At 36.9% G+C, this 57671-nt stretch carries 43 protein-coding genes and 1 pseudogene (2 of these 44 only partly in view); 34 read left to right on the top strand and 10 right to left on the bottom strand.

Annotated features, from left to right (window positions below; all coding sequences use genetic code 11):
• The 4 genes from ACM26V_RS14395 to ACM26V_RS14380 all read left to right on the top strand — a co-directional run.
• Positions 1-8, top strand: the end of a protein-coding gene (locus ACM26V_RS14395) for an ABC transporter substrate-binding protein (protein WP_416147410.1). It extends 1351 nt beyond the left edge of the window; the window shows 8 of its 1359 coding nt (coding positions 1352-1359); its start codon lies beyond the left edge, outside the window; its stop codon occupies positions 6-8.
• Positions 9-134: 126 nt separating this feature from the next.
• On the top strand, positions 135-1061 hold the full coding sequence (locus ACM26V_RS14390; protein ID WP_416151884.1) for a carbohydrate ABC transporter permease: 927 nt from the start codon (positions 135-137) through the stop codon (positions 1059-1061).
• Positions 1058-1912, top strand: a complete 855-nt coding sequence (locus tag ACM26V_RS14385; protein ID WP_416147409.1) for a carbohydrate ABC transporter permease — start codon at positions 1058-1060, stop codon at positions 1910-1912. The genes ACM26V_RS14390 and ACM26V_RS14385 overlap by 4 nt, the downstream gene beginning before the upstream one ends.
• A 31-nt stretch (positions 1913-1943) precedes the next feature.
• A complete protein-coding gene (locus ACM26V_RS14380; protein WP_416147408.1) occupies positions 1944-2963 on the top strand; it encodes a LacI family DNA-binding transcriptional regulator in 1020 nt (339 codons plus the stop codon).
• Between the two features lie 62 nt (positions 2964-3025).
• Here the strand turns inward: ACM26V_RS14380 and ACM26V_RS14375 are convergent, their stop codons facing one another.
• A complete protein-coding gene (locus ACM26V_RS14375; protein ID WP_416147407.1) occupies positions 3026-4048 on the bottom strand; it encodes a LacI family DNA-binding transcriptional regulator in 1023 nt (340 codons plus the stop codon).
• Positions 4049-4418: 370 nt separating this feature from the next.
• Between ACM26V_RS14375 and ACM26V_RS14370 the strand changes: the two genes are divergently transcribed.
• The gene (locus ACM26V_RS14370) at positions 4419-7247 is read left to right on the top strand and encodes a carbohydrate-binding domain-containing protein (RefSeq protein ID WP_416147406.1); all 2829 of its coding nucleotides are present in this window, start codon (positions 4419-4421) and stop codon (positions 7245-7247) included.
• Positions 7248-7458: 211 nt separating this feature from the next.
• Here the strand turns inward: ACM26V_RS14370 and ACM26V_RS14365 are convergent, their stop codons facing one another.
• From ACM26V_RS14365 to ACM26V_RS14355, 3 genes are all read right to left on the bottom strand, one after another.
• Positions 7459-8250 carry a Nif3-like dinuclear metal center hexameric protein gene (locus tag ACM26V_RS14365; protein WP_416147405.1) on the bottom strand — a complete coding sequence of 264 codons (792 nt, stop codon included), beginning with the start codon at positions 8248-8250 and terminating at the stop codon, positions 7459-7461.
• A gap of 31 nt (positions 8251-8281) precedes the next feature.
• A complete protein-coding gene (locus tag ACM26V_RS14360; RefSeq protein WP_416147404.1) occupies positions 8282-10348 on the bottom strand; it encodes an ATP-binding protein in 2067 nt (688 codons plus the stop codon).
• A gap of 111 nt (positions 10349-10459) precedes the next feature.
• On the bottom strand, positions 10460-11293 hold the full coding sequence (locus tag ACM26V_RS14355) for an AraC family transcriptional regulator (protein ID WP_416147403.1): 834 nt from the start codon (positions 11291-11293) through the stop codon (positions 10460-10462).
• Between the two features lie 138 nt (positions 11294-11431).
• Between ACM26V_RS14355 and ACM26V_RS14350 the strand changes: the two genes are divergently transcribed.
• From ACM26V_RS14350 to ACM26V_RS14295, 12 genes are all read left to right on the top strand, one after another.
• Positions 11432-13453, top strand: a complete 2022-nt coding sequence (locus tag ACM26V_RS14350) for a beta-galactosidase (protein WP_416147402.1) — start codon at positions 11432-11434, stop codon at positions 13451-13453.
• 219 nt (positions 13454-13672) lie between these two features.
• Positions 13673-16051, top strand: a complete 2379-nt coding sequence (locus ACM26V_RS14345) for a glycosyl hydrolase family 95 catalytic domain-containing protein (RefSeq protein ID WP_416147401.1) — start codon at positions 13673-13675, stop codon at positions 16049-16051.
• A 249-nt stretch (positions 16052-16300) separates the two neighbouring features.
• Positions 16301-18085: a sensor histidine kinase gene (locus ACM26V_RS14340; RefSeq protein WP_416147400.1), complete on the top strand. Its 1785-nt coding sequence runs from the start codon at positions 16301-16303 to the stop codon at positions 18083-18085.
• Positions 18086-18178: 93 nt separating this feature from the next.
• Positions 18179-19717, top strand: coding sequence for a response regulator (locus tag ACM26V_RS14335; RefSeq protein WP_416147399.1), 1539 nt, complete (start codon positions 18179-18181; stop codon positions 19715-19717).
• 272 nt (positions 19718-19989) lie between these two features.
• Positions 19990-20952 carry an ABC transporter permease gene (locus ACM26V_RS14330; protein ID WP_416147398.1) on the top strand — a complete coding sequence of 321 codons (963 nt, stop codon included), beginning with the start codon at positions 19990-19992 and terminating at the stop codon, positions 20950-20952.
• Positions 20953-20966: 14 nt separating this feature from the next.
• On the top strand, positions 20967-21875 hold the full coding sequence (locus tag ACM26V_RS14325) for a carbohydrate ABC transporter permease (protein ID WP_416147397.1): 909 nt from the start codon (positions 20967-20969) through the stop codon (positions 21873-21875).
• A gap of 90 nt (positions 21876-21965) precedes the next feature.
• A complete protein-coding gene (locus ACM26V_RS14320; protein WP_416147396.1) occupies positions 21966-23684 on the top strand; it encodes an ABC transporter substrate-binding protein in 1719 nt (572 codons plus the stop codon).
• Between the two features lie 86 nt (positions 23685-23770).
• Positions 23771-26089, top strand: a complete 2319-nt coding sequence (gene yicI, locus ACM26V_RS14315) for an alpha-xylosidase (RefSeq protein ID WP_416147395.1) — start codon at positions 23771-23773, stop codon at positions 26087-26089.
• A gap of 141 nt (positions 26090-26230) precedes the next feature.
• Positions 26231-27580, top strand: coding sequence for a GH1 family beta-glucosidase (locus ACM26V_RS14310; protein ID WP_416147394.1), 1350 nt, complete (start codon positions 26231-26233; stop codon positions 27578-27580).
• A gap of 329 nt (positions 27581-27909) precedes the next feature.
• On the top strand, positions 27910-30726 hold the full coding sequence (locus ACM26V_RS14305; RefSeq protein ID WP_416147393.1) for a glycoside hydrolase family 3 C-terminal domain-containing protein: 2817 nt from the start codon (positions 27910-27912) through the stop codon (positions 30724-30726).
• Positions 30727-30748: 22 nt separating this feature from the next.
• Positions 30749-31327: a hypothetical protein gene (locus tag ACM26V_RS14300; protein ID WP_416147392.1), complete on the top strand. Its 579-nt coding sequence runs from the start codon at positions 30749-30751 to the stop codon at positions 31325-31327.
• Between the two features lie 47 nt (positions 31328-31374).
• Positions 31375-32013 (top strand): YesL family protein, encoded by a 639-nt coding sequence (locus tag ACM26V_RS14295; protein WP_416147390.1) that lies wholly within the window; start codon positions 31375-31377, stop codon positions 32011-32013.
• A 314-nt stretch (positions 32014-32327) separates the two neighbouring features.
• Here ACM26V_RS14295 and ACM26V_RS14290 read toward each other — a convergent pair whose 3' ends face one another.
• Positions 32328-32975, bottom strand: a complete 648-nt coding sequence (locus ACM26V_RS14290) for a YesL family protein (protein WP_416147389.1) — start codon at positions 32973-32975, stop codon at positions 32328-32330.
• 436 nt (positions 32976-33411) lie between these two features.
• Here ACM26V_RS14290 and ACM26V_RS14285 point away from each other — a divergent pair, with 436 nt between their 5' ends.
• The 6 genes and pseudogenes from ACM26V_RS14285 to ACM26V_RS14260 all read left to right on the top strand — a co-directional run bounded on the left by ACM26V_RS14285 (position 33412) and on the right by ACM26V_RS14260 (position 40618).
• Entirely contained in the window at positions 33412-34821 is a 1410-nt protein-coding gene (locus ACM26V_RS14285; protein WP_416147388.1) for an ABC transporter substrate-binding protein, read from the top strand.
• Positions 34822-34917: 96 nt separating this feature from the next.
• Positions 34918-35859 carry a carbohydrate ABC transporter permease gene (locus ACM26V_RS14280; RefSeq protein ID WP_416147387.1) on the top strand — a complete coding sequence of 314 codons (942 nt, stop codon included), beginning with the start codon at positions 34918-34920 and terminating at the stop codon, positions 35857-35859.
• Between the two features lie 16 nt (positions 35860-35875).
• On the top strand, positions 35876-36736 hold the full coding sequence (locus tag ACM26V_RS14275; RefSeq protein WP_416147386.1) for a carbohydrate ABC transporter permease: 861 nt from the start codon (positions 35876-35878) through the stop codon (positions 36734-36736).
• A pseudogene (locus tag ACM26V_RS14270) lies at positions 36736-38054 on the top strand (arabinan endo-1,5-alpha-L-arabinosidase). Before ACM26V_RS14275 ends, ACM26V_RS14270 begins: the two are co-directional and overlap by 1 nt.
• A gap of 52 nt (positions 38055-38106) precedes the next feature.
• Positions 38107-39081, top strand: a complete 975-nt coding sequence (locus ACM26V_RS14265) for a family 43 glycosylhydrolase (protein WP_416147385.1) — start codon at positions 38107-38109, stop codon at positions 39079-39081.
• A 49-nt stretch (positions 39082-39130) separates the two neighbouring features.
• On the top strand, positions 39131-40618 hold the full coding sequence (locus ACM26V_RS14260) for an alpha-N-arabinofuranosidase (RefSeq protein WP_416151883.1): 1488 nt from the start codon (positions 39131-39133) through the stop codon (positions 40616-40618).
• 301 nt (positions 40619-40919) lie between these two features.
• Here the strand turns inward: ACM26V_RS14260 and ACM26V_RS14255 are convergent, their stop codons facing one another.
• On the bottom strand, positions 40920-41870 hold the full coding sequence (locus ACM26V_RS14255; RefSeq protein ID WP_416147384.1) for an ArsR/SmtB family transcription factor: 951 nt from the start codon (positions 41868-41870) through the stop codon (positions 40920-40922).
• Positions 41871-42857: 987 nt separating this feature from the next.
• Here ACM26V_RS14255 and araD point away from each other — a divergent pair.
• From araD to ACM26V_RS14230, 5 genes are all read left to right on the top strand, one after another.
• On the top strand, positions 42858-43550 hold the full coding sequence (gene araD / locus ACM26V_RS14250) for an L-ribulose-5-phosphate 4-epimerase (RefSeq protein WP_416147383.1): 693 nt from the start codon (positions 42858-42860) through the stop codon (positions 43548-43550).
• A 144-nt stretch (positions 43551-43694) separates the two neighbouring features.
• Positions 43695-45176 (top strand): L-arabinose isomerase, encoded by a 1482-nt coding sequence (gene araA / locus ACM26V_RS14245; RefSeq protein ID WP_416147381.1) that lies wholly within the window; start codon positions 43695-43697, stop codon positions 45174-45176.
• A 50-nt stretch (positions 45177-45226) separates the two neighbouring features.
• A complete protein-coding gene (locus tag ACM26V_RS14240) occupies positions 45227-45394 on the top strand; it encodes a hypothetical protein (protein WP_416147380.1) in 168 nt (55 codons plus the stop codon).
• A gap of 12 nt (positions 45395-45406) precedes the next feature.
• The gene (locus ACM26V_RS14235) at positions 45407-46888 is read left to right on the top strand and encodes an alpha-N-arabinofuranosidase (RefSeq protein ID WP_416147379.1); all 1482 of its coding nucleotides are present in this window, start codon (positions 45407-45409) and stop codon (positions 46886-46888) included.
• Positions 46889-46930: 42 nt separating this feature from the next.
• Positions 46931-47164: a DUF6171 family protein gene (locus ACM26V_RS14230; protein WP_416147378.1), complete on the top strand. Its 234-nt coding sequence runs from the start codon at positions 46931-46933 to the stop codon at positions 47162-47164.
• 144 nt (positions 47165-47308) lie between these two features.
• Here ACM26V_RS14230 and htpG read toward each other — a convergent pair whose 3' ends face one another.
• Both htpG and mscL read right to left on the bottom strand, forming a co-directional pair.
• A complete protein-coding gene (gene htpG, locus ACM26V_RS14225; RefSeq protein WP_416147377.1) occupies positions 47309-49195 on the bottom strand; it encodes a molecular chaperone HtpG in 1887 nt (628 codons plus the stop codon).
• Positions 49196-49398: 203 nt separating this feature from the next.
• Positions 49399-49890: a large conductance mechanosensitive channel protein MscL gene (mscL, locus tag ACM26V_RS14220; protein WP_416147376.1), complete on the bottom strand. Its 492-nt coding sequence runs from the start codon at positions 49888-49890 to the stop codon at positions 49399-49401.
• A 547-nt stretch (positions 49891-50437) separates the two neighbouring features.
• On the opposite strand from mscL, the gene chvE reads away from it, so the two are divergent.
• From chvE to ACM26V_RS14190, 6 genes are all read left to right on the top strand, one after another.
• Positions 50438-51565, top strand: coding sequence for a multiple monosaccharide ABC transporter substrate-binding protein (gene chvE / locus ACM26V_RS14215; protein ID WP_416147375.1), 1128 nt, complete (start codon positions 50438-50440; stop codon positions 51563-51565).
• A 220-nt stretch (positions 51566-51785) separates the two neighbouring features.
• Complete coding sequence (gene mmsA, locus ACM26V_RS14210) at positions 51786-53321, top strand: multiple monosaccharide ABC transporter ATP-binding protein (protein ID WP_416147374.1); 1536 nt, start codon at positions 51786-51788, stop codon at positions 53319-53321.
• Complete coding sequence (gene mmsB, locus ACM26V_RS14205; protein WP_416147373.1) at positions 53322-54485, top strand: multiple monosaccharide ABC transporter permease; 1164 nt, start codon at positions 53322-53324, stop codon at positions 54483-54485. It abuts the gene before it with no gap.
• Positions 54486-54592: 107 nt separating this feature from the next.
• Entirely contained in the window at positions 54593-55711 is a 1119-nt protein-coding gene (locus ACM26V_RS14200) for a GntR family transcriptional regulator (RefSeq protein ID WP_416147372.1), read from the top strand.
• A 300-nt stretch (positions 55712-56011) separates the two neighbouring features.
• Entirely contained in the window at positions 56012-56380 is a 369-nt protein-coding gene (locus tag ACM26V_RS14195) for a hypothetical protein (protein WP_416147371.1), read from the top strand.
• Positions 56377-56976 (top strand): hypothetical protein, encoded by a 600-nt coding sequence (locus ACM26V_RS14190; protein ID WP_416147370.1) that lies wholly within the window; start codon positions 56377-56379, stop codon positions 56974-56976. The genes ACM26V_RS14195 and ACM26V_RS14190 overlap by 4 nt, the downstream gene beginning before the upstream one ends.
• 183 nt (positions 56977-57159) lie before the next feature.
• On the opposite strand, the gene ACM26V_RS14185 is transcribed toward ACM26V_RS14190, so the two are convergent.
• Positions 57160-57321, bottom strand: a complete 162-nt coding sequence (locus ACM26V_RS14185) for a hypothetical protein (RefSeq protein WP_416147369.1) — start codon at positions 57319-57321, stop codon at positions 57160-57162.
• A gap of 18 nt (positions 57322-57339) precedes the next feature.
• A protein-coding gene (locus tag ACM26V_RS14180) for an HD domain-containing phosphohydrolase (protein ID WP_416147368.1) crosses the window boundary here: on the bottom strand, positions 57340-57671 show its end. It continues 598 nt past the right edge of the window; only the last 332 of its 930 coding nucleotides appear in the window; its start codon lies beyond the right edge, outside the window; the stop codon is at positions 57340-57342.

Raw genomic sequence — 57671 nt, 5'->3', positions numbered from 1 at the left:
ACCGTTAATAGATACAAAAAGGACGGAGGAGGTCTGAGCCAATTGGATCTCCTCTTGTTGTCCAAGAGTATATACAATACTTGCTACATAAAAAGGAGGTTTTGACGGTGTCGACAAATCTTGAAGAAGTAAAGATGCAAACAAATAAACCTAAAAAAAATAAAATGAGTCAGGAAAAAAGAAACATGTGGTCTGGTTACTTGTTTATTTCCCCTTTCTATATACTTTTTGCGGTTTTTGGTTTATTTCCAATTTTGTTTAGTTTTTATCTAGCATTTTTCCGTTGGGATGGCCTGGGAGATATGGTGTTTGTCGGAATCAATAATTTTAATATCATATTCAACGACCCGCTCTTTTGGAAGTCAATTTATAACACGATTATTATGGGGCTAATGGGAACAGCTCCTCAATTAGTGGTCGGGTTACTAGTAGCATTTGCTTTAAATTCAGCGTTAATACGTTTTACAAATGTTTTTCGAGTTGCAATATTCTTACCATATGTAACTTCAATTGTTGCGGTTGCAATTGTATTTAGCGTTATATTTAGTAATCAAGAAGGTGGAATAGTTAACTCATTTATTGGTTTATTCGGAATGGAACCTATTACGTGGTCTCGTTCAGAATGGGGGACAAAATTTGCGATTTCGGTGATGATTTTTTGGCGGTGGGTTGGATATAATACAATTATTTACCTTGCTGGTATGCAGAGTATTTCAAATGATTTATATGAAGCAGCGAAAATTGATGGAGCATCGCTTAGACAGCAAATCTGGTATATAACTGTTCCAATGCTGAAACCATTTATTTATTTTACTGTATTCACATCTACGATTGGAGCACTTCAAGTGTTCGCTGAACCACAAATTTTCCAAGGACGAAGTGGGCGAGAAGAGGGAATTACAGTCGTATTATACCTTTATCGAGAAGCGTTTGGAAGTAACTACTTTGGAACGGCTTCAGCGACAGCAATTGTATTGTTCTTTATCATTATCATACTTGCATTGACAAATCTATTTATTGCTAATAGGTTATCTGAATCACCTAGGAGGGGAGTAAAATGAGTAAAAGACAGGTAGAAGTTGGAGCAAAAAAATATTCTCTTTCTAAGATATTTACTTATATCCTATTGATTCTATTCTCATTTGCTTCTCTCTTCCCATTTTATTGGATGTTTGTAATGGCAACAAATGAGAATAGAGTGATAAACGAAACGCCGCCAGCAATGTTACCTGGCGATCAATTAGTCATAAACTTCGAAAATGTATTAAATAGTATTCCTTTTTTTGGAGCGATGCTAAATTCCTTAATTGTAGCTACATCCATTACGCTAGGTGTATTATTTCTTTGTTCGTTAGCAGGATATGCTTTTGCTAAATTAAAGTTTAAAGGGCGGAATGTTCTATTTATCTTTATTTTGGCTACGATGATGGTTCCACCGCAATTGGGGCTTATACCTCAATACTTTATTATTACTAAATTAGGATGGCTTAGTTCTTTATATGCTGTCATAGTACCTGGCTTAATGAATGCATTTGGTATTTTTTGGATGAGGCAATATATAAGTTCTGCAATCCCAGATGAGTTAATTGAAGCTGCTCGAATCGATGGATGCTCTAATTTTAGAGTGTATTGGAATATCGTCGTACCTACGATATTACCAGCTTTCGCGACCTTAGGAATCATTGTGTATATGACAATATGGGGAGATTATCTCTGGCCACTCGTTGTCTTACAAGATCAATCTGCACAAACAATTCAAGTTGCTCTTCGTTCACTTATGGATGACAGAGTACGTGATTTTGGAATGATCTTGTCCGGTACGTTCTGGGCGACAGTACCACTTATTGTTGTATTTTTACTTTTCAATAAATTGTTTATTAAAAGTATTACCGATGGTGCAGTGAAAAATTAACTGGACTAAGGCAGTGAAGGAGTCAACGCAAGTGAAGCTAACGATTAAGGAAATTGCTAAAATTGCCGGACTAGCACCTTCGACAGTATCAAAAATTATTAATAACTATGACGATATTAACGAAGAAACGAAAAAAAGAGTATTAAAGATTATGGAAGAACATCATTACCGTCCTTCATACTCTGCAAAGTCGCTGGCTAGTAAATCAACAAATGTGATTGGTGTAATCTATGCCGGCAAAGTTAATGCTGGTTTCAACCATCCTTTTTTTATAGATGTTCTGGATGCGTTTAAAAAAACGATAGGTAAAAAAGGATATGACTTACTGTTTTTTTCAAATGAAAAGTTTCATGAAGGGAAAGAAGATTACCTCGAACGTTGTGTTCATTACGGTGTCGATGGGTGTGTTGTTATTAGTGGGGAAGAAGTAGAACCATCCATCACCCACCTTGATGCAAGTTCAGTCCCTAGTGTTGGGATTGACTTGGAGTTAACGGGAGTAACGTCAAGTTATGTTATGACTAATCATAAGAAAATCTCTCAACTAGTTGTTAAGCACCTTTATGACTTAAACTACCGTAAAATTGCTTTTATTGGTAGCGAAGATACATCGATTATTTCTAGGCAACGAAAAGAGGGTTTTTTGGAGAGTATGAAGAACTATCAATTGTCGATAGTTGAAGAATGGATCATGATTGGCGATTTTTTTGAGACAAGTGGTTATGATCATGTAAAACGTCTAATTGAAGTTGGGCGTGTCCCAGAAGCTATATTCGCTTCCTCTGATTTAATGGCAATCGGAGCGATGGAAGCGATTCGTGATAGCAAACTTGATGTTTCAGAATTCGCGATTGTCGGTGTTGATGATATCCCTGCTGCGCAGTACATTGCACCATCCTTAACAACAATCCGCCAAGACAAAGAGTTGCTAGGAAGATCTTTGGCTGAAAAACTGTGTTTACTCATATCTTCAGGAGAGAAACAAAAACCAATCTATTTGGACCCTGAACTTGTGGTTCGAAACTCGACAAAAAGGAAAAAGATAGAATAATCGTTTAACTAGTGTTTTCCTACTGCCATTAAATCTAAAAATCCACTTGAACATTTATAAGTTCAAGTGGATATTTTAGATTTATTAGACGATTCTCGGACAATTAGTTGAGCATCTATAATAATCTTTTTCTCTAATTGAAGTCCATTCATTAGTTTCGATAGTGCGTATGCAGCTTCTTCACCTAATCCTCTCTTATTTTGTCTAACTGTTGTTATAGGTGGGGAAAAGTATTTTGCCGCGTGAATATCATCGAGCCCAACAATTGCAAAATCTTCAAGTGGATAATTACTTTTTTTAATGGCTTTGATGGCTCCGAAAGCCATTAAGTCTGAAGAAGTAAAAATTGCATGAGGAACATGGTCAGACTCTAAGAGTTGTAACATGCATGAGTAGCCACTATTCTCAAAGAAATCACCTTCAAGTATCCAATTGTCTTGAAGAGGAAGTTGGAATCTTTTCATTGCTTCCCTAAAATAGTCTATCCGTATACGTGAAATTTGGGAGCTGAATCCACCACTAATATGTGCAATTTCATTGTGACCAAGCTCACAGAAGTGTTCGATAACGTCATTTGTAAACTGATAAGTATCGGAGGTCACATGAGCAGAGGTATCACCTGATAATTCGATATCAAGCCCAATACAAGGGATAATACTTTTATCTAAGTCATATACAGAAGGCTGAATATTTCCCCCACCAATAATGAGGCAACCATCAACATTATAATGCTGGCACCTCGCTAAATAATCTTCACTTTCTTTCATAAAATTTTCGTTTGAAAAAAACATTAAGTCATAGCCCATGCCACCAATGACTTTTTTGAATGAATCGATGACATCAACGAAAAAAGGGTGGTTGAAGTCTGCATTCACTTCCCCTGCATAGATAACACCAATAACATTTGTTTTTTTGCTTGCCAATGTCTTCGCAGAATAAGAAGGTCTATAATTATTTTCCTCCATTATTTTCGTGACTTTACGCCGCGTATCTTCACCTACATCAGTGTAATTATTAATAATTTTCGATACGGTACCTCTAGAAACACCTGCTAACTCTGCAATTTGTTTAATCGTCAGTCTCATATTATCGCTTCCCCTTGAAAAAATAACGCAATTTAAGTTAATTAATTGTATCATATCACATTAAAACAAAATATGATTATTCCTTTACTTAAGAAAAAGGAAACTATAAGTTGATCCGTTAAAAAAAGATGGGAAATTCCGCGACTTTCCTATTCCTAAGAAAATCAAGGCATGCGAGACTTCGCACATACAAATCAAATAAGAGATGAACTTGGGTATTGATATCGCTTAGAAGCTATGATAGATTAGTAGTATCCGGAAAAAGAAAGCGCTTACTGGATAAAACAAGGGAGAAAGCAGAATAAACTACTATTTTTTTAATAGTTACGAAATCGGTTTCGTTAATTTGGATTTGGTGGAGGGTAATTGAATGAGAAAATTATTAACTCGATTATTGAGTACTATGATGATCTTTGCACTTATTGGGGGATCATTACCAAAGTTAACTGATGCTGACGACTCAAATTTACTTATTGACACTGCTGTTAAGCCTTCTGTAGGTGGACCTTTGCAACTTATTGAATACAATGATCAAACGACATTGGGAGATCAACACGGCAATCCGATCCAATTACGAGGAATGAGTACTCACGGATTGCATTGGTTTGGAGAAATTGTAAACGACAATGCATTCAAAGCACTAGCAAACGATTGGGATTCGAATATGATTCGCTTAGCTATGTATGTTGGTGAAGGAGGTTATGCAGAAGACTCTGAAGTGAAAGAGTTGGTTTATGAAGGCATTGATCTCGCTCTTGATAACGACATGTATGTTGTTGTCGATTGGCATGTACATGCTCCAGGTGATCCAAGAGCCGATGTTTATGAAGGCGCATATGACTTCTTCGAGGAACTTGCTGATCATTATAAAAAACACCCACAATTTGGAAATATTATTTGGGAATTAGCGAATGAACCAAGTCCTAATAATAATGGTGGTCCAGGAATTACAAATGATGATGAAGGATGGCAAGCTGTAAAAGAATATGCAGAGCCCATTGCAGCGATGTTAAATGAAAAAGGGGATAACATTATTCTTGTAGGTAGTCCAAATTGGAGTCAACGCCCAGATTTGGCGGCGGATGATCCGCTTGATGCAGACAATGTGATGTATTCCGTACATTTCTATACTGGGACACATGAACCTGCTGATGAAAGTTATCCGGAAGGAACTCTTCCTGAGGAAAGAGACAATGTGATGAGCAATGCTAGATACGCTTTGGAAAACGGTGTAGGCTTATTTGCAACAGAGTGGGGAACAAGTCAAGCAAATGGTGATGGTGGTCCTTACCTTGATGAAGCGGATATTTGGCTCGGGTTTTTAAATGAAAATAATATTAGTTGGGCGAACTGGTCTCTGACAAATAAAAATGAAACTTCAGGATCGTTTACGCCGTTTATTCTTAATCAATCTGATGCGACAGATCTTGATCCTGGAGATGACCAAGTTTGGGAACCAGGAGAGTTAAGTCCTTCTGGTGAATACGTTCGTTCTCGTATTAAAGGTATTGAATATAGTCCAATTGACAGAACTCCAAGAGAAGATTTTAATGAAGTTATTTGGGATTTTGACGATGGAACAACACAAGGTTTTGGAGAGAATAATGATAGTCCCGTTGAAGCAACATTAGCTAACGTAAGTAATTCTTTACAAATTTCAGGTTTAGACGCTAGTAACGATGTGGGCGATGAGGGTGAAACATATTGGGATAATCTCCGTCTGTCAGCAGACGATTGGGGAAACTCCGTTAATATTTTAGGCGCTGAAGAGCTAACAATGGATGTGATTGTTGACGTGCCAACAACAGTGTCAATTGCTGCGATCCCGCAAAGTGATACTGCCGGATGGGCAAATCCAGCAAACTCATCAGTAGTATCTGCGGATGAGTTTGAAGAGCAAGAGGATGGAACATTCAAAGCGCTTTTAACAATTACTGCAGAAGATGCGCCGAACCTTGAGAATATAGCGACAGATGCAGAGGATAATGAATTAAATAACATCATCCTTTTCATCGGTACTGAAAATGCAGACGTGATTTCTCTTGACAATATTTCTGTTGCTGGAAATCGTTCTTATGTTCCAGATCCGATTGAACACGATCCTTTAGGAGAAGCAACACTTCCGTCAGACTTTGAAGATGCTACTCGACAAGGGTGGGATTGGAATAGTGAATCCGGTGTTCAACAAGCTTTAACTATTGAAGAGGCTAACGGATCAAACGCTCTTTCATGGGAGTTTGCTTATCCGGAGGTTAAACCTTCGGACAATTGGGCGAGTGCTCCACGATTAGATTTTTGGAAAGATGATCTAGTCCGTGGTGATAACGAGTTTATAGCTTTTGATTTGTATATCGACCCTATATCTGGACGTGCAACAGAAGGTGCTATCGATATCAACTTGGTATTTCAAGCACCAGATTTGGGATTCTGGGCACAATCAGATGATACGTTTGAAATTGATTTGCAGTCTTTAGATTCAGCAACAATGACAGAGGACGGGTTGTTTCATTACGAAGTCCTGATTGATGTTTCCGAGATTGAAAATCTTGAAGATGATACATTATTACGAAATATGCTACTTATTTTCGCTGATGTTGAAAGTGATTTTGCAGGAAGGATGTTTGTAGACAATGTAAGGTTTAGTAGTGAGTCAGCTCCTCCTGAAGAAGATGATGAACAAGGAGACAGTGTTTTACAAGATCTTGAAGATCAATTGAATGACCTGAGAGAAAAGATTGAGGAATTAGAAAATAATACAGATGTCGAAGATCTTGAAAAGAAAATCGAAGATCTTGAACAAGAGTTGGCAGTTCTTGAAGGGAAGTTTCAAGAGTTGGAAAGTACTACTTCTGAGCTAGAAGAATTGATTAACAGTTTAAGGAATGATATTGAGAACTTAAAAGGTTTCTTAGATGATCAAGAGTCTGACTCACCATCCACAAACGATGAGGATACGGATACATCAGACGGCGGGGTATCAGAAAATGGTGAGGATTCTGGAGATAGCGAGAAAGAAAAAAGTGAAGGAACAACAGAAACGAAACAAGAAACAAAAAAAGAAACAAAAGATGGTCAACAATTGCCTGACACTGCTACAAATTCATTCAACTATATGTTAATCGGCTTATCTTTATTAGTAATAGCTGGTGTAATTGGTAGCGTAGTATTCGTACAGAAAAGAAAAAAAGTGACTGAATAATTCACAAAGGAAGAATGATTCTGAATCATTAATAGGCAGGCTAATATTTGAAGTATACGTAGTTAAAATAACAATCATATCAGAGCAGCATATCCACATCTAAAAGGCATTAGAGAATTTCTCTAGTGCCTTTTGTATATCATTATATGCCCTTGAATAAGTATTCAATTATTTTGCTTTCAAATGTAAAGGGTCTGACATGTTATCACTTTTATATTACTCGGAAACGTTGTTCAGTTGGAATGAAGTGGATAGGCACACTAGGAAACATATTATCGATTATTTTTGCTAAGTATTTCATCCCGGGTTCTTCACTTTCTGCGTGACCTAATACGATTAAGGCTTTTTCTTTTCCTTGATAAATAGCATCATGGACATATTCTGGTGTTTCCCACTCTGGACCTTCACCATATAAGATTAAGTCGAGGTTTTGGTTCTCAAAAAGCGGAATCGCCATTGAACCACCGCCTCTGTACCCAGCCAATAAACCGATCCGAGTACATGACATAGATAAATCTCCTATACAGCGTATATAGTCGATACCAATTTTCTTCTTAACATATTCTGCGATTTGCTGGGCTGTCATTGTAGGTATAGTCAATATCGTTGCCGCAGCTTGATGTTCTTCAACATATGTATCCCATTCTAATGATTCGACTAACCCTGTCATAATACCATCAGGTCGATATCTGTGCCAGTAATCATGAAAACGATAAACAGCTATACCTGAATCTTTAAGCAGATTTAGCTTATTAGTATATACTTGGTTTTCTCCAAGATTGTTTTCATCCCAGTGACTGTAAAATAATCCTTCATGAGTAATAAGAAGGTTTGCCCCTAGCTCGATTGCCTTCTTTATAGCTTCGTTAGAAGGCATAAATGTGATCGCAATTCCTGTAATATTTATTGAGGGAGAACCGAATTTTAGTGTATCAACTGAATTTTCTATTTCCTCCACTGGACTAGTTAATCGATCAATGACATCCTGTATTGTTAATTCCATAGTTCTGTCTCCTTTCAGCAATCTAAATTAGCTAAGCTATTGGTAACGAGATAAAGAATGTCGCACCGTCACCTGCATTACTGTAGGCACCAATTCTCCCATTATGTCTTTCGACTATTTCTTTGGAAATAGATAAACCGAGTCCTGATCCAGATCCGGATCCAGGTAAGTTACTCTCTCTTTGGTGACTTCTGAAAAAGCGTTCAAATAGTAATTTTGTCTCTTGTTCATTAATGCCAATCCCTGTGTCGATGCATTCAACGAGTAATTCATTTTGTTCAGTTAAAGATAAGCGAATTGTAATTGATCCTGAGCCTTGAATAGCTTTTCTCGCATTTGATATAAAATTGACAAAGACTTGTTCCATTCTATATTTGTCAATGCATATTACGAATCGTTCCTCTTCTGGCAACAGATTTTCGAAGGAAAATGTCAACATGCTATTTTGCAGATCAATACGGTATGTTTCATATAGTGAATGCCAGAATTCAAGAGCGTCAACTTGCTTAAAGTCAAAACTCACTTCCTCTAAATTGATTCTAGAAAGTGATTCTAAGTCATAAAAAATTTGAGTTAAATAATTAACTTTTTGATTGATAATATTCATGTATTTTTTATTGAAAGGAAGGATTCCTTCAGCCATTCCCTGAATATAACCTTTCATTGTCGTTAAAGGTGTACCAAGTTCATGGGATACATTACTGAGTAGCCTATTCTGTGCTTGTTGAGCATCTACTAGCTCTTTATTCGACAAGGATAATTGCTGATTAGATAACTTCAACTGACTTGTGCGGTTTTCAATTTTATTTTCTAAGGAAGCATTTAATCGACTTAATCGTTCAGAAAGTTCTTCCGTCTGTTGAACAGAACGTGCATGGCTTCGCGAAAGATTGTATGCCTGTGAGATTAAAAAGATAAACATGCCAACGGATGTAAGTTCTGCAGTTTGGATGACACCATTAAAGTATAGGATGTCGTTGAAAATGGTTAACGCAAATAAGAGCATTGTAATGAGACTTAGCTTAGTTCCATGGTGTTTTAGAGTATATGCGACAATATAAACGTAAATTAAATAGAAAAAGCAGGCAAGGATCCCAAATTGAAATGGTGTCATCGTTAGTGTGAAAACGTAAGTAGGTGTAATGATGACGAAAAGACTATACATACCCATCATACCGATAATTCCATTGCGGATGTGTCGATTCATAACATTATTCAATTGTGTAAAAGCGAATAATGTAAAGAAAATTGCGGCAAGAGATGCACCCAAGTATTCAATTTTGACCATCATTTCCCAACTTAGGAAACCAAAAAGGTATTGGGCTAATCCTTCTTCAATTGTAATTGCACGTGATGCAATTGCAATACACGCCAACGCGAAATAAAGAGAGGAACGGTTTTTTCGTCTGACGAAGAAGTGAGATAGGTAATAAAGACCAAGCGAAAAAAGACTGGCTATAATGATTGAACGATAAATAATAGTAGTTTCATAGTTAGTAAAAAGAGTGTGATAGTCCCCAAGTACAACCGAATCAAACAGCCCGGATTTTCGTTGATGAAAATTAGAAATTTGGATGACAATATCAATGGTTTCTGAGTTGGCATAAAAGTTAATAATTTTTGGTGTGCTATTTGGTTTCATTTCTTCTCTTGATGTCCCGACTACGCCGTTATTAGCTAGTTGCTCGCCATTAACCCATAGCTGATAAGCGGAGGCGGTGCTAGGCATATAAAGGGAGTGGATTTTCCCAATATCTTTTTTAGTAATATCGACTTGCAAATGATACGTTGCATAGCCACTTCTTGAGTGGGTGTCTTCGTTGATGTTATATGTATTCCAATCATTTGGTACAGGTACGGCATGATTATCATACAAATGATTTGTCTGTAAGTCTTCTGGAGTGTACAATTTATTCCAATAAAAATGCCACTCTCCATCAAGAGCGATGCCACCTTCAATAGGATCATTCAAAGAAATCAAACCGTCATTTGCTAAAGGTGTCTGAGCATTTTCATCGACAAAACAAGCAGATAAAATGATGACTAGTATTGCGACTAGATATATAAGCTTATAATCAGCAATATCTGTGTATTTCATACGATTCACCCCAAGTTAAGTTAAATTATATCATGAAAGGCGAGATGACATGGATTTCATTGTATTCTAGTCTAATCTAATAATCAGACTTTTAAAAATAAAATAGCAAACTCAATTAAGTTGTCGATACTGCTCTGGTGAAACTCCAACCATTTTATGAAATGTTGCAATAAAGTGACTTGGTGAACGAAATCCGACATCATATGTGATCTGCTTAATTGTAATTTCCTTTGATCCAAGTAAACACTTCTTTGCTTCTTGGATGCGTAAATTAATTAAAAATGTATAGGGAGTAACGTTATAAGTTTTCCGAAACAGTTCATTTAAATGACGTTTTGAAATCGACATATTTGCGGCCATTTCATCTAGTCCAAATGAAGGATTGGAGATATTTTTTATCATTAACGTGATTAATGAATCTATTCTAAATAAGTTGCTTTTACTAGTAGAATCTTCTTGAAGTTTCCCATATTTATTTAAGATTAGTAGGAACTCATATACGATGGTTGACGTTCTAATACTAAAAATATCGCTCTTTGTTTGGCTTTGCCTTAATGCTTCTTCAATAAAAGAAGTGAGAGGAGTACCTATTTCCCATTGAAAGAAGGCAGATTTAAAAAGGGTTAAGTTTGTAAGTACCTCGTTAATAAGAAGTCCGTCAAAAGTTAAATAATAAGTTTCCCAATCTTGCTTATCTTTTGTATTTTGCTCGTAAGAATGGGAAGTATGAGGCAGAAAGAGAACACCATTGTTGGCAGGAAGTGAAATCTTTTTATTTTGATACGTAATACTTCCGGTTCCTCGAACTGTTTGAATCCAATGGAAGTAAGGGTAGCCATCTGGACGAACTATTTTCTCTTGATTTGGGTTATATCCAATTGTCTCCGCAAATAAAGGTAGTTTGCTTTCATTTAAAGGAATGACAAATTCTTTTCTTAGTTCCATATCGATCCCTCACTATATAAACTTATGATCTTTCAATAGAGTTCCTTTTTCTTATACTAATATCTATAATATTATATTTAAAGTAAAAGTGTAAGGGGTTACAATGTATTTATAATTATATTGAAGGGGATGGTGTACATGATAAATAGTAAATTACCGAAAATTTGGTACGGTGGAGACTACAATCCGGAACAGTGGGACAAGGGTGCTTGGGACGAAGATGTTCGTATGTTTAAATTGGCGGGGATCGATGTTGCTACACTCAATGTCTTTTCATGGGCCTTAAATCAGCCGGATGAAGACACGTATGATTTTACTGGACTCGATGACCATATAAACAGACTTTATGAGAATGGTATTTATACTTGTTTAGCCACGAGTACAGCGGCTCACCCTGCTTGGATGGCAAAAAAATACCCGGATGTATTAAGGGTTGATTTCCATGGGCGTAAGCGATCGTTTGGTGGGAGACATAATTCTTGTCCAAACAGTCCAACCTATCGAAAATTTTCAGAGAAAATGGCAGACAAACTGGGCGAGCGTTACAAAGATCATCCAGCAGTGCTAATTTGGCACGTATCAAATGAATATGGCGGATATTGCTATTGTGAAAACTGTGCAAAAAACTTCAGACGTTGGCTTAAGCAGAAATACGTAACTTTAGAAAAACTAAATGACACGTGGAACACAAGGTTTTGGGGTCATACGTTTTATGAGTGGGATGAGATCGTCCCACCTAACGCACTCAGTGAAGAAGGTGAAGGAAATGTCAGTGCTTTCCAAGGTATATCGCTCGATTATCGTATTTTCCAGTCCGATAGCTTGTTAGATTGTTATAAATTAGAACATGATGCACTGAAAAAGCATACACCAAATCTTCCAATTACAACGAACTTAATGGGATTCTATCCGGAATTGGACTACTTTAAATGGGGGAAAGAAATGGATGTTGTTTCCTGGGACAGTTACCCTGGCATTGATACTCCAGTAAGTCAGACGGCGATGACACATGATCTTATGCGTGGGTTGAAGAGTGGGCAACCATTTATGTTGATGGAACAAACGCCAAGTCAACAAAATTGGCAGCCTTATAATTCATTGAAACGTCCTGGTGTGATGCGGTTGTGGAGTTACCAAGCGGTAGCGCACGGTGCTGATACGGTGATGTTTTTCCAATTAAGAAGATCTGTCGGTGCTTGTGAAAAATACCATGGAGCTGTGATCGAACACGTTGGTCATGAACATACGAGAGTTTTCAATGAAACAGGTCAGGTTGGGAAGGAACTACAACATTTATCAGATTCATTACTGGATGCGCGAGTAGATGCTAAAGTTGCCATAGTCTATGATTGGGAAAATCGCTGGGCAATTGAGTTATCAAGTGGACCGTCGGTTTCATTAGACTATGTAAACGAAGTTCATAAATATTATGCAGCTTTGTACGAAAAGAATATTCCAGTTGATATGGTTAGTGTTGAGGAAGATTTGAGTAAGTATGATATTGTTATTGCACCAGTTCTGTATATGGTGAAACAAGGTTATGCTGAAAAACTTGAAGAGTATGTGAAAAACGGTGGAACATTTATCACGACATACTTTAGTGGAATCGTAAATGAACATGACAAAGTGACGCTTGGTGGTTATCCAGGTGAACTTAGAAACCTACTCGGTATTTGGGTAGAAGAGATTGATGCATTAGATCCGAGTCGAAAAAATCAGATTGTTATGAAAGACAAGTGGGGAAGTTTACAAGGACAATATGATTGCAACTTGTTATTCGATATTATTCACTCAGAAGGTGCCGAAGTCATTGCAGAATATGGTTCGGAATTCTATAAAGGAACGCCTGTCGTGACATCAAATAAATTTGGTGAAGGTAATGCAGTTTATGTAGGCTCTAGTGCTGAACAAGGTTTTGTAAATGAGCTAGTTTCAACGATCTGTGAAGATAAATCGATTCAACCTTTAATGACGACGCCAAGTGGAGTAGAAGCAACTGCAAGAAGTAAAGACGATAAAACGTTTGTATTTGTAATGAATCATAATGATCAAGAAGAGATAGTTGATATAAATGAAGTCTCGACAAATGCACTGACAAATGAAAAAGTGTCAGGTTCTGTAAAGATTGAAGCTCATGGGGTTATGATTCTAGAAAAGTAATACTAAAACGAGTCGTTTTAAATAACAATAAAAGGAGGACGAAGCCTTGGGGGTACTCATGCTTCGTCTTTTTTACCGAGGAAATATTTTCGATAGGTATTAATAGCTAATTATTCACTAATAAAATCAATAATTAACTAGGTACTCTTTCATTTTGGTTGTGTTATTATGAAAGTGTTTTCATAAACTGATAGAAATGTTAAATGAGAGGAGATTAAGATGACACATCAACGAGATATGACACATATACCTTCACCTTCGAGAGGGCTTAAAAGTAAAAATCCAGCCGAATCTTGGCAGGAGGCATTAGTTACAGGAAATGGGACAATTGGGGCGCTTGTTTTCGGAGACCCCCTCAAAGAAACGATCGTTTTGAATCATGAAAAATTGTATGAACCACATCACGATGAGATCGTGCAAAATAATGATTTATTTCCATACTTAGATGAGATTCGAACGATGATGAAAAATGGTAGATTTCGAGATGCGGCAGCTTTATTCTCCGGGAAATCGGGACATTCCCTGCTTTTTACAGATGCTTATCACCCTGCGTATGCATTGAAATTGAATCTTGAAGACTGTGGAGAAATTCAGGACTACATGCGAACGGTTGATTTTGAAACAGGTGAAGTCAGTGTGCATTGGACGGACGAACGAGGTAAAATCGAAAGAAAACAATTTATTTCTCGCACGCATGACGTCAAGATTCTCCATATGTCGTCATCTCGAAACGAAGCATTTAACGGAGAACTGAAGATTGATGACCTTGTACCTGAAGGGGCTGCAAAAGACTACATAGTGTCTACGGACAAGGCATTCATCTCCTTTACTTGCGATTATGCCAAAACAAAAAAAGGTTATGTGGGTAGTTCTCTCGTCGTAGTAAAAGGAGAAGGTACCGCCACTGCTAAAGGTGAAAAAATTATTTTTAGAGATGCAAAAGAAGTGACCATTTTAACAAAGGTTACACCTGTTAATGACTATGATCATGATATCGGTAATGTCATTACATTTTTAAAAGAAATGCTTCAATCATTGTCCGACACATACGATTACCAGGAGCTATTGTCACACCATGTGAAAGAGCATGGGGAGATGTTTGGCAGAATGACATTTTCGATTTGTGAAGAGGAGAAGATGGATGTAACCACAGAGGAGTTATTTGCTGAAAAGACTGAGGGGTTAAATCAACGCTTAATACAAAAGATGTTTGATATGGGCCGGTATGTGTTTATCTCAGCTTCGGGAGATTATCCACCGAATTTAGTTGGCCTTTGGACGGGCGATTGGCGTCCGCCATGGAGTGGCGATTTTACAACTGATGCGAACGTTAATCTAGCTGTTTCTGGTGGGGCAATTGGTAATATGCGTGAAGCATTGGAAGGGTATTTTAAACTGATTGAGAAAGTTTCACCGGATTGGAAAATTAATGCGAAAACGATGTACGGTTGTCGTGGTTTTCTAGCAGGATCTCGTACAGATGGTAATCACAATATCCATACGCACTTTAACGTGGATTGGCCGTTAGGATTTTGGACTGCGGCTGCCCAGTGGTTAGTGATGCCCTTTTTTGAATGGTATCAAATTAGCGGTGATCGTGAGTTTTTTATTGAGAGAGCTTTGCCACTCATGAAAGATATAGCCTTGTTCTATGAAGATTTCTTAAAGGAGTATGATGAAAACGGAAAGGTGATGTTTATTCCTTCGTATTCCCCTGAGAACACACCGGTTATTTCGGATGACCTTCTAGCTGAAGGTTGGCAATCGAGCCAAGCTACGATTAATGCAACGATGGATATTGCTGCAGCAAAGGAGCTATTCACAAATTTATTAAGCAGCTGTCAAGATTTGCAGATTGAGCAGGAGAATTTCGCCAAGTGGACAGAAATGATCGAAAAATTACCAGATTATATGATCAACGAAGACGGCGCTTTAAAAGAGTGGATTCATAAGGATTTGCATGATGAATACGATCACCGACATATCTCTCACCTCTATCCTGTATGGCCCGGTCATGAAATCACACCAAAGGGGACGCCTAAGCTGTTTGAAGCTGCCGAAATTGCTTTACTAAAAAGAGAACGTGAAAATGATTCGGCTCATGGTGTGATGCATTGTGGGATCGTTGCAGCTCGTCAAAAAAATGCCAACCTAGTTTTGGGAAATTTAAAGTTTTTACTTGAAGGTGACTATATTCATTCAAGTTTAGTAACATCGCATAATCCAGGAAGAGAGATTTACAATGTGGATGCCAATTGTAGCTTGCCTACGTTAGTGATGGAAATGTTGATTTATACGTATCCGGGCGAGTTGGAATTGTTGCCAGCGCTTCCTAGTGAAATTAAAAAAGGATCGATTACTGGCATTCTTGGAAGAGGGCAAATAACTGTCGAAAAACTAGAGTGGGATTTAGATCAGAAATCAGTTCGAGTTTCATTGAGGTCAGGTAAGGACCAACAAATAGAAGTATCTTTAAAGTTAGGAATCACAGAAATAATAGCCGCAAATAATAAAAGACTCGTTGTGAATAATGACGATAGAGCACTAGTTACTTTGGAATCAAATAAGTCGATTGATCTAGATATCGTCATAGCTTGACTAGAGCTCCTATCTAAAAAGTGTTCAACTAGGCTAACAGTAACCTTGTTGAACACTTTTGCATGTCTAATAATTACATGATTTTTAAGATAATACTTCCAGTATTCGAATTTCATATTTTCATGTTATGCTGAAATGGAGGCTATATTAAAATTTTTGCAAGATAGAAATACAAATGGATGGCTTTAGTTTTTTTGTTTATTGTAAGCGTTTTATACAAAAGTGAAAAAATTATATGGAGAATTGCTAATGAAAAAATATGTGATTAATCTAATAAATAATATGAACATAAGGCTTAAACTTATCATATCTTTTATCGTTGTTGTGTTTGTGCCTGTATTAATCACTGGCATATTTTTAACTTATGAATTGCGAGATATGGCGTTAGATAAAGAATTAGAACAAACTCATTCGAACATGAGAAGGGTTAAGACGCAAATTTCTGAAGCTATTTCTCCCTCGGTCTATGTTTCAAATTATATGCTCTTAGATCAAGGCTTAAAGGATTTAGTGAATCGGCAATATGATTCCACACATGAAGTTGTTGTTGCCTATGAGAACTATCCAGTTTTGCAAAATTACCAACGAAGTTACTCAGAAATATCAGATATTCGCTTCTATTATAACAACGATTCGATGTTGAATAATTGGAGGTTTGTTCCGATAACAAACGAAATAGAAGGGATGAATTGGTATCAAAGAACATTGGCAGGGAAGGGTCAAATGGGTTGGAATTATATTAAAAATGGTTTGAGTGAAAATCGTAGTTTGAGTCTGACTAGAGTGATAGATTTTTTCGGGTTTGGGACGTTTGGCGTATTAGTTATTGATGTAAATAGTTCTTATTTAAATTGGATTTTATCACAAGAAACGCAACCGACAATGATTGTAGACCCTCAAAATAATATTGTTGCTGCTAATAGAGCTGAATTAATAGGTGGGAATTTGGAAGAAGATGAATATTCGTCGGTTATCACAAATGGTGAGTTAGGAACATTTCAAGATGTTGTCTTTGACGAACCTTCGCATATTATTGTTGATAGTATTCAAGTTGAAAACAGTTTAAATGATTTGAGAATCGTTTCAACGATTAGTGATACAGAGATGGTTGAAGATGCAAATAGGTTGAGCCGGTTAGGGGTCATCATTATTTCTATTAGTTTTCTTGTCGCATTTATCTTAATTTACAGTTTTTCTCACCTTATATCTAAGCGGATTTCGATGTTAAGTAATCATATTCGTAAAGTTGCTAAAGGAGACTTATCTAGCAGTCCAAAACTGGAGGGGAGCGATGAAATTGGTCAACTTTCGGATCAGTTTAATACGATGACAATTAGTATTAAAGAGTTGTTAGATCAAGTTGAACAAAAAAATAACGAGAAGAGGGTGTTAGAAAAACGGCAAGATGAAATTAAGTTTAAAATGTTGGCGAGTCAAATTAATCCTCATTTTTTGTTTAACACATTAGAAACAATTCGAATGAAGGCCCATATAAATGGCGAAAAGGAAATAGCCCAAGCAGTTAAACGATTAGGGAAATTATTACGTATAAGTTTAGAAGTAGGTGGCGGTGTAATTCCGTTGAAGCAAGAAATTGAGATGGTAAAGGCATACTTGGAAATACAAAATTTTCGATTTGAAGATCGGATAGAATATGTATTGAACATCGATCCGAAATCGGAGAATATTAAACTACCACCACTCAGTATACAACCTCTTGTTGAAAATGCTGTCATTCATGGTTTGGAATATAAGACTGAAGCTGGAATCATTACGGTTAAAACCCATTTAGTGAATAACGAAGTACTTGTCCAAGTGTGTGATAACGGTATTGGAATTACGGAAGAAAAAAAAGAGGAGATTTATAAGTCACTACAATCACAAAGAGATGAGATGGAAAATCGTATTGGTTTAAGAAACGTCCACGAACGGATCATGTTAACTTATGCTACTGGCAAAGGGCTTGTCATTGATAGTGAATATTCGAAAGGAACGTGTATATCTTTTTATATACCAATAAAGGATGCGAATTAACTAGTTGAGCACAGTTAAAATGTCTTCGTTAACAACATAGAGCTGTACCAGAGTTTAAATAAAAATGGGAGGGGTGAGATTATCTACAAAGTATTGATTGTCGATGATGAGCCAACAGTTAGAGAAGGCTTAAGAAGAATCATTCTGTGGGAAGAATATGGATTTGAAGTAGTGGGTATAGCGAAAGATGGTTACTCTGCTTTAGATAAATACAAGGAATTGTCCCCTGATTTAGTTATTTCTGATATTAGAATGACGGGGATGGGTGGACTTGAATTATTACGGAATTTTCAAGAAATGGATAATGACGTTCAATGTCTAATATTAAGTGGATACGCAGACTTTGATTATGCAAGAACAGCAATTCAGAGAAATGCTGCTGGTTATTTGTTAAAGCCGATCGATGAAGCGGAATTGGTAGATTATTTGGTTAAAATTGAAAAGCAATTGAAGAAGCAAAACGAAGTTAACCAATTAACTGTTAATGAAAAAGAAAGACAGCGGGAACTGTTTATATTATCAATTCTTGGAAAAACAGAGAATCGTGAAACTAAAATATTATCGCTGACTGAAGAGTATGGTTTAAGATGGGATCAATATGAAGTATTATTACTGAGGTTAGAAGAAACCAGTGAACCTGAGTCGATGTTATTAACAATAAAAGAGGATATAAAAAAAGTCGTTGAAACCGAGAAAAAGGGCATCGTTTTTGTGAATGAAGCCTATCTTGGAATTCTTATGAAAAGTACGATGAACAATAAAAAGGCAAGACATTTACTTTTTCTAGAAATGAAGAGCATAATCGATTCCTACTTTGTGAATTTCACGGCTGCTTTGGGAAGCGCTGTTGATCAAATCGTTGATATAAGTGATGCATATACTGAGGCAACAAAACTGATTCAAACTAAATTTTTCTTTCCGAAAGATACATTATTATTGAAAGGGAAGGAAATGATTAAACCTTCAATAAATGGAAATACAGAAATGAACGTAATCATTGATAAGTTATATTTTGCATTGGATATTGGCATAAATGATACATTAGAAACAACAGTATCTGATATATTGTATGTCGCAGAAGATATTTATGCAGAAGAAGAAGTTAAAAATTATTATGTCTACGCACTGACAACAGTCTTAAATAAGTTACTAAAATCAAAACCAGAAAAGGAGGCATATATTACTAGCCAGATTGAGAAAGTTTTAGAGGTTTATCAACAAAGAAACCTTATTGATTTGCAAAATTTTGTGAGCAATTTAGTTAAATCAGTGTATCTTGAATTTGAGCATTCTGCTGATACAGACTATCAGTTAAAGAGATTATTAGTTCTAATAGACCAACGATACGATGAAAATTTAAAACTAGATAAATTAGCTGATTTATTTAATTATAATAGTGCATATCTAGGTAAGATATTTAAGAAATATACAGGTGAATATTTTAATACGTATCTAGATAAGGTTCGAATTGAACGAGCAAAGGAACTCTTAATAGAAGGGTTAAAAGTATATAGAGTAGCAGAAATTGTCGGATATAATAACGTCGATTATTTTCATAGTAAATTTAAAAAATATGTCGGAGTATCACCATCCGTTTATCGAAGAAATAATCGTAAATCAATGGTAGAATAATTTGTCTATTAATATCGATTCGAAATGATCTTATACCCTAAAATTCGTTTTCATTTGGTTGGAGTAAAATTACAATTTAAAAGGCTGTTACAGAATGAAATTTCCTTTCTGTGACAGCCTTTTTGTTTGTCAATGTAGTAGATAATTCCTTATATGAATAGCATGTAATCGGATACACTGTGCAATTATTATATGATTTTAGTATTAATCATTTAGGTATTTAATCAGTTAAAAACTAGCTATGATAGAACTGTGGAAAGGGAGGGACTGACGTGGAAACAGAAAAAAAGAAAGCGCACCCAACAGAAGTAATTCCAGAAAATAAACGAAACTTTTGGAAAACGATGAAAAATCAAAAAGTTCTTTATTTTATGTCGATTCCATTTGTTATCTGGGTATTTATTTTCAATTATCTCCCAGTATGGGGTTGGACGATGGCTTTTCAAAATTATCGCCCTGGAAGAGCTTTTACAGAGCAAGAGTGGGTAGGTTTTTTGCACTTTATTGAATTATTTCAAGATCCACATTTCTATCTCGTATTAAGAAATACTCTCGTGATGAGTTTGATGTTACTTATTGTAGGTTTCACAATTCCAATTCTATTTGCAGTATTACTAAATGAATTGAAAGACTCAATATTTAAACGATCCGTTCAAACGATCTCGTATTTACCCCATTTTGTTTCTTGGGTAGTTGTTGCAGGGATCGTTACGAAAATGTTATCTACTGATGGTGGAGTTGTAAACGACGTCCTAGTAGGTCTCAACTTAATTGATCAACCAATACAATTTATGGCTCAAGGGCATTGGTTCTGGGTTATCGTAACTGGAGCAGATATATGGAAAGAGATGGGATGGAACTCGATCATATTCTTGGCAGCTATGGCGGGTGTAGATCCTCAACTTTATGAAGCTGCAAGAGTCGATGGTGCGAACAGATGGCGGCGGATTTGGCACATTACACTTCCAGGTATTCGACCAACGATTATGGTTATTTTAATCTTATCTATTGGTAATATGATTAGTATCGGATTTGAACGACAACTTCTACTTGGAAACTCACTCGTTCGTGAGTATTCAGAAGTACTTGAATTATACGCATTAAATTACGGTATTGGCATGGGGAATTATTCTTATGGTACAGCACTTGGGATCTTTAATTCGATGGTAAGTATTATTTTACTATTGCTTGCTAATGGATTATTTAAACGAATGTCCAATACAAGCGTAATGTAGCGGAGGTGAAAAAAATGAAAAAAAGAATCAAATTAGATAGAGTAACCTTACCGGAACGAATGTTTGATATCGGTAACTATATATTAATGGCTGTTATTGTGGTTATCATGCTTTACCCTTTCTTAAATGTTTTAGCGATTTCATTCAACGAATCAACAGATACGATTCGTGGTGGGATTCACATCTTTCCTAGAGAGTTCACACTTGAAAACTATCATGTAATTATGCAATATGACACATTAATTAGAGGTTTTATAAACTCTGTATTAAGGACAGTAATCGGAACGGTACTAGGTTTAGCTGCTTGTTCAATGGTTGCTTATACGTTAAGCCGGCAAGACTTTCAAGCGAGAAAATTTGTTTCGATCGCGATCGTATTAACAATGTTTTTCAGTGGAGGGTTAATCCCAACGTACATGTTAATGCGTGATTTAGGGCTAATTAACACATTTGCTGTTTATATTGTTCCATTATTAGTAAGTGCTTGGAATATCATTATCATACGTTCCTTTATGGACGGTTTACCGCATGCTTTACAAGAGTCAGCTAAAATAGATGGAGCAAATGATTTTACAATCTACTGGAGAATCATTCTACCGATTTGTAAGCCGGTATTAGCGACGATAGCTTTGTTTATTGCAGTGATGCAATGGAATATGTGGTTTGATACGTATATTTACAATAGCGCAAACGATGCATTAACAACGCTACAGTATGAGTTAATGAAAATATTACAGAACACATCTACTTCGGCGGGAGCTGGGATGGATTCCGTTAGAGGAGACGCAGCCCAATCAAACAGAGTTTCTCCTGAATCCGTAAGAATGGCAATTACGATTGTCACGATTGTTCCGATTTTAATGGTCTATCCGTTTTTACAAAAATATTTTGTGAAGGGTATGACTCTTGGAGCAGTGAAATAATCTCGATATCAACGGGTAGAACCTGGCAGGTAATACCTGTTTATATAAAATGGCTAGAGCTTTTTTCATAATTAAAGGGAGGGTTTACGAATGAGTGGAAAGTACATGAAGTTTATTGGAGTATTAATCATGTTTAGTTTACTTTTATTCACCGCAGCATGTAGTGATTCTGAAGAGTCATCTACGAACAACAATGAAAATGATAATAATGAGGTGAACAGCGAAGGAAATGACCTAGCTGATATGGAAGAGATAGAATTTTCATTGTTTGCGGCCGATGACAATCCTAGTTGGAACGGCATGGAAAGTCAAGTAGGTCAAATTATTAAAGAAGAAACTGGTGTTTCGTTAGAGGCAGATTTCGCCCTAGGTGATCCAGCAGAAAGAATTTCTTTATTTGCTGCAAGTGGTGATTATCCTGATTTTATTTTGCCGAAAGGTGACGGTGGGCTAATGGTTGATGCTGGAGCGATGGTTGATTTACGACCATTAATTGAGGAGCATGGACCGAATATTCAAGAAGTATATGGTGATTATTTAGATCGAATGACGTGGAGCCAAGATGATGATGCGATTTACTTCTTGGGAACAAACGGTGTTGATCAAGAATATTGGAATCCAGGAAACGGTTTTTGGTTACAGCACGCTGTTGTGGAAGAGTTAGGATACCCTGAAATTAATACAGTAGAAGATTTTGAGAACGCTATCAGAGAATACTATGAAATGTATCCTGAAATTGATGGGCAACCAACAATCCCATTATCGCTACTTGCTGATGATTGGAGAATGTTGATTTCAGTTACAAACCCAGCATTCTTTGCAACGGGTGGATCAGATGATGGTGAGTGGTATATTGATTACGAAACGCAAGAGGCAACATTACACTATCGTAGACCAGAAGAGCGTGAATACTTCCGTTGGTTAAATCACATGAACAACGAAGGGTTATTAGATCCAGAGAGTTTTGTGCAACAAGAAGATCAGTACATTTCTAAGATATCTTCCGGACGTGTTCTCGGAATGATTGATGCTGACTGGTCGATTGGTGATTCACAAACTGCCTTACGAGAAGATGGAAAACAAGAGAGAATGCACGGGATTTATCCTGTAACGTTAGACGATTCGTTTAAGCATGCGAATATGCAAGAAGCTGGTTACCTTGCAGAATGGGGAATCGGAATCACTGTTGATAACCCAAATCCAGTTCGTGCAATCAAATTTCTTGATTGGATGGCAAAAGAAGAATCGCAAATTCTAAACAACTGGGGAATTGAAGGAGAGCATTACCAGTACGACGATGAAGGAAATCGTTATTTAACAGAAGAGCAACGTGAAGAACGTAATTCAGACACGACTTTTGATGAGAGAACGGGAATAAATGTGTTTACGGCATATGGCCCGAACTATGGTGATGGTGTACTTGATTCAGACGGACAACCAATTACAATCAATACACCAGAAACAGTCATTGATGATTACACTGCCAAAGAAAAAGAAGTGTTAGAGAATTACGGTGCAGAAACGTGGGCTGATCTTTTCCCATCATCTGATGAGTTCCCTGTTAAACCTTGGGGTGCTGGTTGGGAAATTAACTGGAGTTCTGATTCACCAATTGCTGTTCCATTCCAACGAGCGCAAGATACGATGATGACGAGAATTCCAGAAGCAATTTTAGCAGACGAAGATGAGTTTGATGAAGTGTATGATCGCTTTATGGATGAATTAGAAGGTCATGGTGTCGATGAGATGGAAGAAGAATTTAATCAGTTGATTCAAGACAGGATTGAATTGTGGGGCGAAGACGAGTAATAATTTCGTGCCAATGAAAACTAAAAAGAGATGGACCCTGTGTATGTCATAGGGTCCTATCTTTAAAAAAAGGAGCTTTGACAAATATGAAGTTTACAGATGGAAATTGGTTAATTAGAGAGGGCTTTGATCTCATAACACCTGTCCAATTATTTCGTGCTGCCCATCATGAGAAGTCATTAACTGTTCTTGCCGCACCAAAAGATGTCACTACGAGAGGCGCACAACTTGATATACCGCTACTCACGGTCACTTATTCATCGCCAATGGAAGATGTTATAAAAGTGCAAGTGGTACATCATAAGGGCAGAAAAAAACAAAATCCAGAATTCTCAATTAATCAACAAGAAAACGTAGCAATAAATATAGAAGAAACCGATAAAAATGTCTCGTTTAAAAGTGGTAATCTAGCTGTAGAAATCGATAAACTGAACGGTTGGGGAGTCGACTTTCTCCAAGGAGATAAACGTATAACGGGGAGTGGGTTTAAAGGGATGGCCCATGTGACAGATGCCGATAATCATACATATATGCGAGATGAACTAGATATAACCGTAGGAGAAAACGTGTATGGTCTCGGGGAAAGATTTACACCGTTTGTGAAAAATGGTCAAGTCGTAGACACCTGGAATAAGGATGGTGGAACAAGCTCCGAACAGTCATATAAAAACGTTCCTTTTTATTTATCTAACCAAGGCTACGGCGTTTTTGTCAATCACCCGGAAAATGTTTCATTTGAAGTAGGCACAGAAAAAGTATCCAAAGTGCAATTTAGTGTTGAAGGAGAATCATTAGAATATTTTATAATTGGCGGAGAAACAACGAAAAATGTATTAGAAAACTATACAACGTTGACAGGTAAAGGCGCACTTCCTCCTGCTTGGTCCTTTGGTTTATGGCTAACAACATCCTTTACAACGGATTATGATGAGGATACAGTCAATAGTTTTGTCGATGGGATGGCTGAAAGAGATTTACCATTAAGTGTCTTTCATTTTGACTGTTTTTGGATGGAAGCATTAAAATGGTGTAACTTTGAATGGGACAAAAACGTTTTTCCGGATCCAGAAGGAATGCTCAAACGTTTAAAAGAAAAAGGGTTGAAGATATGTGTGTGGATTAATCCTTATATCGCGCAACAGTCTCATCTTTTTGATGAAGCAGTGGAACAAGGGTATTTATTAACGAAAGCAAATGGGGATGTATGGCAATGGGATAAGTGGCAACCGGGCATGGGTATTGTCGATTTTACCAACCCTGAGGCTTGTGAATGGTACAACGGGCACTTAAAGAAATTACTTGATATGGGTGTAGATAGCTTTAAAACGGACTTTGGTGAAAGAATTCCAACAGATGTTGTTTACTATGATGGATCGAGTCCAGAAAAAATGCACAATTACTATTCATTTTTATTCAATCAGAATGTCTTTGAATTATTGGAAGATAAACGTGGGAAGGGAGAAGCGGCATTGTTTGCGCGTTCTTCCACGGCAGGTGGCCAACAATTCCCCGTCCACTGGGGTGGAGATTGTAATGCAACGTACGAATCAATGGCGGAAAGCCTTCGTGGCGGGTTGTCTTTAGGTCTATCCGGTTTCAGCTATTGGAGCCATGATATTGGTGGGTTTGAAAGTACAGCACCAGCTGATTTATATAAGCGTTGGGCCGCATTTGGGTTGCTTTCGAGCCATAGTAGGCTTCATGGAAGTAAATCGTATCGCGTCCCATGGCTATATGACGAGGAATCCGTTGATGTCGTTAGGCACTTCACGAAATTAAAGTGTCAGTTGATGCCGTATATCTTTCAATCAGCGGTTGATTCGTCTACGAGGGGACTACCGATCATGCGAGCGATGTTACTCGAATTCCCTGATGATCCAACGTGTGACTTTTTAGACCGACAATATATGTTTGGAGATTCATTACTAGTGGCCCCCGTCTTCAGTGACAATGGTGTTGTCTCGTACTACTTACCTACAGGTACTTGGACGAATTACTTTACAAATGAAACAGTTGAAGGTGAAAGTTGGTTCAAGGAGAAACATGATTATATGAGTATGCCGCTTTTTGTACGTCCTAATTCGATTATTGCAATTGGAGCGGAAAATACGAAGCCGGATTATGATTTTGCAGATAATGTTGAATTGCATGTGTTTGAGTTGAACAATAGCGCAACGACGACTGTTAGAGATGTTAAAGGAAACGAAGAATTTACTGTGACAGTAACGAAACAAGCAGAAACGTTGTCAGTGACGTTAAACAAACAACCATCGAAACCTTGGAGTGTTGTATTCAGAGGGCTAGAAACAACCGCTTCTGTCGATGAGGCAACAGTAGAGAAGACGTCCTTAGGGGTGAAAATCACGCCGGATGATCTTCAGAAAGGCTTTAAGTTATCTCTGTAAGACTGAAATTATATCATGAGAATAATGATATAAGGTTCTCCCAAAAGACCATTTAAGGTTTTGGCAGGGGAACCTTTCTGTTTTAGAAGAGGCGTCCACTGTTTTTCTAGCATAGTCAATAAAAAGAAAGAGGTGTTTTTTATGAGTATGTTTCAATTTCCAAGCGATTTTAAGTGGGGAACAGCTACAGCATCTTACCAAATAGAAGGTGGGTACAATACAGATGGCAGAGGGATGTCTATATGGGATACCTTTTCAAGGAAACCAGGTAATGTTTTTCGTGGAGATACGGGTGATGTAGCTTGTGATAGCTACTATCGTTATCAGGAAGATATTGCATTGTTGAAAGAACTAGGAGTGACGACATACCGCTTTTCTGTTTCGTGGTCACGGATTTTTCCGAATGGTACGGGTGAAGTGAACCAAAAGGGATTAGACTATTATCATCGTTTAGTAGATGGCTTGATTGAAAATGGAATTGAACCATTCTGTACGCTTTACCATTGGGATTTACCACAAGCTTTGGAAGATAAGGGCGGTTGGAATAATCGCGAGACAATTGATGCATATGTGTGTTATGCAAAAACGATGTTTCGAGAGTTTGATGGAAAAATATCATCGTGGATCACATTGAATGAACCGTGGTGTGCTTCCTATTTGTCAAATTATTTAGGAATCCACGCCCCTGGTAACAAAAACCTTCAACTGGCAACAAATATTGCTCACCATATGCTTGTTGCTCACGGACGAACAGTGAAGGAATATCGAGATTCAGGTTACCGGGGTGAAATTGGAATTGCGCCAAATATGACATGGGCGATTCCGTATACAAGTAGTCCTGAAGATAAAGCGGCGTGTTTACGGAATATTGCATGGACAGGTGACTGGTTTACTGATCCAATTTACTTCAAAAAATATCCTAGAAATCTACTTGATTGGTTCGAAAAAGAAGGTGTGAAAGTTCCTGTCGAAGAAGGTGACATGGACGTAATCTCTCAGCCAATTGACTTCCTTGGGATCAATTATTATGCCGCTAGCGTGAATCGATTTAATGAAGGTGCTGGTTTGTTACAAAGTGAAGAAGTCGATATGGGATTTGAAAGAACGGATATTGGTTGGCCGATCGAAGCAAAAGGGTTATATGAATCTCTTCACTACTTAAAGGAGAAATATGGGGATATCGCTGTGTATATTACTGAAAATGGCGCTTGTATTAATGACGAGCCGGTTAATGGACGTGTTTATGATGAGAGACGCGCGAATTATATAAAACAACATTTAATTCAAATCCACCGAAGCATAGCAGACGGAATTAACGTTAAGGGATACATGGCTTGGTCACTGCTTGATAATTTTGAATGGGCAGAAGGCTACAGTAAGCGATTTGGTTTGGTGTTTGTTAACTTTCGAACCCTTGAAAGGACGAAAAAAGATAGTTTTTATTATTATCAAAGGATTGCCAAAAATGGCTGGTTTGAGTCGACGGAATGAGCAAAGAATAAGATAGGTAGTTACGAAGGGCGATCGTGAGCGATCGTCCTTTTGAATCGTTTGAGACCATTGATGGGGAATTACGGGGAGAAAGGTAACACCGAGTTGCCTCATGTGCCCCATAGCGAGCTGCTTTCGAAAAGAAATGTCACAAGATTGTAACGACTTGAGCCCATAGATGAGCAAGACAAGGAAACAAAGCAACAAACCACAACTAACTAACCAATAATTATTATATGATTTTTGCAAGAATACGGAGGGTATTGAAAGCGCGTTCATTATTGTAGGATGGAAATACACTTAGTATTGATATAAAAGGAGAGATTATTTTGATTGAAACGAATAAATATCGTTTTCAAAACGTAGCATTATCATTTGAGGAGAGAGCAAGGGATCTTGTGTCCCGTTTTACGCTAGATGAAAAAATTGAATTAATGATGCAGCATCAACCAGAGATTTCTAGGCTTGGAGTGAAAGCTTACAAACAAGGGACTGAAGCGGCTCATGGACTTGCTTGGTTAGGTGAGGCGACGGTTTTCCCGCAAAATATCGGTCTATCACATACTTGGAATCCTTCGTTAATGAAAAAAATTGGAACAGTGATTGGTGATGAAGCAAGGGTATTTTTTCAAAAGGATCCTGCTATCAATGGCTTAACGCTTTGGGCGCCAACAGTCGACATGGAACGTGATCCAAGGTGGGGAAGAACGGAAGAAGCGTATGGTGAAGACCCTGAATTAACTGGACAATTAACGAAAGAATTGGTAAAAGGAATGCAAGGTGATGATCCTGTTTACTTTAAATCAGTAGCAACTTTAAAGCACTTCCTCGGAAATAATAATGAAGTGGATCGCGGTTCATGTTCAGCTAGTATTGACCCGCGAAACATGTATGAATATTATTTGAAGGCTTTTAAACCAGCGATTGTAGAAGGCAAGGCCAAGTCAATCATGACTGCGTATAACTCAATTAATGGAACACCAGCAATTTTACATCCATATGTTCAGGAAATTGTTAAAGACGAGTGGGGAATGGATGGTTTTATCGTTAGTGATGCAGGCGATGTATTAGGTATTGTTAAAGATCATCACTATTATGAGAAATATTCCGAAGCGTTGGCTGAGACGATAAGAAGTGGTATCGATAGCATTACGGATGATGCTGATGATTCAATCAAAGCGATGCACGATGCTATTGATCAAGGGATATTGGCGGAAAGTGATTTAGACAAAGCATTAGAAAACGCGTTTGGTGTTAGATTTCGATTAGGTGAATTTGACCCTGAAGAAAATCCTTATGCTCATATACCAGAATCAAAGCTACTCGCCCCGGAACATCAGCAATTATCTTACCAGGCAGCACAAGAGCAAATGGTTTTGTTAAAAAATGATGGTCTGCTCCCATTAAGTAAAGAAGTAGGTTCTGTTGCAGTTGTTGGGTCGTTAGCAGATGAGGTGTATATTGATTGGTATAGCGGAACGGCACCATATAAAGTGACTCCTTTTGAAGGTATTCATGAAAAAATTGAAAGCAAAGACATCGCTTTGAAAAAAGGAAGTAATCACGTACGCATTCGTTCAAAGAATACCGGACACTATATTGGAATAGATGAATCGAACGGCCAAGCTTTGATAGCGAATAAGGCTCTAGCGGAAGAAGCAGAACTATTCGAAATGACTGATTGGGGTTGGGGAAGTCAAACACTTAAGTCGTTATCGACAGGTAAATTCGTTACTGCAGGAGACGAAGCCTTAACAGCGACGGCAGATGAAGCACGTGGATGGTTTGTAAAAGAACAATTTAGTTTTGAAAAAGAAGATAGTGAAATGAATCAAGTATTAAAATCGTGGAATGGGAAACCAATCTGTGCGCTGAAAGATAAACCTTTATACGTTCAAGAGGAAGGTGAAGTAACAGACGTCACAGATCAATTCGAATTAGAAATCGTCGTAAACGGACTTTCAGAAGCAATGAATGTAGCGGAAGCAGCGGATACAGCGGTCGTATTTGTCGGAAACAATCCTTTTATTAACGGAAAGGAAGAAGTTGATCGCGACGATATTGTACTACCACCTGCCCAAGAACAGCTTGTTCGTTCTGTGAAGGAAGTGAATCCTAATACGATTGTCGTAATTGTAAGCAGTTATCCATACGCGGTTAATTGGTGTGATAAACATGTACCGGGAATTATCTACACATCTCATGCAGGACCGGATTTAGGCTCGACCGTTGCTGATGTTCTCTTTGGTGATTACAACCCTGCAGGTCGGTTAAGTATGACTTGGTATAAGTCGATAGCTCAACTTCCAGACATTAAGGACTACGATATCATTAAAGGGAAACGAACATACCAATACTTTGATGGCGAAGTCCTCTATCCATTTGGTCATGGGTTAAGTTATACTGAATTTAAGTATAGTGATGTGAAGTTAAGTAAGAATAAAGTTGGCTCGAATGATGAAGTGAACGTATTTGTTGAAGTAGAAAATATTGGAGTTGTTACAGGCGATGAAGTGGTTCAACTATATGTTAGAGCTAATCAATCACGAGTGAAACGTCCGCTGAAAACTCTTAAAGAGTTTAATAGAATTACCTTACAGCCCAGAGAAAGTAAACAGGTCGAATTTACATTAGCTATTTCTGAGTTGGAAATGTGGGATGTGACAAGAGACAAGTATTGTGTAGAGTCAGGTGCTTACACGATCATGATCGGCAGGTCTGCAGAAAATATTTTGACAGAAGCGGTGTTAAAAGTTGCTGGAGAGGTGATTCCACCACGTTTGCTAAGTGATGGGGTTCAAGCAATAAATTATGATGATTACCACCAAGTAATTTTAGATGAAGCTGAAGGAAAGACCTATTGTGTGCGGACGACTCAAGAAGGTGGTTACATTGCGTTTCACGACGTTGCACTTGGCGGGGGAACAACTAAATTTCAAGCGACCGCATACACAAACTCAGGATCTGCTGGACTGGTGGAGATAAGAGTTGGAAGCGAAGAGGGAACATTAATTGCTAAAATTACAATCAATTCTTCTGAAACTTGGCAACAGCTTACAAGTAATTTAACTGAGGTGAAAGGCAACCAAAATATCTTTGTCGTCATGAAAGGCGATGTGAAATTAAGTTGGTTGCGATTATATTAACGTAAAACAAAAGAGGTGTTTCATGAATATAATCGAAATGAAATACCGCAAAAGTTGGGGCAGATTGCAAAAAGCAATGGTGGTTACAATTATTTTATGCTCATTTCTAACGTTATCTGCATGTGGTGCAGACAATGACGATCCTAATACATTAGACGTCATGTTCTTTACCGAATTACCATTGGATTTAAATGATGACATCGATGCCTATTTTGACAGTATTTCAGATTCAGATGATAAGACGGTGGAAGTTCATATGTTCCTCCCATCTGCTGAGAAATTAACGATTGAAATGGTTGCAGGCGATGGAGATATTTATATAGTAGACGACTATATGTATAATATTATTTTTGATCCGGTCATTTTACACCCGTTAGACTCGGTTGTTGATGGAGAGTCTGCAAGGGGTGGTATTGACGATAAATACTTTGCCATTGATGAAGATACAGGAGACGAGCATATTTATGCCGTTCCATTAGATAACGAATCGCAGTTTTTGCAAGATATCCAAGTAAATCATTCCTCATCTTTCATTGCTGTGATGATGACAGACAGGTATATAAATCAATTTGGCTTGGAATTGTTAGAAGCGATTAATTAATAGTGATAGGATAATTAGAGATGAGTTAACTTGGTAGGGAGAGGGTGATGAATATGGCGAAAAGTATGACGGATACCCCTTTATACGCTCTTGCTGATTGGGTAATGAAATTGGCATATATTAACTTACTATGGTTCTTGTTCACCTTTCTAGGACTTATCATATTAGGTTTCATGCCATCAACGGTTGCGATGTTTACTGTCGTACGAAAGTTATTATTAAAAGATGACATACCAATTTTCAAAACATTTTATCGCGCATTTAAAAAAGAGTTTCTCAAGTCCAATTTACTAGGATTCGTTCTTGGTGTAGTGGGGTTTATTCTATATATTGATTATTTATATTTGGGAACGACTGATGGCTATATTCACAGCGCCCTTTCTGTCGGGTTAATACTCATTTCAATTTGCTATATCGCGATTACCTTAATCATTCTACCTATTTATGTACATTATGATTTAAAGTTTATTCACTACTTTAAACACGCTTTTTTTATCGCTTTGATTAGTCCACACATTATTATTTTCTTAGCTGTTGGAATCGTTGGAATTTACTATGTATTTAACTTTTTACCTGGTCTAACGATGTTTTTCTTAGGAAGTGGTGTGGCAACGTTCAGCATGTGGTGTACTTTAATGGCTTTGCATAGAATTGAAAAAAAGAAGGAAACATTAGAAACAACTTAACGAAAAAATCATAGCTGCAACAATAAAATATTAAAGCGCCTTTCGATATCCGAAAGGCGTTTTTTAGTAAAAGGATTTTCTATTTAATCGCAATAATATAACTCTTTAAAGAAGGATATTTTATTCTGATTGATGCCTTTGTTGCACATAGGCTTGTTGTGAAGTTTTCATTTCTATGCCGTACGTTAATGTCGAGCTCGCTTGGAGAGAAATAAGTAAAAGTTTTCCTTCCAATTAAGAGAATTTATTTTACAAGATTGAAAGGATTCATAAATAGAAAGAGACAGACCATAATGATTTTAAAAAACTAGTGTTCATTCTTTTGCGGTGTCTACACTTAAACCTTGCTGCTTCGCTTCGATTTTTCGAAATCCTATTAAGAAAGAACCCATATTAACGGCTCCAAACAGGCTGATCCCTAAAATAGGAAAGAGAATTGGAAAAGTGAAAATTAATAAAGCGATTAAGATGTTTGTAAATATTAAGAATAATAGCCGGAAAGGTTGTACTAAACTTATTAAAAAAGCTCGCTTGTAGTAGTCTTTAAAGGATAACTCAAAATGACTAAGAACTGGAAAAATATTAATGGCGATAAACAAAAATGCTAATCCTAACATTCCAAGAATAACGAGCAAAGGGTTACTAATCCAATGTGAGAGATTAATTAATACAAGAAAGTCAAGATACAAAAAGATCCCGATAGCTACTAGGGGAAGGCAAATAAAATTTGATATTTTGAAATGTGCTTTATATTCTTTCCAAAAAGTCATAAACACAGGGAAATCATCTTCTCCTCGGAACCACTTTCGAAACAAAGAAAACATTGTTGATGTAGCTGGCATGACTCCAAAGATGATACCACCAAATAGTGTAAAGATGAACCAAAGAACATTTATATATGTAAAACGAACGAACCATTCCGCCATGCGCATGATGCCTGAGTAGGGATTGGATTGATCCATAAAAAACACCTCCTTTAAGTACACGATTCTATTTTTATATTACCATCCAATTATATCATTTACAAATATGTAAATGTTGTTGTTTACTTAATCTAAACGAAGCTATTAATATAGTGAGGGGTATTTTTAACAATTCTATCTACATTATATTGGAGAAATTAAATAAAAAATAAAAGCGCATTCATGTTGAAATGTTAGGCTGTATGGTAATTATGACAAAAGAATAACCAATCTAAGAATTCGCTTACATTATTTTTAAAAATAGCATTGACTTTAATGCTTAATCTAAATATAATTAAGTTAATGTTTTTCGAATTGATTAATGAATTTATTAACCTATAGTTTACTTGATTACACGGAAGGCCTCCTTTCTGGAATAATAAAAAGGGTTCCTTTCTGTAAAATAAATATAAATATGAAGATTTAAGGGAGGTCAATGATGAATATTTTAAAGAAGAAAATCAGCGTATTTTCAATGGTTGCAGCATCAACAGCATTATTATTTGCTTGTGGTGGAGGTAGTACCGGTGGTGTCGAGGATAGTGAGATTGATGAAGACGGTGTTACACACATTAGTCTTTCAACTTGGGGAATCCCGGCGGAATTACGAGTTATGGAAGAATTAGTCGAAAACTTTGAAGCAGAGAATGAAGATATTCGTGTTAATCTGTTACACATTCCGGATGATTACACAGGTAAAATGAATACGATGCTAGCAGGCGGAACAGCACCTGACGTTGTATTCGCATCAGATGGAGATTTTGGTGGGTGGGCACGTGCAGGGTTGTTTTTAGACATCCAAGAAATGGCTGAAGAAAGTACGATTGACCTTGACGACATGTGGGATACAGCACTCGATCGTTATCGATGGGATGGTACTCGTCGTGGACAAGGTAATTTGCATGCGCTACCAAAAGATATCGGGCCATCTGCTATCTACTATAATAAAGATCTCTTTGATGAAGCTGGAGTTGAATATCCAGACCCAGTTGAACCAATGACTTGGGACGAGTTATTAGAAAAAGCTAAAGCGTTATCTGGTGATGACCAGTTTGGCCTTGGACCTATCTGGTGGGAAGGATTTGTATGGTCAAATGGGGGAGAATTCCTTAGTGAAGATCTAACAGAGTTTATCCTTCATGAAGAAGAAGGTGTTGAAGCAATGCAATTTGTTGCTGATTTAACAAATGTTCACGGAGTAGCTCCGAATTCGCATCAACTTGATGCAATGAATGCAGACCAAATGTTTGAAACTGGACGTATAGCCATGAACATGGCAGGACGTTGGATGGTTCCAGATTATCGTGAAATGAACTTTGATTGGGATGTAGCTCCAATGCCACAAGGGCCTACAGGGATTTCGACAAACTGGTCAGGTTCTGTAAGTTATGCAATTAATGAAAAAACTAATTTTCCAGAAGCTTCATTTAAATTAGTTGAGTATTTAGCTGGGGATCGTGGTCAAGAGATTCAAACAGAACTAGGCTTTGCGATTCCAACTTATGAGTCATTAGCAGAAACAGATGTCTTTCTTCAACCAGATCAAAAACCGGCGAATGCGGAAGCTTTTATTATCGGAGCGCAAACGCAACGACCTGGACCTTGGAATATCACTCCGAATAACCGTTGGTTAGATGAATTGAATCAAAACCTAGGCGATGTTTGGAATGGTGAAAGAACAGCTGAAGAAGTGTTAAATGAAATACAGCCTGACGTTCAAGCGTTCCTTGAAGCTGGAAACCCTGAAATCTTTGGTGAAGAAGTAACAGAGGAAGATCTTCAACTGCATATTGATGAAGACATCGAACTTGATGATGAACTTAAAGAGTTAGAAGAAAGAGATTAATTAATGCATAATAAAATATATTAAATATCTATATCGGGGGGATAGAACCCCTCGATATTTTCGTAATAAAAAGTAATGCAAGGAGAGGTGAGATCCGTGGCCGGGAATACTTCAACAAACGAAGACAAACCGTTAAATACTGGAACTGAAGTTCCATTTAATAAGAAAAAAAAGTGGAATAAAGAATACACATGGGGTTACCTATTTATAGCTCCCCCGATTATTGGGTTTGTGCTATTTGCTTTTCTACCGATACTATATTCTGTGTACGTAAGTTTCACTAGTTTTGATTTGTATAATGATCCCGTTTGGATTGGGGCAGATAATTATCAACGTCTATTCTTTGAAGATGCTCTTTTTAGGAAAACAATTATTAATACATTTTATGCTGCAATAGGGATTCCGTTGGGGATGGTCATTTCCTTAGGGATTGCTTTGGCCCTTAATCAAAAAATTAAAGGGATATCTATATTTAGAACAGCATTTTTTCTCCCGGCAGTAAGTTCAGTCGTTGCAGTCACACTTTTATTCCGATGGATTTTTAATGCAGACTTTGGACTATTAAACATCGGTCTTGGTTACATCGGAATTGATGGACCTAACTGGTTAACGAGTGAAACATGGGCGATGCCTGCTTTGATCATTCAAGGTATTTGGGGTGGTCTAGGTATTAACATGATTTTATATTTGGCAGCATTGCAAGGTGTTAATAGAGCATTATATGAAGCGGCGGATATCGATGGAGGAAATGGGTGGCAAAAGTTCCGCTACATAACAATCCCTTCAATTTCACCAACAACGTTTTTCATATTAATTACTTCAACAATTGGTGCTTTGCAAGATTTCCAAAGGTTTATGATTATGACAGAAGGTGGACCAAACTATGCGACTACCACCGTGGTTTATTATATTTATAACAATGCCTTTAGTTATATGGAAATGGGATATGCCTCAGCCATGGCTTGGCTACTTGGTATTATCATACTGATCATTACATTAATTAACTTTAAAGTAGCCCAAAAATGGGTTCATTACTAGAAAGGGGTGGAGAGACATGGCAGATCAACAAAATTGGTATCAAAGTAAAGAAAAAGTAAGGAAAGTAAAAAAATTATTCTCTTACATCTTCCTGACTATTGGTGGATTATTTATGGCTATTCCGGTCATCTGGATGATTTCTACTTCTTTAAAAAATAGAGGGGATATTTTTACGATGCCTCCGGAATTTATTCCGAGCAGTCCGACTTTTGACAACTATGTCCGAATTTTTGGAGAATCGGATATCGTTCGAGGGTTTATGAATACGATGATTATCATCTTACCAACGACGTTTATTGGTGTTACCGCAGCTGCTTTGGCTGCATTTGCATTTGCAAAATTGAAATTCCCTGGAAGGAATAAGTTATTTTTCTTTCTTATCGCAACAATGATGTTACCTGGTATTGTTGTATTAGTTCCTCAGTTTATCCTTTTCCGTACGATAGGATGGTTAGATACTTTCCTTCCACTTATGGTACCTGGATTCTTTGGTGCTGCAATGGCGGTTTTCTTTTTACGACAGTTCTTTATGGGAATTCCGGATGATTTAATTGAAGCAGCTAAAATTGATGGTCTGAGTTACTTCGGTATCTTCCGAATTATCATGGTTCCTTTAGCGAAACCGGCAATTGTTACCCAGTTAATTCTTGGATTACTAGCAGGGTATAACGATTTTATGGGACCATTAATTTATTTGAATTCTCCAGAAAACTTTACTTTACAACTTGTTCTTGCATCATTCCGCGGTTATTATACATCTGATTGGGGTCTAATCATGGCAGGTTCTGTTTTAGCGCTAATTCCAACATTATTAGCTTTCTTCTTTGCACAGAAACAATTTATTGAAGGAATTACCATGACTGGAGTGAAAGGATAATGGAGGAACGGGAAGGGGCACTCTCTAGCAATCCGGAAGATTGGGGGAGCTATAATTGTCACGATCCATCTATTTTCAAAGCGAGCTCAGGTCAATACTATATCTTTTCAACGGACACAAAATCACATTCTAATCCATATTCAATGCCAACAGGCTGTCAAGTTCGAACATCAAAAGATCTTGTTCATTGGACTTGGCAAGGGACGGCATTAGAGGGTGTTCCAACTGAAGCATATGCTTGGACAAAAGCTCGAGGCCTTTGGGCACCAGAAGTGGCTTTTTGGGATAACCGATATTACTTGTATTATAGTGCCTCTCAATTTGGAAAAAACCAATCATTTATTGGTCTTGCTACGAGTGATTCTATTGATGGTCCATGGGAAGATCGAGGAGCAATCGTGAAGACTGAACATGGTGTATCAGGACCAAATGCGATTGATGCAAATATAGTTTTTGATAAGAAAAAAGATCCTTATCTTTGCTACGGATCTTTCTTCAATGGAATTTATGTAAAAAAACTAGATCGATCGACAGGTAAATCTATCTCTGAAGTAAATGGAACGTGTATAGCAAAGAGAGATCACCAAACTCGTGAAGGTGCAGTGGAAGGACCTTATATCTTTTACTATCCAGAACACAATTATTATTATTTGTTTCTTACGACTCTCTCTTCTCGAATTATCACATTCGAGTTGGGAGATCTCGTTCAATTGAAGGACCTTATGTTGATTCGCAAGGTTTATTGATGACAGATGATTCGGAAGAGCTTGCAGATCAAGTTGGTGAGAAAATTCTTTCGAGTTATCGTTTTTCAGATGAAACAGGGTGGATGGCTCCAGGACATAATTCTATATTGCAGGACGGGGAGAAAACTTTTCTTGTCCACCATGCGAGACAATTAAATAAAAAAGATCTTTTTTCCCTTCATGTTAGGGAATTGAAGTGGCTGTCAGATGGATGGCCAACCGTTGCTATCGAGAGGTATAAAAACATATCAGATTGCGTAGAAATAAATCTTTCAAAAAAAGGATTGTATGAAGGCTTTTTATTTGATAAAGCTCATCGTGGTATCCACGAATCTATTTTACTTGATCGTGTATCCAATGAGGAGCTTGTTTTTGACAAAGAGCGGTTTCAATTCATAAAGAGCGAAGGTGGTACACTTACTTATCGATCACTTATTCATTCAAAACTCACATTAAAATGTATTGAGTTTATTGGGTGGGATTGGGATTTAGACCAGTCTACATGGCTTCTTTCTGGCAGACTTTCAAGTGGAACTACCTTTTCCTTTAAAAAAAAGCTAACCAAAGAATAGTTAAAAACTTATATTTTCATTCGTTAAATTTAATAAGAACGGAGTGTATATCGTGACAGTTTCAACAAAAAAATCAACTTATGTTAATCCAATTGTCGAACAACGTGCTGATCCTTGGGTTTATAAACACACAGACGGGTATTATTATTTTACCGGTTCATTACCGACTTATGATGGAATTGAACTTCGGCGTGCAAAAACATTAAACGGTTTAAAGGAGGCAGAACCGGTCATCGTTTGGAACAAACCTGAGATAGGACCTGCGTCTAATTTGATCTGGGCACCAGAAATTCATTTCATAGATGGGAACTGGTATATCTACTTTGCTGCAGAGGGTCGAAATGAGGCTAAAGAAAAGACCTCCAGCCATCGTATGTTTGTTTTAGAAAATAAATCGAAAAATCCATTAGACCTTACTTGGGTAGAAAAAGGTCAGTTGAAAACAAATTGGGAGAGCTTCTCATTAGATGCAACTACCTTTGAACATAAAGGGAAAAGATACCTTGTATGGCCGCAAAAGGATGAAGAAATTGCTGGTAACTCAAATTTATATATTGCGGAAATGGAAAATGCATGGACGATAAAAGGTCAGCAAACGTTGTTGACGAAACCTGAATACGATTGGGAAACGATTGGTTTTGCTGTTAATGAAGGTCCCGCTGTCGTCATTCGAAATCAAAAAGTATTTATCGCTTACTCAGCTAGTGCTACCGATCATCATTATTGTATGGGTTTATTAACAGCTGATGAGAATGCAAATTTGCTTGATTCAAAAAGTTGGATAAAATCAAATGATCCAGTATTTGTAACGAACGAAGATAATTCAAAATTTGGACCTGGACACAACAGTTTTACAGTGTCAGAAGATGGTAAAGAGGATGTCTTGATTTATCATGCTCGTAGTTACAAAGAAATCGTAGGTGATCCACTTTATGACCCTAACCGGCATGCGTGCGCTCAGGTATTTACCTGGGACAAAGGTGGGGATCCATTTTTTGGGGTACCAGTAGCTGATTCTAAGAAATAAAAACTACAATTGGAAAGGGTGAATGAGTGTGGTTGAAAACAAAGCAAAGATGATCATTGATAAGTCATTTCGGATTTCGAAAGTTGATGAGCGTATTTACGGTTCGTTTATAGAACACTTAGGAAGAGCAGTTTACGGTGGGGTATTTGAGCCAGGACATCCAGATGCGGACGAAAACGGTTTTCGTAAAGATGTGATGGAACTCGTTAAGAAATTACAAGTACCAATCATTCGATATCCAGGTGGAAACATGGTATCAGCGTATGATTGGGAAGATGGTGTAGGGCCAAAAGAAGATCGACCGAATCGCTTAGAATTAGCTTGGCGAACGATCGAAACGAATGATGTTGGTACAAATGAATTTATGGAATGGTCAAAAAAAGTGAATGCTGAAGTGATGATGGCGATCAACTTGGGAACGAGAGGCATCGATGCTGCGAGAAATTTTATTGAATATTGTAATCATCCTGGTGGATCGAAATATAGTGATCTTCGTATACAACACGGCTATAAATACCCGCATAATATTAAAACGTGGTGTCTAGGAAATGAAATGGACGGACCTTGGCAAGTTGGACACAAAACTGCTGAAGAGTATGGAAGACTTGCATCAGAAACAGGAAAAGCGATGAAGTTAGTCGATCCATCGATTGAACTTGTTTCTTGTGGTAGTTCCAACTCTAAAATGCCGACTTTCCCAGAGTGGGAAGCGACAACGTTAGATCATACTTACGACGTGGCAGATTATGTCTCGCTCCACCAATACTATGGCAATCATGAAAATGATACCGCAAACTACTTAGCGAAATCGATGGATATGGATCATTTCATAAAAACAGTGATCGCGACATGCGACTATATTAAAGCGAAGAAACGTAGTAAAAAAACGATGATGTTAAGCTTTGATGAATGGAACGTATGGTATCACTCGACACAGCAAGATAGCAAGTTGGAACCTTGGACTGTCGCACCGCCTCAATTGGAGGATGTCTACAATTTCGAAGATGCGCTATTAGTAGGGTCGATGTTAATGAGTTTCTTGCGACATGCCGATCGTGTGAAAATGGCAGCGATGGCGCAACTGGTTAATGTAATTGCGCCAATTATGACAGAAAACGGAGGTAAGGCTTGGAAACAGACGATCTTCTATCCTTATATGCACGTATCTGTCTTCGGTAGAGGCGTTTCCTTACATCCGGTGATTTCTTCACCGAAATACGACAGTAAGGAGTTTACGGACATACCATATATTGATTCTGCAGTAGTTCATAATGAAGAAAACGAAGAGTTAAATGTCTTCTTAGTGAACCGCCATTTAACAGAAGGTATCGATTTATCCATTGACGTGCGAAGCTTTGAGGATTATCAAATCGTCGAGCATATCGTCCTAGAACATGACGATATGAAAGCAACGAATACAGTGATAAAAGAAGAAGTTGCACCGCACACAAACGGCAATTCTAAGTTGCAAGATGGCTTGCTAGAATCTAGGTTAAACAAAGGGTCATGGAATGTGATTCGTTTGAAAAAATACTAAGTCGTGAGAGTAGTGTCTTCACGATTTTTACTTTGACACGTATAAGTAGAAAGAAACCCTAGAGGGAAAGTTGCTTCTAGGGTTTTCTTTCATGTTTTATTATGATGGTACTTGAAGCGGCTAAGACTAAAGACAATAGTCTAAAACAAACAGGATAAAGAAAAAAGAAGCCTCCTTCCTATAATATATTAGGATGAGGCTCCTTCGTTGTACTTTAAGAATATTCAACTTCGATAAAGGATTAAAGTATAAGATAAACTAAGACTTTCGCCATGAAGGACTTGGCGACAAGCCACGTTTTCTAATCGTTCGTTTTTGCTATGCTTTTTTGTGTCCCAGGATTTAAGTCTTTCGTGTAGAAAAGTCGAAAGATGATGTCCTGTTTGTAGTTTCCGAATCGTGAGCCGAAAATGGTTACCCCACCAACATTCTTTGCGTCGTTTGGTACTGAAACACGAAATGACCACTGCATAGAGCGGATCTGTATATCTTGAATTGTAACGTCAGAGAGCTTCATGCCGTCCATATAGGTTCCTTCTTCAGTTATGCGGATAAACTTAAGTAACCCGTATTGGTTGATGACCTTAGGCCACCAATCAGGAGTGTATTTACCAGGGCTATCACCAAAATCTCCTGGGCTAGTCCACGTACCAAGGTTGACATTATTCAAGTAAAAGGTAATGTCAGATGGCCAGTTTTCGTTGGTAAATGGCGCTTCTGATGACATTTCTAAAGAAATTTCTAAAGCTTTTGGATTTTCTGTTGGTGTCAAAAAATTGGGTATTTTGTATTCAATATAACCTTTGCTAAACCAAAGAATTTTAGCGTTTACTCTTTCAGGGTCTAAAAAGTACCGAGGTTCATCAAATTCTCCAATAATTTGTTCAGGTGTTGCCAATCCACATGTTGGCTCTACATAGAAATCAGTGTAGTGGCCGACAGAAAGGATCGTTTCATGGTATTTTGTTAAACTTTCTGTCTTTGGTGGAAAGTGAATCTCAATTTGTTCAACATCCAATATGCAAAGTTTTTGAATACCAGCTTTTCCTGGTACCATTTCAGTGCGAATTATTTCTGATTTCTCTAACTTTTTTATGTGCATTGTCATGATTGCACTGCTTAGTCCAACGGATTCAGCTAATTCTCTAATATTCATAGAGCGCATCGTAAGTTGCTGAATAATTGCCAATCTAACTTTGCTAGCAAGAGCTTCATATACAGGCAAAGAATCTGTCGAAATGTCTAATTGCATGATCGTTCCTCCATTATAAAAAAGTAAAGTGCATAAACGATTCTTTATTCAAACTACTACTCGTAGAATGGAACTTCATTTCATTATACTGTTAATTTTATAAATATACTAACTAGTTTTAGTAAATCGCTTGCATGGGAAGGGTTCATTTATAGCGTTTTCATAGTTGGTAGATTATAAAAATCGATTACTTCCAATATACCATCTTGAGAAGGAAGTCGAAATGACTATTACGGTATTATTTTGTTAAGGCTTTAATTAGAATTCTAGATCTGCGAAACTTTCCCTGGTGAAGACCACAATAAATGTTTTTCCTATGGCTCTTTCATACTAATATTAACATTATTATTTATTAAATAAAAGGAGGGAAAACATTAAAACTACTGATTTCCAATATAAAACCTAAGTTTATTGGACAAATAATGAACTATGGTTAATGTAAATATGATTTAATTCATAAAAAAGTTTAATTAACTCTTTCTTTTGTGAGAACAATAATATAAAATAGGTCTTATGCGGACAAGTAAGGAGTATTTTGATATTTTAAGTAGTAAAAGTATTGCCATAAAAGTCTCAAAGTATATCCGACATAATAACGGTGAAGAGTAAATTATACTATATGTCGCATAAACTAGCGTCTTTCGATCACTTTCCTTAATTTTTTACGAAAGTTTTATGATTCCCTTTAGTGTAATTAATTGATTTATGCAAAAATGATTCTCTTAAAGCGAAGACATACTATAAACTAATATATAGATTGTCTGCATATGTTGAAAGGGAAAAGTTCTTAGTAATGATTGACCATGATTTACTACTCTATTGAACAAGTAAAAATTAAGCTAATTTATCAAAGTATGTCGTGAATGTTAGATAAGATTCTATTTACCGATGTATTAAATTTAATTAAATTAATGAAAAAACATCCGTACAAGTTTATAATAAGTAGTGTAGAATAAAAGAATACAATATGAAGGGAATGAATTATTCATGTTAGAGCAGTTAAAAGAAACTGTATTCAAAGCAAATTTGGGCCTTCCAAAATTTCAATTGGTAACGTTTACGTGGGGAAATGTAAGCGGTATCGATCGTGAAAATGGCTTGGTAGTAATCAAACCAAGTGGGGTTGATTATCACGAGATGAAGAGTAAAGACATGGTTGTAGTCGATCTTGATGGAAATGTTGTTGAAGGCGACTTGAAGCCGTCATCAGATACTCCGACACACATTGCATTATATAAAGGATTTGAGGATATTGGCGGAATTGTTCATACGCACTCTACGTGGGCGACATCATGGGCGCAGACAGGAAAGGGAATCCCTGCTTTTGGAACGACACAAGCAGATTATTTCAAAGGGGAAATTCCATGTACTCGTCCGATGACAGAGAAAGAGATAAATGGCGATTATGAACTTGAAACAGGAAATGTGATCATTGAAGCCTTTGCTGATATGAATCCAATGCATACACCAGGTGTGCTTGTGAATTCACACGCACCATTTGTATGGGGGAAAGACCCTATGAATGCTGTTCACAACGCTGTTGTGATAGAAGAAGTAGCAAAAATGGCAGCTAAGACACTGAGTATAAAAAGTGATACGCCTCCAATGGATCAAGTGTTATTAGATCGCCACTTTAACCGTAAGCACGGTAAAAACGCTTATTATGGCCAATCTAAATAATAAAATAAAATCGGATAAAGAATATACGATTGGTGTAGTTACGGCACAGGGTCTGATTGGGCAGTATATGAAACGTTTGAAGGTAGTTTGAGAAGTAAAAAAATATAAATATTTTATTTCAATGAAAATGTGGGAGGAATACAGATGTTAAAAACAAACAAATATTCATTTTGGTTTATTACAGGGAGTCAACATTTATATGGTGAAGAAGCACTCGATGAGGTAGCAAGCCACTCAAAAGAAATTGTTGAGAAATTAAATAAAGAAGCTAATTTTCCGTATGAGTTCGTTATTAAACCTTTAATGACAACACCAGATGCGATTCGTCAAATGGCAATTGAAGCAAATAGTGATGAAGATTGTGCTGGAATCGTGACGTGGATGCATACCTTTTCACCTGCAAAAATGTGGATCGCAGGACTTAAGCAGTTAAATAAACCGTTATTGCATTTGCATACACAATTCAATCGTGAAGTTCCTTGGGAAGAAATTGATATGGATTTTATGAATTTAAACCAATCAGCTCATGGAGATAGAGAGTATGGATTTATTGGATCAAGAATGAATATCCCTCGTAAAGTAGTTGTCGGACATTGGGAAAATGACGATGTACGCGAGCGTATCGCAGGTTGGATGAGAACAGCAGTAGCAGTTACTGATGGGCAAAATTTAAAAGTTGCTCGTTTTGGTGATAACATGCGTGAGGTTGCAGTAACTGAAGGAGACAAAGTAGAGGCTCAAATCAAATTTGGTTGGTCTGTATCTGCGTTTGGTATTGGAGACCTTGTAGAAAGAATGAATCAAATACCTGAAAAAGAAGTGACGGCATTATTTGAAGAGTATAAAACTCTCTATAAGTTTGCTGATGAGTCAGAAGCATTTAATGCCTCTGTGTTTGAACAGGCTAGAATTGAATTAGGCTTAAAGGCATTTTTAGAAGAAGGTGGGTTCTCAGCCTTTACGACGAACTTTGAAGATTTACACGGAATGAAGCAACTACCCGGCCTTGCAGTGCAACGACTAATGGAGCAAGGTTACGGATTTGGCGGTGAAGGTGACTGGAAAACAGCGGCTTTATTAAGAATGATGAAGATCATTGCTGATGGAAAAGGGACATCCTTTATGGAAGACTACACATACCACTTGGAACAAGGGAACGAGCTTGTTGTTGGCTCACATATGTTGGAGGTGTGCCCTACGATTGCAGCTAATGACCCGCATGTTCAAGTTCATCCTCTATCCATGGGTGGAAAAGAGGATCCTGCAAGACTTGTGTTTGATGGAGCGAGTGGACGAGCATTGAATGCGTCTCTTGTTGATATTGGACATAGATTCCGTCTCGTTGTTAATGAAGTAGAAGCTGTTGCGCCGAAAGATACACCGAAACTTCCAGTTGCGAAAGTATTGTGGGATTGTAAGCCATCTCTATCTGAAGCGACAGAATCTTGGATCCATGCTGGTGGAGCGCACCATACCGTATTCAGCTTTAACGTGACTCCGGAACAACTGAATGACTGGGCAACGTTAACAGATATTGAAGTGGTATTTATTAATGAAAAAACAGATGTAATGACCTTCCAAAACGAGTTGAAGTGGAATGAAGTTTATCATCGTCTATCTAAATAATAGTCTTCCTATAAATCTAGCATTCTATTTAGATTAATGAGATTCTAACTATGCTTGAAATGGAAGATATGCTTCGAAAACTAGGTGGTTATGAAAACTCAACTGCGTTGGGTCTGGATGAAAATCTCATTTACGAAAGTTTGCAAAAAGCTCACTTGGTTCGAGAGCGGTGTACACTACTTTACTACTATAATACGAAAGTTGCTAAAAAATCCTAGGAGGACGAGGAAATGACAAAACCTATCATTATTAACACAGATATTGAAAAAAACACGATTAATAAAAACATTTACGGACATTTTGCTGAACATTTAGGAAGATGTATCTACGAAGGGTTTTGGGTAGGAGAAGACTCGGATATTCCAAATACAAATGGGATTCGGAATGATGTAGTAGAAGCATTAAGAAATGTAAACATTCCATTGCTCCGTTGGCCTGGGGGATGTTTTGCTGATGAATATCATTGGAAGGATGGCATCGGACCTCGTGAAGAACGTAAGAGAATGGTTAACACACATTGGGGGGGTGTCGTTGAGAATAATCACTTCGGTACGCATGAATTTATGATGCTTTGTGACATGCTTGGTGCGGAACCTTATGTTAACGGTAACGTTGGGAGTGGAACGGTTCTAGAAATGCAAGAATGGATAGAGTACATGACATTTGAAGGCGAATCTCCAATGTCAAACTTGCGGAAGGAAAATGGACGTGAAAAGCCTTGGAAGCTGAAATACTTTGGTGTTGGAAATGAGAACTGGGGATGTGGAGGAAATATGCGACCACAGTACTATTCAGATCTCTATCGTCAATTCCAAACATACGTACGTAACTACGGCGATAACAAGTTATATAAAATCGCAGGTGGAGCCAACGTCGATGATTATAATTGGACAGAGGTTCTTATGAGGGAATCAGCTGGATTAATGGATGGATTAAGCTTACACAATTATGTTTTTCCAGGTGGTTTTGAAAATAAAGGTTCTGCTTTGGACCCAACAGAATCAGCTTGGTTTGTTACTATGAAGAAGTCGTTCTATATGGATACGCTTATTAAAAGACACTCTACGATTATGGATAAATACGATCCTGAGAAACGGATTGGAATGATTGTCGATGAGTGGGGAGCATGGTATGACGTAGAGCCAGGTACAAATCCAGGGTTCTTATATCAACAAAATACGATTCGTGATGCGCTCGTAGCAGGGATACACCTCCATATTTTCCATGAGCATAGTGATCGTGTGCACATGGCAAATATTGCACAAACAGTAAACGTCATACAAGCGATGATATTAACAGAAGGTAGCAAGATGATCCTCACTCCGACTTACCATGTGTTTGAAATGTTTAAAGTGCATCAAGATGCTCAGTATCTCGATGTGTCAGCAGATGTTCCATCATATGAATTTGAGGGAGAAGAACTGCCGCAAGTGAGTGTGTCTGCTTCTAAAGCTGCGAATGGAGAAGTGAGTATTAGTTTGTGCAATATTGACACTAAGAAAGATGCACCTATAACATTGGAATTGCGCGGGTTAAAAGAAGGCGTGAAGAACGTTTCGGGACGAATTTTAACAGCAGATAAAACAAATACCCACAATACGTTCGAGAATCCTGACAATGTTGCTCCAAAAGAACTAAAAGGAATCGAAGTTTCAGATGAAACGCTCACTGTAACATTGCCTCCAATGTCTGTTTCAGTGATTACGTTTTAAATGTAAAAGCTTATCTTTTAAAAGGGGAGCTGAACGAAAGCGATGACCTCGAAATGTAAAAGTTGCGGCAAAGATGTGAATGTAAATGCGGCAGAAATGTATTCAATAGAAGAAAGTGACATTTCTGAAGAGTTATATCAACAAAGATTGTCTACATGTATGGAATGTCCATCTTTACTTTATGGAACGACATGTCAGCATTCCGGATGTATTGTTCATTATAGAGCGATGATCCAGGAAAAATCATGTCCTCATCCAAAAGAAGCGAAATGGTAAACTGATATTTTTAGAGGTTGTTCTAAAAGGTGATTCATTCCTTATGGAAAACTTCCTTTACGCCAATCAAATATTGATATTTATCGCAATATTTTAACCCCTCTGATGTTTATCAGAGGGGTTAAAAATGTTATATTGACCTATCTACTTCATCACTTTACACATGTCATTTGTAAACTCAACAGGGTCTTCAAGTGGAAGCCCTTCAATCAAAAGAGCTTGGCTGTACAGAAGATTTGTGTACAGCTTGAGCTTTTCTTTGTCAGTACCAAACGATTGTTTTAATGATTGAAAAACATCGTGATTTTGATTAATTTCAAGAACTTTATCTGCTCTGACATTCTGGTTATCAGGCATTTGCTGAAGGATCTTTTCCATTTCAATCGTGACTTCACCTTCAGTTGTAAGGCAAACAGGGTGTGATTTTAACCTTTTCGACATACGCACATCTTTGATTTTATCTCCAAGAATCGTTTTCATTTCGCTAAACAGATCTTTGTTTTCATCGGCGATTTTTTCATCTTCTTCGGTCTTCTCATCATCTGAATCAATGCCTAAATCTCCGCTTGAAACAGATTTGAATTCTTTCTCTTTATAGTCTCGCATCGTTTTAATCGCAAATTCATCGACATCTTCTGTAAAGTAGAGAATTTCATACCCTTTGTCAGATACCATTTCTGTTTGTGGAAGTTTTTCGATACGATCGTACGATTCACCCGTTGCATAATAAATATACTTTTGATCTTCAGGCATTCTCTCGACGTAGTCAGCAAGTGTGACAAGTTTCTTCTCGGATGAAGAGTAGAACATTAACAGATCTTGAAGATCGTCTTTGTTGGCACCAAAATCAGTGTAGATTCCGTATTTTAATTGGCGACCAAATGATTCGTAGAACTTAATGTAATTGTCTCGGTCGTCTTTTAACAACGATTGCAACTGGGACTTAATTTTAGATTTAATGTTTTTTGCAATCATTTTTAACTGGCGGTCGTGTTGAAGAATTTCCCTGGAAATGTTTAACGATAAGTCTTCTGAATCGACCATTCCTTTGACAAAACTGAAGTAGTCTGGCAATAAATCAGAGCACTTGTCCATAATTAAAACGCCGCTAGAATAAAGTTCAAGGCCTTTTTCGAACTCTTTTGAATAGAAATCGAACGGCATCGTTTCAGGGATGAAAAGAATCGCATTGTAGCGAATTGTTCCATCGACATTAATGTGGATATGTTTTAGTGGCTTATCGAAGCCATAACGCTTTTCGTTGTAAAAGTTTACGTAATTTTCATCAGTTAATTCCGATTTATTCTTTTTCCAAATAGGAACCATACTATTAACTGTTTGCTCTTCTGTAACTTCTTCGGTTTCGTTGTCTTCACTATCCTCTTTCGGTTTGTGTACTGTCACATCCATTTTTATCGGATAACGGATGAAATCAGAGTATTTTTTTATAATTGATTTTAATTCATTTATATCTAAAAACTCGTCATAAGATTCTTCTTCAACGTTATCTTTTAATTGAATGATAATTGTTGTTCCGACTGCATCTTTCTCAGTTGGTTCGATCGTATATCCGTCAGTTCCATTTGATTCCCAACGATAGGCTTCTTCGTTTCCGAATGCCTTACTTAAAACGGTAACGGAGTCAGCGACCATGAATGCAGAGTAAAAACCGACGCCAAATTGACCAATAATATCATGTCCATCTTTTGCGTCATTTTCTTTTTTGAACGCTAGTGAACCACTCTCGGCAATTGTGCCTAAATTTTTCTCAAGCTCAGCTTGCGTCATCCCGATTCCGGTATCGACAATAGTAAGTGTGCGCTTCTCCTGATCAGTGCTCACTTTAATGTAAAAATCCGCACTGTCAAAGTTAACCGAATCATCCGTTAACGCTTTGTAATACATTTTGTCAATGGCATCACTCGCGTTGGAGATTAGTTCTCTAATAAATATTTCTTTTTGCGAGTAGATCGAATTGACCATCATTTCTAAGAGCCGTTTCGATTCTGCTTTAAATTCTTTCTTAGCCATCTTCATTACTCCTTTTTGTTTAAAATAAGTTGTCTTTTAGCACTCTCTATATTAGAGTGCTAATCCTATATTAATTTTACTTATTTTATCTGTGATGTCAACAGTGAGGGCTAGAGAAAAGCAGATTCTTCATAATAAGAGAAGAATGATGAAAATCGTTAGTAATATCGTGCTAATATTTGAATTTAATATCATTGAAATAATTATCGAGTTGAACGAATCCTTACTACAGTTTGGCCTCGATTTGAGACATCATCGGTTTGTGGGAGGTCAGAAGTACATTTTGGACAACGAAGTGCTCTTAAGGGAATATCAGAAAAACATACGGGACAAGTTTTAATTTTTGTTGATTCTATCGACGATTTTCGTAGTTTAACCATTTGAATGATAACCAAGTATGAAGCAAATGCAATGATGATAAAGTGAATAATCGTTTCAATGAAGGTGCCATAATTTACTGTGACAGCTCCAGCGGCTTGAGCTTCCATTAACGTGTTGTAATGGCCGCCAGATAAATTGATGTAAAGGTTAGAAAAATCAACTTTTCCTAGCAAAAGACCGAGTGGAGGCATGAGGATATCAGATACGAACGAGGTGACAATGCTAGCAAAAGCGGCGCCTATAATTAAACCAATTCCTAAATCTACAACAGTTCCTCTTATTGCATAATCTTTGAAACCTTGAAAAAAACTCATAATTAGAAAATCCTCTCATCAATTTTGGTTATTCATTAAATATTTGCATAGATATTGTTGTTTTTATAAAAAACTTAAAGAAGTGAAAAACGATATAGCGTTGGCGACGGAAAATGTTTACTTGCACCAAACCCTAATTATAAATGCATATATTTTATCTTACAGTCTATGAAATTAAACATTATAAATATGTCAAATACAGAAAATGAAGGCATTAAGATAGAAGATTGCAATGTTATTGAAAGATTTTTTAAACTTATTAGGAATATATGAGAGCTTTATTTCGCAATATAAGTGAAATTAATGCATATTTAAAGGGGAATTAATAAATTTTGAGATTTTACAATAAAATACTTGATTAATGACTAATGATAGTTTTATAATAAAAGCATACCTTATCCGTATAAGTTAACTGGATTTAAGAGGGGAATATTCGTATGTTTTGAATTTCCTACAAGGTATAATATTTTAAAAGGAGGAACTGCTTTAATCATCAATATTGTAAACGGTTTCACCACAGGAAAAAATATAAGGGGGATTAATGAATATGAAAAAAGTATTATTAGTATTTTTAACGGCAATCATTGTAAGCGTTTTAATGGCGTGCGGTAATAATGAGACGGCAGGTAATAATAATGAAAACAACAACAACAATAGTGAAAATGATGAGGTAACTTCTGATGGAAATGACTACAAAGTAGGTTTGGCGATGCCGACTCAATCATCTGAAAGATGGGTAAGAGATGGCGATAACATGAAGGCAGAGTTTGAAGCCTTAGGTTATGAAGTTGATATGCAATTTGGAGAAGATGTCGTAGAAAATCAAGTTGCACAAATTGAAAATATGATTACGCAAGGTGCTGACTTACTTGTTATTGCTTCGATAGATGGAGAAGCACTTACAAGTGTACTAGAAATGGCAGAAGCTTCAGATGTACCCGTTGTTGCATATGATCGTTTAATAATGAACAGTGATCACGTCAGTTATTATGCAACGTTTGATAATTTCCAAGTAGGTGTTTTACAAGGAGAATATATTGAAGATCAACTAGGTTTAGCAGATGGTGAAGGTCCCTTTAATATAGAATTATTTGGTGGTTCCCCGGATGACAATAATGCATACTTTTTCTGGGACGGTGCAATGTCAATTCTTCAGCCGTATATCGATGAAGGGCAATTAGTTGTTCAAAGCGGGCAAACGGAATTTGCTGACGGTGCAACATTAAGATGGGATGGTTCGTTAGCGCAAGACCGTATGGATAATCTTTTGAGTGCTCATTATTCTGATGAGGATATCGATGTTGTTTACTCTCCATTTGATGGTATTAGTCGTGGAGCGATTTCATCACTAACAGCAGTAGGGTACGGTAGTGATGACAAACCTATGCCGATTATCACAGGTCAGGATGCGGAAGAAGCATCTGTAAAATACATCATTTCAGGAGAACAGACACAGACAATCTTTAAAGATACAAGAGAATTAGCTAAACAGGCAGTAAACATGGGTGACTCTATTTTACAAGGTGGAGAGCCAGAAATTAATGATACGGAAACTTATGACAACGGAGCAAAAGTTGTTCCTTCGTATTTATTAGCACCTGTATCTGTAGATATTGATAACTATGAGGAAATTTTAGTCGATAGTGGCTATTACTCTGAAGACGATCTTGAGTAAAAGATAGACAAAGATGCTTCAGTTATTAAGATCTAGCTGAGGCATCTTTTATTCTTTAATGATGTACTTTGTTTCAGAAAAATTTATAGATCATTTATTTATGATGGTATTAAAGGTGATAAATAAACGAGAAAAGGTTTAAGTTACAAATACAGAGGGATTTTAACCGCTGTTATAAACTTTTTACTCGTTTATTTTCCTTTTGAAAGGTGTGACATGGATGATTAATTTCATTTTGGAGATGAAGAGTATAACGAAGACATTCCCAGGTGTAAAGGCGTTAGATGATGTAAATTTAGAAATAAAAAAAGGTGAAATTCATGCGTTGATTGGTGAAAATGGAGCTGGGAAATCCACTTTGATGAAAGTGTTAAGTGGTGTTCATCCATTCGGAACATATGAAGGCGAAATTCATTACAATGGAGCTATGTGTGAATTCAAGGATATAAATGAAAGTGAAGCGAAGAAAATTGTCATCATTCATCAAGAACTTGCTTTAATCCCAGAGCTTTCTATTGCTGAAAATATTTTTTTAGGGAATGAACAAGCGTCAAGAGGAATTGTCAATTGGAATGCCACCATTGTGAAGACAAGAGAACTATTAGCTAAGGTTGGTTTGAAACTAGATCCTCAACAACAGATAAAAAATATAGGAGTAGGTCAACAACAATTAGTGGAAATTGCAAAAGCACTTTCTAAAGATGTCGAATTGCTCATTTTAGATGAACCGACCGCTTCGCTAAATGAAGAAGATAGCGCAAATCTACTAAAGCTATTAAAAGGATTTCAAACTGAAGGTATGACATCCATTATCATTTCGCATAAGCTAAAAGAGCTTTTAAAGGTTTCTGATCGTTTAACAATTCTTAGAGATGGGCAAACGATTCAAACAATGTCAATAATAGAAGATGAAGTCACGGAAGGGCGCATTATTAAAGGAATGGTTGGAAGAGAGCTAGAGAACTTGTATCCGAAAAGAAATGCTACGATAGGAGATACCTATTTTGAAGTAAAAAACTGGTCGGCAGATCACCCATTGAATACGAGTAAAAAACTTCTTGATAACATCAATATTAATGTAAAAAAAGGAGAAGTCGTAGGTATTGCTGGGCTCATGGGGGCTGGTAGAACAGAATTTGCTATGAGCGTATTTGGCAAATCGTATGGTAAAAATATAACAGGTGAGGTCCTTAAAGATGGCAAAGTGATCGATGTGAAAACAGTCGATAAAGCAATTGAAAATGGCTTGGCATATGTATCGGAAGATAGAAAGGAATATGGATTAATATTAATAGATAGTGTTAGAAAAAACTTAACGTTATCAAACTTACAATCCGTATCGCATAAGAATATTCTCAATTTAAATGATGAAGTGAAAACGGCTGAATCTTTAAAAGAACAAATGAATATTAAGACACCGACAATTGAACAGAGTACTGGAAACTTAAGTGGTGGAAATCAACAGAAAGTTGTATTGGGTAAATGGATAAATACAGAACCAGATATATTAATTCTCGATGAGCCAACTAGGGGGATTGACGTTGGAGCAAAATTTGAAATTTATAAAATCATCAATCAATTAGCTGAAAGTGGAAAAAGTATCATTATTATCTCTTCTGAATTACCGGAAATATTAGGTATTTGTGATAGAGTATATACACTTAATGAAGGAAGAATAACAGGCGAATTATCCATAGAAGAGGCTGATCAAGAAAAACTAATGACGTATATGACTGAAAGTTGGGGGTCAAAATAAATGGATACATTAAAAAATCTTTTAGGCAGCAATGTGAGAAAGTTCGGTATGATTATAGCTTTAGTGGGTATAGCGTTATTATTTCAAATCTTAACTAATGGGTCATTACTAACACCATTGAATTTAACGAATATCATTATGCAAAATAGTTACATTATTGTTCTAGCAATAGGAATGATGATTATCATCATTACCGGGGAAATCGATTTATCTGTAGGTTCTGTAGCAGCCTTTGTTGGTGCAATTTCAGGGGTTCTACTCGCGACACTTGACTTACCAGTGACACTCGGGATTATTCTTTGTCTTTTACTCGGAGCGTTAATAGGTGCTTGGCAAGGGTTCTGGGTTGCTTATGTTAAAATCCCTTCTTTTGTTGTTACGTTAGCAGGAATGCTTCTATTTAGAGGGTTAACATTAGTTGTATTGCAAGGGCGAACTCTTGCGCCATTACCGGATGAATTTAGAATCATGAGCTCAGCATTTTTACCTGATATATCTATGGGTGGTGAGCTGAGATTACTGACGATAATAATCGGGATCATCGCATCCGTGTTGTATATACTATTTGAATTAAGACAAAGAAAAGTGGCCAGATCATATAACTTTAAAACAGCATCGTATGGATTATTTTTAACTAAATTAGCTTTGTTAATCGTAGTAATTAATTCATTCACTTATGTATTAGCATTATATCAAGGGCTTCCAGTTGTCTTAATCATTCTTATCGCTCTTGTTATAGGGTATACCTTCGTTATGAATAATACGATTCTAGGAAGACATATTTACGCAGTTGGCGGAAATATGAATGCGGCTCAATTATCAGGTGTAAGAACGAAAAAAATGAAATTTTTAGCTTTTGTTAATATGGGGGTTTTAGCAGCATTAGCTGGGTTGATATTTACCGCAAGATTAAATGCTGCAACGCCTCAAGCTGGAACATTATTTGAATTAGATGCAATTGCAGCAGCAGTTATCGGTGGAGCTTCCTTTACTGGTGGTGTCGGTACGATTTTTGGAGCCGTTATTGGAGCCCTCGTTATGGGTGTCCTAAACAATGGAATGTCATTAATGGGTATCGGGACTGACTGGCAACAAGCAATTAAAGGTCTTGTACTTTTAGGGGCAGTAGCATTTGATGTTATAAATAAAAATAAAGGTAAATAATTCCGGTGTATTTTCTCAAACAATTCGAATGAAATGGAATGCCATTTCATTCGAATTGTGGTAATATTACTTATACGTATGAGCTATTGAAGTTTGGAGTGTGTGTGGTGAGTACAAAATATAATCATGTAAAAGAAAAAATAAAATCTAAAATCTTGGAAGGTTTCTTTGAACCTCATGAAAAAATAGGCTCGGAAAGTGATTTAATGGCAGAGCATAAAGTAAGTCGGCATACGGTTCGAAAAGCAATTGACAACTTAGCAAATGAAGGTTGGCTGTATAAAAAACAAGGTGCGGGTACATTTTGTGCGGACAGAACCCTAGATAAAGAGCCATCTATGGGAGCAGTTAAAAATATTGCTGTTATTACGACTTATTTTTCTGATTATATATTTCCTACAATTATCCGAGGCGCTGAAGGTTATTTAAGTGAGAACGGATATCAAGTAACTGTGTTCAGTACGAATAACAATATCGAACAAGAACGACGATGTTTGGAGACGATATTATCTCAAAAATTTTACGGTTTGATTGTCGAGCCGACAAAAAGTGCTTTACCAAATCCGAATATTAATTATTATTTAAATATAGAACGGTTAGGTATACCTTATGTGATGATTAATGCTTATTACGAGGAACTAGAACCAATTCATTTGATAATGGATGATGTAGAAGGTGGTTTTCAGCAAACAAATCACCTAATTGAACTAGGACATCAGCATATTCTTGGATTTTTCAAAAATGATGATATCCAAGGAACAAAGAGAATGAAAGGGTTTATACAAGCCCATCGAAAATCTGGTCTTCCTGTTAGTCCGCAAAATATTATTACTTACACAACAGAAACAAAGAATACGACTCCAATAGAAGAATTACTATTAAAGATGAAGAAAAAAGAACAGATTCCGACTGCTATTGTTTGCTATAACGATCAACTTGCGCTGAATTTACTCAATGTGCTAAGAGATTTAGAAATATCAGTACCTGAACAAATTTCCTTGGTAGGTTTCGATGACTCATTTCTCTCAGTAGCTTCTGAAGTGAAGTTAACAACGATTAAACATCCTCAGGTTAAGATGGGAGAGGATGCGGCAAAAACTATTTTAAAGTTGATAAAGCAAAAATATGAATCATCTGAAAATGGGGTTGTTCCTTCTATTAAATATTGCCCTAAACTTGTAGTAAGAAAATCGACAAAAGAACAAGAAAAAATTGAATTAAATTAAAAGATGCGGAGCCTGAAAATGAGGCTTCGTTTGTTTTGTTCAATAAACGAGTAATAAGCCGTCGAATTATTGAGAAGATATTGTATATGAATTTTCGTGGAGATTTCTCTCAATAATTCAATTAGTCACAGTAAATGGCATAACTTGAGAAAACACCTCCATAGTCCTTCTGTACCTGTTCTATTTGGTGGAACCTGTGACAAATGACGGGTGAGTAACCGCTTATTTTGTCGAGGCCTTAAATATGGTATAAAAAGAGAGACAATAATTTTACTAATCGGTTATATTAGGAGGATTTAAATGGAAATTATTATGATCATTTTGTTGTTATTAACTGCGGTAGCGATAATGGCTGTGTCATTTATTAAAAAAGATGAGCATCCGGAGGTGGATAGAAAGATTGAGAATTTTTCTATAAGTTTAATGAAGGAAATCTATCAATTGACTAAGAAAGTTGATAGTTTAGAAAATGAAGTGTTTCAGAATGAGGAAGAAAAATCTTTTTCTGAAGCTTTTTCTGAAAAAGATTCGCAGTCAAACCAAATTATGAAAATGAATCAAGATGGGTTTTCCACAGAAGAGATTGCAAAAGTATTAGCTATGGCCGTGGAAGATGTAGAAGCTCATCTAACCGATTTTCGTGAAAAAAGTGAGGTTGTTAGCGGATGAGAAGATCAGATTTGCGAAGTTTAGCTGGTGGAATAACCGTCGCAACATTAGTGCTATCTCCGTTTGTCCTTTTTGGAAGTGAAGAGGGTAAAGCTGAAGAGAATGGTGTTGAGGTCGAAGAAGAGTCAATTGAAGACATAGAAGTAACGGAAGAAGATGTACAAACATATATTGAATCTGAGGGATTATTCATCGTTTCAGCAGATGAATATGACTCCTTATATGAATTCGCTGATTATGAAGAAATTAATAGTGAATTGGAACAGGTAAAAGAAGAGCTGGCGGAAAATAAGGAATCCCTAAAGGTAGCAGAAGACGAAGCAGAGGAAGCACAAGAGGCGTTAGAAGCAGCAGAAGACGAGTCCGGATCGACATCATCTGAAGCTGATACTGTTTATCAACTTTATTTAGTGGTTGGCTCAGGAATGAGTAGTGGAGAAATTGCAAATATTCTTGAAGATTCTAATATTATTGATGACGCTGGAGATTTTCGGCAGTATATAGATGATGAAGATCTCGTCATGCATATTAGAATAGGTAATTATCAACTTGATAGTTCCATGTCGGTGAGAGAAATAGCTGAGATAATAACGTAGTTAAAGTTACTGAGTATCCCAAGTTTTTAATAAATACAAAAGGATTTGTAAACCAGCCTAAAAACCACTTCTCTAATTATTATTAGAGAAGTGGTTTTTGCATTGTAACTGATGTATTAGTCATGATGAGTACGAAAGTTCCAGAAAAAATAACTATTGGATAGACGTACATCTTGGTTTTAGTTAGTCCATAGTAGTAGGCCTCCCCATAATACTAAATGAAGGTTCTTTTTCAACTACTAAAACTTCCACTTTTTTTTCTGACTTAACTTCTTCTGCTCCAACGACTCCAGTTCCAACAGTCATCATTGCAATCAGACTAAGGGCAATCAATAATTTTTTCAATTAATTCACCTCCCTAAATTAGTAATCTTCTAAAATTGATAAAAATATATCAACAACATCAGGATGATATTTTATCCCGCGAAGTTGCTTTATCTCAGTAAGGGCACTCTTATTTGATCTTCCTTTTTTATATACTCGGTCGCTTGTAATTGCGTCAAAAGAATCAACGAGACCTATAATAGCAGACTCAATATTTATTTGATCATTTTTGAGAGATAAAGGGTAACCACTTCCGTCATAACGTTCATGGTGCTGTTCTACAACATCGGCAGCTAAAATAAGATGTGGAATGTTTGTTTTGCGTAAGATTTCAGCTCCAAATCGAGTATGTTCCTTCATTATTTTCCATT

Source organism: Salipaludibacillus sp. HK11 (assembly GCF_047795645.1).
GTDB lineage: Bacteria > Bacillota > Bacilli > Bacillales > Salisediminibacteriaceae > Salipaludibacillus.
The sequence above is the reverse complement of the archived record's forward strand: the minus strand, read 5'-3'. Positions and strand labels throughout refer to the sequence as shown.

What these genes read in the sequence shown, in the direction of transcription:
- araA (WP_416147381.1), top strand. Translation starts at nt 43,695, where the DNA reads ATGTTAAAAACAAACAAATATTCATTTTGGTTTATTACAGGGAGTCAA.
- ACM26V_RS14260 (WP_416151883.1), top strand. Translation starts at nt 39,131, where the DNA reads ATGATCATTGATAAGTCATTTCGGATTTCGAAAGTTGATGAGCGTATT.
- ACM26V_RS14345 (WP_416147401.1), top strand. Translation starts at nt 13,673, where the DNA reads ATGACACATCAACGAGATATGACACATATACCTTCACCTTCGAGAGGG.
- ACM26V_RS14275 (WP_416147386.1), top strand. Translation starts at nt 35,876, where the DNA reads ATGGCAGATCAACAAAATTGGTATCAAAGTAAAGAAAAAGTAAGGAAA.
- mscL (WP_416147376.1), bottom strand. Translation starts at nt 49,890, where the DNA reads ATGAGTTTTTTTCAAGGTTTCAAAGATTATGCAATAAGAGGAACTGTT.
- ACM26V_RS14310 (WP_416147394.1), top strand. Translation starts at nt 26,231, where the DNA reads ATGAGTATGTTTCAATTTCCAAGCGATTTTAAGTGGGGAACAGCTACA.
- ACM26V_RS14355 (WP_416147403.1), bottom strand. Translation starts at nt 11,293, where the DNA reads ATGGAACTAAGAAAAGAATTTGTCATTCCTTTAAATGAAAGCAAACTA.
- ACM26V_RS14295 (WP_416147390.1), top strand. Translation starts at nt 31,375, where the DNA reads ATGAATATGGCGAAAAGTATGACGGATACCCCTTTATACGCTCTTGCT.
- ACM26V_RS14300 (WP_416147392.1), top strand. Translation starts at nt 30,749, where the DNA reads ATGAATATAATCGAAATGAAATACCGCAAAAGTTGGGGCAGATTGCAA.
- ACM26V_RS14325 (WP_416147397.1), top strand. Translation starts at nt 20,967, where the DNA reads ATGAAAAAAAGAATCAAATTAGATAGAGTAACCTTACCGGAACGAATG.
- ACM26V_RS14360 (WP_416147404.1), bottom strand. Translation starts at nt 10,348, where the DNA reads ATGAAATACACAGATATTGCTGATTATAAGCTTATATATCTAGTCGCA.
- ACM26V_RS14195 (WP_416147371.1), top strand. Translation starts at nt 56,012, where the DNA reads ATGGAAATTATTATGATCATTTTGTTGTTATTAACTGCGGTAGCGATA.
- ACM26V_RS14190 (WP_416147370.1), top strand. Translation starts at nt 56,377, where the DNA reads ATGAGAAGATCAGATTTGCGAAGTTTAGCTGGTGGAATAACCGTCGCA.
- ACM26V_RS14290 (WP_416147389.1), bottom strand. Translation starts at nt 32,975, where the DNA reads ATGGATCAATCCAATCCCTACTCAGGCATCATGCGCATGGCGGAATGG.
- yicI (WP_416147395.1), top strand. Translation starts at nt 23,771, where the DNA reads ATGAAGTTTACAGATGGAAATTGGTTAATTAGAGAGGGCTTTGATCTC.
- mmsB (WP_416147373.1), top strand. Translation starts at nt 53,322, where the DNA reads ATGGATACATTAAAAAATCTTTTAGGCAGCAATGTGAGAAAGTTCGGT.
- ACM26V_RS14385 (WP_416147409.1), top strand. Translation starts at nt 1,058, where the DNA reads ATGAGTAAAAGACAGGTAGAAGTTGGAGCAAAAAAATATTCTCTTTCT.
- ACM26V_RS14340 (WP_416147400.1), top strand. Translation starts at nt 16,301, where the DNA reads ATGAAAAAATATGTGATTAATCTAATAAATAATATGAACATAAGGCTT.
- htpG (WP_416147377.1), bottom strand. Translation starts at nt 49,195, where the DNA reads ATGGCTAAGAAAGAATTTAAAGCAGAATCGAAACGGCTCTTAGAAATG.
- ACM26V_RS14320 (WP_416147396.1), top strand. Translation starts at nt 21,966, where the DNA reads ATGAGTGGAAAGTACATGAAGTTTATTGGAGTATTAATCATGTTTAGT.
- ACM26V_RS14375 (WP_416147407.1), bottom strand. Translation starts at nt 4,048, where the DNA reads ATGAGACTGACGATTAAACAAATTGCAGAGTTAGCAGGTGTTTCTAGA.
- ACM26V_RS14350 (WP_416147402.1), top strand. Translation starts at nt 11,432, where the DNA reads ATGATAAATAGTAAATTACCGAAAATTTGGTACGGTGGAGACTACAAT.
- ACM26V_RS14230 (WP_416147378.1), top strand. Translation starts at nt 46,931, where the DNA reads ATGACCTCGAAATGTAAAAGTTGCGGCAAAGATGTGAATGTAAATGCG.
- ACM26V_RS14365 (WP_416147405.1), bottom strand. Translation starts at nt 8,250, where the DNA reads ATGGAATTAACAATACAGGATGTCATTGATCGATTAACTAGTCCAGTG.
- ACM26V_RS14255 (WP_416147384.1), bottom strand. Translation starts at nt 41,870, where the DNA reads ATGCAATTAGACATTTCGACAGATTCTTTGCCTGTATATGAAGCTCTT.
- ACM26V_RS14370 (WP_416147406.1), top strand. Translation starts at nt 4,419, where the DNA reads ATGAGAAAATTATTAACTCGATTATTGAGTACTATGATGATCTTTGCA.
- ACM26V_RS14285 (WP_416147388.1), top strand. Translation starts at nt 33,412, where the DNA reads ATGATGAATATTTTAAAGAAGAAAATCAGCGTATTTTCAATGGTTGCA.
- ACM26V_RS14390 (WP_416151884.1), top strand. Translation starts at nt 135, where the DNA reads ATGCAAACAAATAAACCTAAAAAAAATAAAATGAGTCAGGAAAAAAGA.
- chvE (WP_416147375.1), top strand. Translation starts at nt 50,438, where the DNA reads ATGAAAAAAGTATTATTAGTATTTTTAACGGCAATCATTGTAAGCGTT.
- ACM26V_RS14240 (WP_416147380.1), top strand. Translation starts at nt 45,227, where the DNA reads ATGCTTGAAATGGAAGATATGCTTCGAAAACTAGGTGGTTATGAAAAC.
- mmsA (WP_416147374.1), top strand. Translation starts at nt 51,786, where the DNA reads ATGATTAATTTCATTTTGGAGATGAAGAGTATAACGAAGACATTCCCA.
- araD (WP_416147383.1), top strand. Translation starts at nt 42,858, where the DNA reads ATGTTAGAGCAGTTAAAAGAAACTGTATTCAAAGCAAATTTGGGCCTT.
- ACM26V_RS14235 (WP_416147379.1), top strand. Translation starts at nt 45,407, where the DNA reads ATGACAAAACCTATCATTATTAACACAGATATTGAAAAAAACACGATT.